This is a genomic window from Clostridium liquoris (genome assembly GCF_002995785.1).
GTDB lineage: Bacteria > Bacillota > Clostridia > Clostridiales > Clostridiaceae > Clostridium_AO > Clostridium_AO liquoris.
In genome coordinates this window covers 1-57,671 of the sequence record NZ_PVXO01000009.1, presented here as the reverse complement: position 1 = coordinate 57,671, position 57,671 = coordinate 1, and the positions used below count along the sequence as shown (strand labels likewise).

Here is a 57,671-nt window from a genome sequence, read left to right as displayed (position 1 = left end):
TCTTGGACAGTTAAACCAGCACATATTAAATATAATACCAGTAAAAGCTAAAGCCCATATTATAATAAATAGTGTAAGACCTAATTTGCCTTTTAGGGCTAATAAACAAATAGGTGTGTATGTACCAGCAATTAATATATATATCATTGAATGATCAATTCTTCTTAAAACATTTATGACTTTTTCTGAAGCCTTAGCTATATGATATGTTGAGCTAGCGGTATAAAGAAGAATTAAACTAATTCCAAAAACCAAAGATGCAAATAGTGCCCAAGAGTTTCCATTGAATATTGATAGCTTTATTAATATAACCATGCCAATTAAAGATAAAAAGGCACCTATGAGATGAGTAAGACCACTTATTGGATCTCTAAACTTTTCAAACAATTTAAAAGCCTCCCCTAAATATAGCATTTTATAATTTGTAAAAATTAATATCTACATATCAATGTACTGATATGTAGTTTTAAAAACTATGTATCATGATATTATAATACTCTTGTTGTATAAAAAAATCAATATACATTTTACACATTTATTGATTAAAGGTTTTTTTTACTATACAATAAACTAGAGGTGAATTAAATGGAATATAATAGAGGAAATATAGATAAATTGTTTCATGAAATAGTTCAGGCTAAAGAAATAGCTATTGAGGAGATTCCATGCATAGATTTGTATATGGATCAGGTTACTACATTTTTTGAAGATAAGCTTTCTAATTCAAAAAGAAATCCAGAGGATAAAATACTTACTAAAACTATGATTAACAACTATACTAAGGGAAAAATACTTATGCCTGCTAAAAAGAAAAAGTATACTACAGAACACATGATACTCTTAATATTGATTTATAACTTAAAACAGGGATTATCTATAAACGATATAAATACACTTTTTAATTCTATTTTTGATGAAAAAACGGAGGAAATAAAAAAGAATGTACATATAGATGAGGTATATAAATCTTTCTTACGTATTAAAACCAAGGGAAATGAAGAATTAGAGAATAATTTTAATACTATGATAGAAACTATAGAAGAGGAACTTATTAATTTACAGGGTGAAGAAAAGGATTTAATACAGGTATTTATTACTGTGCTAGTATTAATTGATAGGGCAAATTCTTATAGAAGAACGGCTGAAAAAGTTATAGATAATTTTGTAAAAGATTGATAATGGTAAAATATAACCATGAAGTTTACTAATCTAAAATAGAAGGGAGAACTAATAATATGACTATGCAAAGTTTTATAATTTCAAATATTTCTCCTGGGGAGGCAAAGAAAAGGCTAGACAGCGAAAAAGGAATAATTCTGCTTGATGTTAGAAGCGAAGGAGAATATAAAGAAAAGCATATAAAGGGTAGCAAAGTGTTCCCACTGGAAACTTTAGAAAACTCTGTAGAAACTAAGATACCTAATAAAAATACTACTATATTTGTATATTGTAATACTGGAAATAAAAGTAGAAAAGCTGCAGAGCTATTGATAGATAAAGAATATACTAATGTGTACGATCTAGGAGGAATAGTAAACTGGCCCTATGAAACTGAATAAAAAAATAAAGATAGGAAGCCAGTAGCTTCCTACATTTTTAATGTCATTATGGACAAGCACTATAAAAAGTATGTTGAAAGATTGTTTGGAATTAGTGCAACATGTAGAAGAATATAGTATAATTTATATATTAATGAAATTAATTATTTATACATAAGGAGTGTCAATATGAATTTAAAGAAGATTAAATTAGGCAACAGACTTATTTTTGGCTTTGGTACAATGGTAGCACTTATTATAGCTATATCTCTTATATCAGTTTTAAGATTAAATGATTTATCAAAAAGGTTTGATGAAGTTGCAAATGTTAATAATAAGAAATCTAGTTTAGCAAATGAAATGAGAGGTGAAGTAAATAAGGAAAGGACTAGCCTTAGAAATATACTTATTAGCAATGATCCTAATTATATGAGAGAACAGCAGCAAATTTATAATGAAAGTAAACAAAATTACGCCCAAAAAGAAAGTGAATTGGAAGATGCCTTAAGCACTGAAAAGGGAAAGAAATTATTTAATACAATAAAAGAAAAAGAGGTAATATCTCAGCCTATATTTGGGGAAACGTTAAATAAAGCAATGAGGGCAGATATCAGTAATAAGGAAATGGAGGAAATATTACTTAAGTTATCTAGACCTGAAGAGGAATGGATAAATAGTATTCAAGCTGTAATAGATCTTCAGGATCAGAATTCCATGAATTCTGCTATTAGTTCTGAAAATTCCGCAAAGAATTCTAAAAATTTAGTATTAACCATAACTGGCATAGTTATAATATTAGGAATTATTTTTGCATTATTGATTAAAAAAAGTATTACAGATCAACTGGAAGAACTATCAAATGCTGCAAATAAAATGGCAGAAGGAGACTTCAATTTTACTTTAAAAGTTCATGCCAAAGATGAAATAGGGAAAACCATAGAAGCTTTAAACCATTCTATAGAAAATATAAAGGATTCAGTAGCTCAGGTTAAAGATGAAAGTAATAATTTAAAAAGTAGTATAAATAAAAGTGATGAAATGGTTAAAATAGTAAATGCACAAGTTCAACAGGTATCTGCTGCTACAGAGGAAATATCTGCAGGCATGGAAGAATGTTCAGCTTCGGTAGAAGAGGTGACTTCTATGTCAGCTACAGCTAAAGAAAATGTAAACAATACAGCAAAAAAAGCTCAAGAAGGATTAAAATTAGCTCTAACCATACAACAAAATGCAGATAAAGTAAACAATGATACTTCTAAATCCAAAGAAAATGTGGAAAATATATATAAAGATTCAAAATGTAAACTAGAAAAAGCCATAAAAGATGTAGTAGTAGTAGAAGATATTTCTCAAATGGCGGATAGTATACTTGGAATAGCTGAACAGACCAACCTATTGGCATTAAATGCAGCAATAGAAGCAGCTCGTGCAGGGGAGCATGGCAAGGGCTTTGCAGTGGTAGCAGAAGAGGTAAGAAAATTAGCAGAACAGTCTTCATCAGCTGTAACAGAGATACAGGAAAATGTAACAAAGGTATTGCAAGCTGTAAAGGAATTATCGGATTCTTCTCAATATGTACTGGAGGTACTTGGAAAAGATGTATTAACAGATTATGAAAAACTTATAGGGGTAAGCTATCAGTATAAAAAAGATGGGGACACAGTAAAAACTATAATACAAGAGTTTGCAGATGTTTCAGAAAATATATCTAATTCCATAGATCAAATATCTATAAGTATGGAAGATGTAGCAACATCAGTGACAGAAGTAGCCAAGTCTTCAGGAGAAATAGCAGAAAGCATTGGAGAAGTAAATGATAAAAACAGTATTATAACAGATGAAAGTAACAATAATTCTGAAAGGGCAGAAAAGCTAAAAACGCTTATGGAAAAATTTAATATTGGCTAATTAAAGCATAGAAAAACGACCTAAATATATCATTAATAAGAATTATTATTTAGATCGTTTTTTATGTTTTTATGTTAAATCTATGTTAATTGAAGTTAAAAATTATTATATTTTTGTTAAAAGTATTGTATTATAAAAATGTATTTATAATAGGCAATGTTGGGAAGGAGTATAAAACATGAATGGTTTGACAATGGTAATAGGCCTTTTTGGAGGATTGGGATTATTCCTATATGGCATGCAGCTTATGGGGGATGGACTTGAAAATGCAGCAGGAGACAGATTAAAGATATTCTTCGAAAAGATTGCTTCAAACCCTGTTAAAGCTATACTTACTGGAACTATAGTTACAGGAATTATTCAAAGTAGCAGCGCCACTACTGTAATGGTAGTAGGATTTGTTAATGCAGGACTTATGAATTTATACCAGGCTGCTGGAGTAATAATGGGAGCTAATATTGGGACAACCATTACTGGACAGTTGGTTGCTCTTAATTTAACTGCTTTAGCCCCTGTATTTGTTGGGGTAGGTTCTCTAATGGTATTATTCTCTAAAGGAGATAAGACAAAAGAAATTGGGAATATTGTATTAGGTTTTGGTATTCTATTTGTTGGAATGAATACCATGTCTTCTTCTATGGAACCATTAGCTCATTCAGATGGTTTTAAAAGTGCTATAGCTACATTATCCTATAATCCATTATTGGGAATACTTGCAGGATTAGGACTTACTGCAGTAGTGCAAAGTTCATCAGCAACTATTGGCATACTTATAGCTCTAGGGAACAATGGACTAATTCCCCTACAGGTAGCTTTACCAGTTTTATTTGGTGATAATATAGGAACTTGTGCCACTGCTCTTTTATCTAGTATAGGTACAAATAAAAATGCTAGAAAAGCAGCACTTATACATTTAACTTTTAATATAATAGGTACAGTTATATTTACAATTATATTAAAACCAGTTACCTATATAATAATGGCCCTAAACCCTGGGAATATCGGAAAACAAATTGCTAATGCCCACACATTATTTAATATTGCCAATGTAATAATACAGGCACCCTTTATTAAATATTTAGTAGCTTTTGTAAATAAAATGATTCCTGGAGATGGAGAAGAAGAACATATGGGAATACAGTACATAGATGATAGATTATTGGAAACTCCAGTAATTGCAGTTGGACAATGTTCTAAGGAAATAATCTCCATGGCGGATAAAGCTAGGGAAAGTTTGAAGTTTGCTGTGGAATCTTTAGAAACTGGTGATGAAACTCTTATAAAGAAAGTTGCAGAAGGAGAAGATTTAATAGACTTACTAGAAGAAGAAATAACCAAATTCCTTGTTAAACTTTCTAATACGGAGATTTCAAAGCAGCAGGTGGATATAGTTACATCTATGTTCCATGTGGTAAAGGATGTAGAGAGAATAGGAGATCATGCTAAAAATATAGCAGACTTATCTACAGAAAAGATTTCTAAAAGATTAGTTTTTTCTGAGGATGCAAAGGGAGAATTGAAGAATATATATAATCATACTTTAGATGCCTTAAATAAATCCATTTGGAGTTTTGAACATAATGATGTTAGTATGGCCAAATCAGTATATGAAGTAGAGGAAAAGATAGATGTTTTAGAAGATGAACTAAGGGATAACGATATTAAAAGATTAAATTCTTCTTCTTGTGAAGCAAGAGTAAGTGCTATATATTTGGATATAATAAGTAATTTTGAAAGGGTAGGGGATCACTCCTTAAATATAGCCGAAGCTGTTCTTGGTATTAATCATTCAGATAAGTCAGAAGAAAATTCAACTGGAATTCAAAAAACTGTAAAAACTAAATAATAAGGTAAATGTAAAAAGGATGCGGTAAAAGCATCCTTTTTACATTGATTTTATTCCTGTTTATCTTCATCAGGTGTAGTATCTTCCTTGTTAAGATTATCTAATTTTATTTCAAAGCTAGAATCTGTTTCATCGGAAGAATCACCACAACAGCATCCAGTGTTTTTTTCACTTTCATCTTTATTTTCTTTATCATTCTCGCAACAGTTATCATCTAAATCTTCAGTTTCAACTACTCCGCTATCTAAATCTCCATCATCTTCGCAATTCTTTTTAATAAATTTCTTATAAATATAGGTACCCAATCCTATTGCAGCAGTTGCAATGGCAATTTTGCCTAATGCATTATTTTTCTTTTTCATATTAATTTATTCCTCCTTTTGTTTTTAATAATTTTTAAATATTAAATTAATCATCATATACATTAATGTATTCCCTTTGCTATATTTTATACTTAAATATAGTGCTTTAAAGTTTATTGAATATATTTTACTATTATATGATGAATTTTACAACACAAATTTATATCTAATTATTCAAAAAACCTTCTTAAAATTTTAATTGGGAATGTATAAGGTGGATATTTAACACTTAAATCAAATTTAAAACTTTTATTCATTACAGATTTTTCATGGGTAAAAGTATCAAAACTCCATTTACCATGATATTTTCCCATTCCGCTGGTCCCTACACCTCCAAAAGGCAGATAGGGTGTTGTAATTTGAGAAAGAGTGTCATTGATGCATACACTTCCTGAGGAAGTATTGCTGGTTATTTTTTTTATATTATTTTTATCATTAGAGAAAAAGTACAAGGATAAAGGCTTAGGCCTACTATTAATAAAGCTGATTACTTCATTTAAATTTTCATATTGAAACATAGGCAAAATTGGGCCAAAAATTTCATCATTCATAATAGGAGAGTTTATAGAAGAGCCAATAATTAGGGTAGGAGAAATATAAAGCTCTTCTTCATTAACGTTTCCTCCAAAAATTATTGTACCATCCTTTAAATAATTATTAAGTCTAGTAAAATGCTTTGTATTTATTATTCTTCCATAATACTCACTATTTATTGGATTTTCACCGTAGAATTCCTTTATAGTATTTTTTAATAATGGAATAAAGTCCTTTACAATATCTTTGTGTATAAAAAGATAATCTGGGGCTATACATGTCTGACCTGTATTGAAGAACTTACCCCAAACAAGTCTTTTAGCTGCCAACTTTAAATTTACAGATTTGTCTATAATACAAGGACTTTTTCCGCCTAATTCTAAAGTAACAGGTGCTAAATTATATGAAGCTGCCTTCATAACCACCTTGCCTACATTTACACTGCCAGTAAAGAAGATATAATCCCATTTAAGTGATAGTAGAGAAGAAGTTTCTTCTATGCCGCCTTCTACAGCGTGGATATATTCAGCATTAAAGTTTTCATTTATTAATTTTGTTATGAATTTAGATACATTAGGAGAGAGCTCTGAAGGTTTTAACAGTGCACAGTTACCTGCAGCAATAGCTCCTACCAAAGGTGCAATAAGTAGTTGAAATGGATAATTCCAAGGCCCAATAATTAGCACTGATCCATAAGGTTCCTTCAATATATAGCTTTTACCTGGAAGATGTACCAGGGGAGTTTTCACCTTCTTTACTCTACACCAGTTTTTAATATTCTTTATAGTAAAATTTATTTCGCCTAAAACAAATCCAACTTCGCTTACATAGCTTTCAAAATCTGATTTATTAAGATCCTTTTTTAATGCTTCATATATAGCTTCTTCATTTTTTATGATTAAAGATTTTAATTTTTTTAATTGGTGAATTCTAAAGTTTACATCTAAGGTTCCATTATTCCTAAAAAATTTTTTTTGATTGCTTAAAATTAAAGAAAAGTCATTTTTGTCCATAGTTTATCACCTCAAAATTATAATATCATAAAAAGTTCTGCTCCTATTAACAAAGTATAACAAAAATGTATTTATAAAAGCAATACCAAAGGTAAAATTGCACATAAAATAACGATAATGTAAACACATTGTAAACCATATTACAAAAGTGTATAATGATTCCAAGCATGTGTTATAATTTAATGTGTGACAAATAAACTAAGGAGGGTTTATATATGGAAAATGTAATTAAGGCTTTTACTAGAAATGAGAAAGCTAAAGTGGCACGAAGAGAAGGATTTATACCAGGAGTAATCTATGGTAAAGATGTAAAAAATGAATCAATAAAATTTGAAAGAACAAAACTTATAAATTTATTAAAAGAAAAAGGTGAAAAAGCAAAAATAAATTTCTATTTAAATGATGAAAAAAAACATGGAATAATAAAAGATATTGAAAAAGACCCAGCAACAGGAGAAATTGTTCACATAGATGTGCAGGAAATTGAAAATCAAGAAACTGTTAAATGGACAGTACCTGTTGTGTTTTCAGGAAAAGATTTATTGATTAACAAGGATTTATACCTTCAGGTATATAGCAATGAGGTAGATGTTGAAGGAGATTCTTCAAAGATTCCTGATAATGTAGAATTAGAAGTTAATAATATGAAATATGGTGAAGAAATTAAGGTAAAAGATTTAAAATTAGATCCTTCTATTAGATTAATTAAAGATCCAGATACAATTTTAGCCGTAATAACAAATGCTTAAAAAATAAAGTGGAGAGAACTCCACTTTATTTTTAGGTAGGAGGTAAAAGGTAAAAATGAATAGTAAAGAATAAAGGGAGGTTTTTCCTATTATTATAGATCCTTATGAGCAATATAACCATACATGGTTGAAGTATTTAAAATAGCATTGACTACAGCTTTTTCCACAACCCTAGCAGCAAGTAGTCCTATCACATTTATATCAGCCTGAACTTTTCCTGTAGCCATAGTAAATATGGTGTCACCGTCAAACATTGAATGAGCAGGCCTTATGGTTCTTCCGTATCCATTATGAGCCATAGAAGCTATTTTATTAGCTTCTGATTTTGTAAGAATAGCATTAGTAGCTACTACACCTATTGTAGTATTACCTGAAAATACATTTTTTTTCTCACTATAACTATTTATCATAGTTTCTTCAGTATTAGCAAAGGTTCCATCTTCTTTCAAGGCCCCTGCAAGTATTCTGCCATTGCCAGGATTTATTACATCCCCTAGGCAATTTACAGCAATTAAAGCACCAATTTTTAAGTCACCTATCTGAACACAATAACTGCCTAGCCCACCTTTCATAGAATGTTCAGGCCCTAAAAATTTGCCAACAGTAGCACCAGTACCAACACCTATATTACCTTGTAAATCTTTATCATTATTTTCTGAATTTATACAAGCTCTATAACCCATTTCTTTATCTGGTCTTACTTTGCTGTTACCTACAGTTAAGTCAAAAAGAACTGCAGAAGGCACAATTGGTACTTTGCCAACTCCTACGTCAAAGCCTACATTTTTTTCTTCTAAATATTGCATTACTCCACTGGCAGCATCAAGACCAAAAGCACTACCACCAGCTAAAGACACTCCATGAATTTTATCAACCAGGTTAACTGGATTTAAAAGATCTGTTTCTCTAGTACCAGGGGCTCCACCTCTCACATCTACTCCAGCAGAAGCACCTTCTTCACATAATACAACTGAACACCCTGTGCCAGCTTCAATATCTTGGGCATGACCTACCTTAATTCCATCTATGTTTATAAATTTTATTTCTTCCATAAATAAATCCCCCTTTAAAAAAATTGGTCACAATTTTTTATATTCTGTTATAAAAATCTCCTGACCAAAAGTCAGGAGATGAAATCTACTTTTTGAATTTTTTTACTGCCATAACTACAGGAATTGTAATTAAGACAGAAATTGCGGCTTCAGGTAATCCATTGGTTATGCCAATGGCAAGTATACCTTTTTTTGCAGCAGAAACACTTATATTAAATACTTGAGCATATCTTTCTACGTATATTAAGTACATTAGCCCTAAAACACCAAAGGTATTTGTAAGAGAACCTACAGCAGCTGCTACACCAATTCTTATAGAAGTAAATTTTCCACCAATAGCATTATAGCAATAGTAGGAAACTATGCCTATGAGAACCCTTGGCAGTACTGAAACTATAGGATTTACAAAAACGAAAAATAATGGTGTAGGATTGGTTATAGCTTGTATGACGCTAAATATACCAAAAATTAAGCCAATCATACCTCCTACTACGGGACCTTCTAAAATCGCCCCGATAATAACTGGTATATGCATAATTGTAGCTTTAACTGGTGGAATTGGTATAAACCCTAATCCTGATATACCAAGTAAGATAGAGACAGAAGATAGCATTCCAATGATAGTTAACTGTCTTGTGTTAAACATTGCTGATTTTTTTAACTTTTTTTCCATAATAACTCCTCCGTTCTTATTCCTTTTTAGGATATAATTCAGATGGTTCTTATTAAACTAGTAAGTGTTCAGTTTCATAAGAATACTGACGAAAACATTTTATCATGTTTTGCACTAAAATTAAATAGCTTTTTGTTAAAATTATATCAAAACATCATCAACCTTAGTTAAATCATAATAATGCGGAACTAGTAATATGTAGAAAACAGTCACTAATATAATTTAGATTCAATATTTTGTATAATTAACAAAATAAATAGAAGCTTTTGTTGATAAATTCATGGGAATAATATATAACCAAAAAGGATAAAAATGGAGGGAAGCCTTGCCATATTATTTTAGTACAATTTTAAGAAAAGAAAAAAATATGGACATTATAACAATTTAATAAAAAATAATGGCTAGAAATTAATAATTCCAGCCATTATTTTGTGTCCTTGCTTTGTGGGATGAATACCAACTATAAATAGTGAATTAAAATCTTCAATGCTATCATTAAATGATCTAAAAAGCATACCAGGGCTGGTATCTCCGTTTACTCCCTTATTAATGATGAAAAAATTGATCACAATTTTTACAGAAATCTCATGGGCATATTTACATATTTAGCTAGTCTATTATTTATTACTGCCCAATTTATATTCTCTATAAATCTATCAATATATTTGCTTCTATCTATGCCAAATTCTATCATGTAAGCATGCTCATATACATCCATTGCTAAAAGAGGATAGGAAAGCCACACTGCACCAGTATCATGGGCATCAGATCCAATGATATGCAGTTTATTGTCTAGTGGATCTATGGTAAGTATAGCCCAGCCTCTCATAGAAAGGCCTACCTTCTTTAAGTATTCTAAAAAGTTCTCATAGCTTTTAAAATCCCTCATAATAAATTTAAGTATAGATCCAAAAGGCTGATTATTTCCACCAGTAATATTTTCAAAATAAAGTTCATGAAGTTTAACTCCATCTAATGCATAGGTTTCTCCTAATTTCAAAGATCTCATAGGACTATAAGTAGCATTACCTGGACCATATTCTTTAGCATCTACAGGCATAGACCATATTTCGTTTAATTTATTAACATAACCTTCATAGAGTTTATAGTGCTGTTGAAGCTGATTTAGGCTTATACCTTTAACTGTAGAAAAATTATAGCTTTGCTTTTTAATTTCTAGCATATTTACTCCTATTTCATATTTATTTCATATTATATTATGCATCTGGAATAAATGTTGTGAAAAATTTTATAAAAGTGTATTGACTTAACTATTGACCTAGTGTACTATTTATATAATACACTAGGTCAATAGTTAAGGAGGAGAATATGGATATTAAATTTAATGAAAAAGCTCCTATATATATTCAAATAATGGATTATATTAAACAAAATATTATTTCAGGGAAGATAAATCCTGGAGATAAACTTCCTTCTGTTAGAGAAATGTCAGCTTTTCTTAAAGTTAATCCCAATACTTTACAAAGGGCTTATCAGGAGTTGGAAAGAGAAAATATTACTTATACGCAAAGGGGTATGGGGACTTTTGTCAAGGAGGACGAAGAGATGATACAAGTGTTAAAAAAAGATGTAGCTAGGGAAGTAATAAATTCATTTGTTGAAAGAATGAAAAATATAGGTTTTACTGAAAAGGAAATAGTTAATATTGTAAAAGAAAGATTAGAGGGGGAGGATAAGTAATGGATATTTTATTGAGTACTGAAAATTTAACTAAAAGCTATCTTGGTAAAAAAGCATTAAATGTAGTGAACATAGAAATTCCTAAAGGCAAAGTAGTAGGAATATTAGGACCAAACGGCAGCGGTAAAACCACTCTATTGAAGATTATTGCTGGATTATTAAAGCCATCCTCAGGAAAGGTTTTAATTGACGGAAAAGAACCAGGAGTATATACAAAATCTATAGTGGCATATTTGCCTGATACACCTTTTTTATATAAATGGATGAAAATAAAAGATTCAATAGATTTCTATAGAGACTTTTATAAAGATTTTGATGAAGAAAAAGCTTGGGAACTATTAAAGTTTATGAATTTGGATCCAGATAGTAAAGTTACAAGCTTATCTAAAGGTATGGCAGAAAAGTTAAATTTAACATTGACACTATCAAGAAAAGCTAAATTGTACATATTAGATGAGCCATTAGGTGGAGTAGACCCAACCACCAGAGAAAAGATATTAGATGCAATAATTCAAAATTATAATGAGGATAGTTCAATGCTGATTACAACTCACTTAGTTAATGATATAGAAAGATTATTTGATGAGGTACTATTTATAGCTAATGGAAGTATTGTTTTATCTGGAAATGCTGAAGAATTGAGATTAAAGGAAGAAAAATCAATAGATGAGCTTTATAGGGAGGTATTTAAATAATGGGGAATTTAATTAAATATGAAATTAAAGGATACTTAAAAGAAACATTAGGATTAATAGCTGTAATTATTATATCCAATATATTGTTGCTTGCAAAGGTGGATGCTTGGACAAGGCAAACTATATTAGCACTGAGCACATTTATAACTATTGCAACTATTGTTGTGGTATTTGTATGGAATATAAAAAATTTTAGTAGAGATTTAAAAGAAAATACGGCTTATTTATTATTTAGTTTACCCATATCTAGTAATTCACTACTAGCTTCAAAATTAATAACATCTTTTATACAATATATTGCAGTACTTTTTACTAATTTTATATTTTTATATTATAATTCTATAAAAATAAAACTAAATATAAATGAAGCTATAAGTAAACTTAATATAGGATTTATACTTTTAGGTATTTTTTATTGCATAATAACCTATGTTGGTCTTTTGTGTGTTATTTATTTTTCAATAGCTTTAAGTAAGGCAGCTGTTAAAAAGAAAAGGAAGATTGCAAAATTAGGATCCTGGGTAATATTTATAATAACTTGTATAGGTATAACTAAAATTTCAGATTTATTGTATAGATTCTTTCCTCAAACATTTTCTGTCAACGCAATGAATCTAAACACTTTGTCAGGAGACATGACGATTATGGTATCGGATCAGTTAGTAAATATTAATATAGCGCAATCCATTTTTGATATTTGTATTGCAGTAGTGTTTTTTATAGCTACTTCATATCTTTTAAGAAAAAAATTAGATATATAATCCTTAATTAATAGAAAGGTAGGGAAATAATATGAAAAGAGGCAATAACAAAAGGTTCTTAAAAGGATTTATTTTTACTCTTAAGGGCAACGAAATACAAAATGTTGGTATAACTCCAGATTTTAATACAAAGGATGTAGACTCATTAGCTGTTGCAGAACTTTTATATTCTGGCACCAATAAAACTGATAAGCGACATATGATAAAAGTAATAATTAATAATAATGAATTTCTTAATTTACTTTAATGATTGTAAAGGATTTCCAACCCTTGTAAAGACGAAGGATACTATTAAATTTACTAAAGATATTGATACCAGCATGTAAATAAAAATACTTTAAAATTAATTAAACAGGATACCTTTGAAGAAACAGAAGTAGAGTATAAGATTGAACAGGGAAATAAAATAATTATAACTCCAAAAAAAGCAGCAAAACTTGGAGAAAAATATTATTTAATGGTGCAGGATGTAAAAGCCAAGGATGGTAAAGGGTTAAATATGAAAACTGTTTTAGATGTAGATATTAGATGATTATATTAAAATTCATATAAATTAAAAAAGGCTCCTGGTGCAAAAAAGGGGCCTTTTATTATTTGTAGAAAAGATACAAAAAATTTGCAAAAGTTTAATAAACATTGGCCATTTTTATGATAATATATACTTAAATTAGTTAATTTAATGCAAGAAAGTTGGTGATATATATGAGAGTAAATTATTCCGAAGATATATATGGATGGGATAAATTCTCCAAATTTATTTTTATTACAGGTGCATTTATAGCTCTTTTTAAGTATGGAAAACTAATAGGAGGACTTCTTATAGTTTATTCTTTCTGGAGAACTAGATCAGGAAATATTCCCAAAAGAGTAGAAGAGGAAATGGCTTTCCTAAGCCTTGGGAAAAGTGTTAAAGACTATTTTTTAAAATTTAATAGAAGTAATACTTCTTTCAGCATAAAAAATACTTTTGGAAACTTAAAAGGAAAGTTGAAGGAGAGAAAGGAATTTCTAGTAACAAAATGTCCTAATTGCAAACAAAAATTAAGACTTCCTAGAGGGAAAGGAAATATTTTAGTAACATGTCCTAGATGTTCATATAAATTTAAATTAAAGACTTGAAAATAAGTGAGCTTATAACTCATTTATTTTTTTGCAATTATGTATCAGTAGTGATAACTATCAATAGTGCTATATGTCACTATTGATAGTTATCACTACTGATGATATAATTTAACATATAATGTGGAATACTAGTTAAAGTAAGTTAATTTTTAATTTATATAAGGGAGGAATTAAGGTGGAAAAAATTGCATTAATAACTGATACTGCAGCAGATTTACATGAGGACATAATTAAAAAATATAATATCCATGTACTACCATTTAGAATAATATATAAAGATAGGGAATACAAAGATGGAGTAGAGATAACACCTAAGGAAGTATACGATAATCTGGATAAGGAGGTTCCTACCTCTTCATTACCTTCAATGCAGGACATGGAAGATACTTTTACTAAACTTGAAGAAGAAGGATATACTAATGCCATAGCTGTAACTTTATCCACAGGATTATCAGGTATATATAACGCTGTGAAATTAGTTAGTGAAAATCATCCCAGCTTAAAAACCTATGTATGTGATTCACAATCTATTTCTGCAGGGGAAGGTGTTATAGTAGAAGTTTGTGCGGAGTTAATTGAAAAAGGAAAAAGTTTTGATGAAATAGTAAATGAAATACCAAATATAAAAAGTAGAATTGACTTATTTTTTGTAGTTGGAACATTGGAATATTTAAAAAAAGGCGGAAGAATAGGTAAGGTCTCCGGAACTATTGCGGAATTACTTAACATTAAACCTATAATATCTGTAGACAAAAAAGATGGTAAATATTATACTTATGATAAGGTAAGAGGAAGAAAGCAATCTATAAATAGAATTTTGGAAATAGTAGAAGAGAAGTTAAAGAAAAATAAATGTAGAGTATGGGTTATGGATGGAAATGCACCAGAAGAGACCAAAAAAGTATTTGAAGGAATAAAGAAGATGGATAATGTTGTTAATGTTAATTTTGGGGGAACCATTAGTCCTGTTTCTGGTGTCCACAGTGGTCCTGGATTAATAGGAGTGGTATTAATAGAGGAGCAATAGTATGAATGAGGATACAGCGGCAGAAGAAAAAAGATTATATGAAGAGTATAAAAATAAACTTGGAGAGCTTAAAAAAGTAGAAACAGAAAAGAAAGCAGTAGGGCAGGTTTTTACAAAGGGACTACTGCCCTTATATGTTTTATTTATATTAAGCTTAGGACCTACCAATGGAAACGATATAGCAACTCAAATAGGGGAAAGGACTAAGGGACTTTGGATACCTAGCACAGGAGGTATTTATCCTTTACTAAAAAAATTAGAAAAACAGAAATTAGTAGTAGGCAAGTGGGATGATTCAAAAAACAAAATACAAAAAATATATACATTAACCAATTCTGGATTTAAGGAATTAGAGAATAAAAAGGGGCTATTGAGAAATAAAATAGAAGAAGCATTAGAAGTTTTCAACATAGTTTATAATGATTTATATAAATAACAGTGGATTTGCCAAATTTTTGGGCTATTCACTGTTTTTATATTTTTTATTATGGATTTATAAGTTAATATGTTATAATATAATAAATGTATTTGTAGCTTCTACTGAGGAGGAAGTTTATGAAATATTTTTGTACAAATCTTAGAAAAATACTAATAGTCATAATCTTTGCCACCCTTTTTATTGGATATTCTGTACATTCTGCAGATCCTTTTTCTATGGAAATTCAAACGAAAAAAAATGTTCCCACAAATAAAATATGGAATATAAAGTTTAACTTACCTTTAAGGGAAAACACTATAAATACGGATAATATTTATGTATATGATAACAATAATAATTGCAAAAAACATATGGAATTAAGGTATAATAAAGATAAAAAATTATTACAAGTTATACCCGTTGGTGATTATCAGGATAATAACTACTACAATCTATACATAAAAAATGGATTACAATCTATTAATGGAACATTTCTCAAAGAAGAAAAAAATATGAAATTTCAAACATCTAATAATGGAGATAAGGATGATTTGGAAGTAATTATACCTGTGGACACAGAAGAGGAACTGCAACAGGTTTTACTTAATACCATAAGAAATAAAGAAAATAATATAATACTAGATATGAGAAGTTTTGGGAAAGATCATATAAAGGAAAGCTTTGAAAAAGTCAAAAACAAAATAATTAAGGAAAATCCTGAACTAGATTATTTCAACAGTATAAAAATATTTTATTCCTATGATGAGTTCATGAATGTTGATTTATCTAAGATACATCTATATATTGATTATTTTTATTTTATAGATAATAACTATTTAGATTATGATGTATTACATAATGTAAGCTGTAGTTTAGATAAAAAGGTAATGTTATCCGGGGATATTGGGAAAATAAAATTACAATGTTTAAAGGAAAATGAATATATAAAAAAAATAAGTTACTCAGTAGATACAAAAGATTTAGTAGATATAGATAGAGATGGAAATATAAAAGCAATAGGGAATGGTAAAGGGATAATTAAAGTACAATATGAAAAAGGCTCAAAAGATACTGAGAATTATGACACCTATGAATCCTTTTTTTATATTCCAATAAAGGTAATTCCTAAGGATAGTAAAATAATAAAAAATAAAAAAGACTTATATGATATAGTTAATCAAGGCTTTTTAGAAGGAAAAGACGAAATCAATATATATATAGATAACAGATTTATAGGTATGGATGAAATAAATAACACCATAGATGATATATTTAAAGAAGATTACACTGGTTATTACTCTATAGGCAATGTAAATTATGATTATACAAAGGTGAAGATTACATATCCATATAATATATCAAAAAAAGAATATTTTAATATTAAAAAGCTTTTGCAAAGTAAAGCTGAAGAGATAATAAATACAGTAATAAAAGATGATATGAGTGATTTAGAAAAGGAATATGCAATACATGATTATATTGTAAAAAATACAGAATATGACTATGATAATTTTATTAAAGGCACAGTGCCCAATGAATGCTATTACCCATATGGTGTTTTAATAAAGGGCAAGGGTGTGTGCAATGGATATGCTCTCACAATGAAAATGTTGTTAAACCAGATTGGAATAGAATGTGAAAAGGTAGAGGGGACAACAGATAAAGGGGAGCACGCATGGAATATTGTTAAAATAAACAATAATTATTTTTGGGTTGATTCTACCTGGGATGATACAATTCCAAATGATAACGGAAAAGTAAGTTATAAATATTTTAATACCACAGATAAGGAAATGGGTACTGATCATTTTTGGAATAAATCCATATATAATCTATGTGATAAGGAGGATTTTCAATTTTTAAGAAAATATTTAAACTCCAATTCTGAGGCTATAAGAAAGGGTGAATATTTATATTATATAGACGGTAATGATAAAAAACTATACATTATTAAAATCAATGGCGAAGATAGGAAGAAGATAAATGATGAAGTTATGGAGAATTCCTATATTATTGGTGATTGGATTTATTATAACCATCCAATAACTCTCAAAAAGTATAAAATAAAATATGATGGCAGCTCAAAAGAAGCATTGTAATTATTTTTTAGGAATGGGTGAGATTTATGAAAAAAAAATTAGTGTTATCAGGCTTTGGAAAGGTTGGCAGAGAGTTTGTAAAATTAATCTATGAAAGAAGACAGTATATAAAAAATGAATATGATGTAGATTTAATTTTATGTGGAGTTATAGGAAGGTTAGGATGCATTTTTGAGGATGAAGGTCTTGATTTGCAAACACTTTTAAAATGTAAATCAGGATCTAGCGGAATATTACAGTATGGAGAAATAAATAAGGATTCCTTTTATGATTATCCAGTTTTTGAAGGAGATATTTTAGTGGAATGTACTAATAGTGACATCAATACTGGAGGTATGGCATTAAATTATATTTTAAATGCTATAGAAAGAGGTATGGATGTAGTAATAGTATCAAAGGGTGCCTTAGTTACTAATTTTCATGATATTATAAATAAAGCAAGGAAGAAAAATGTAAAACTAAAATATAGTGGAGCCACTGCAGCAGCATTGCCTACCATGGATGTAGGTTATTATAGTCTTGCTGGGTCTAAGATAAATTCTATAATAGGAATATTAAATGGTACCACAAATTATATATTAACTAAAATGTTTGAACACAATATTTCATTTAATCAGGCATTAGAGGAAGCTATCGATAAGGGAATAACTGAAAGAGAAAACTCAATGGATATTGATGGAATTGATAGTGGGTGCAAGATTTTATTATTATCCAATAGTTTTATGAAAACAGAATATAAATTAAATCAGGTTTCTATTAAAGGTATAAGAAATATTGAAGTAGAGGATATAAAAAAGGCTAAGGATGAAGGCAAAGTAATAAAGTTACTAAGTAAAGCATACTTTAAGGATGATAAAGTGGTATTGGAAGTAGGTTTGGAAAAAATCCGCAAAGATCACATTCTAGCTTCCATTAAGGGAACTAATAAAGGAGCTATATTTAATACAGATACTATGGGAGAAATATGTATTTTTGGGGGAGCTTCTAATCCAAGGGGTGCGGCAGCGGCTGCAATAAAAGATGTCATAAATATATGTAGGCAGTAGGTTATTATCAAAAGGGAGGTTTTCTATGATTACCTATTTACTTATTTTCGTTGCAAAAATACTTGAAGTATCTCTTATGACATTAAGAACAGTGCTAATAACTAGAGGAGAAAAGGTTTATGGATCAATAATTGGATTTTTTGAAGTATCAATATGGCTATACTTGGTAAGTAAAGTCCTAGTAGGTATTGATGAAGATCCAATAAGAATGGTTGTATATGCACTAGGTTTTGCTTGTGGCAATTATCTGGGCTCAATTCTTGAAGAAAAACTGGCATTAGGGCTTTTAACTATAAGTGTAATAGTTTCAGAAGCTGATGGAGATACCCTTGCAGAAAAATTAAGAGAATATAATCTAGGTGTAACAAAAATTAAAGCTGAAGGAATAAATGAAAATAGGACTATTCTCATGGTTCATGCTAAAAGAAGAAGAAAAAATGAAATTATAAAGCTGGTTGAAGAAACTCATGTAAATGCAGTAATATCTATTACTGATACCAAAACTATCTATGGTGGGTACGGAATAAGAAAGTAGGAAAGTTGAAAGTAGGGAATTTGCATGGAAGAATTCCTTACTTTTTTATTAAATTATTACTAAGCTTTTCCTAAAAAGCCACGATAACATAAGTGTCATTATATTTATAATAAAATATTTTTTAATAATGCAATATATTTCGAATAACAAATATGTTGTTTAAGGGGGAGATTAAAATTAAATCAATAAAGCAAAAATTGATTATAGGTTCGGTTTTACTTGTATCTATACCACTTATAGTATCAGGCTTTATATTTAACTATTACACCACAAAAAATTTAGGAAATCATATCAATGGAGACCATAAACAATTAGCTAAAACTATATCCAATAGTGTAACAGATTATATTGGAAAGGCTTATGGTATAACAGAGGAGTTAATAAACAATAGCTATGTAGAGGAATTTAATGCTGCAAAACAAAATGAGGCAGTAAAGGATACCATAAAGAGAAATCCATATTTTGATTTATTCTGCATACAGGATATGAAGGGAGATCAGACAGCAAGATCAAAAGGAACTTTAGCAAATAGAGCAGATAGATGGTGGTTTAAACAAAGTGTTCAAACAAAAAAGCCATTTGTTAGTAAATCCTATCTTACTGTAAATGATAATAGTGAAGCTATCAACTCTATAATTTTTCCAATAATAGATAACAAAGGACAAATGAAGGGAGTAATGGATGCAGATTTAAAATTGGACGAGCTTCAAAAAATGGTAGAAAGGTATAGTACTGATAAAGTATATGCTTATGTTATTGATGGTGAAGGTGATGTAATAGCTCATCCTCAAAGAGAACAAGTCCAAGAAATATATAACTATAAAACATTGACTAAAACGATTAAATTAAAAGACAGCGCTGGTAAGGTTATAAAGGATAACAAGGGTGTACCTAAAGCAGAAGTTAAAGAAATTCAAGTACCAGAAAAGCTTAAGGAAATAACACTTAAGGCGTTAAATGGAGAATCAGGTGTTACACAATACAAAGATTTAGATGGAAACAGTACAATCAGTGCTTACCAAACTATAAAGTTACCTGGAGATTCTCAAAATTGGGCTGTAATTACTGTGGAAAAACAGAAAGATGCTTTTGCTATGGTAAATAGCATAAAAAACACTAGTATTATATTCGGAGTAATTATATTAATTTTAGCAGTAATTATAATTTATATTATTTCTAATATATTTATAAAACCATTATTAGATTTAGTAAAATTAACTGAAAAAGCATCAGAAGGGGATTTAACGGTAAAAAGTACTTATAAATCAAAGGATGAAATTGGTGTATTAAGTAATAGCTTTAATATAATGATAAATAATATGAAACAACTAATTAAAAATATTGATGAAGCTTCAAAGGTAGTTTCAGATTCTTGTGAATCCTTGCTTGCATCTACTGAACAAACTTCCAGTTCAATAAATGAGGTAGCTACAACCATTAGTGATGTATCCACAAATATAGAAACAGGAGCTAAAAATTCAAAGGATGGATTAGATGCTGCTAATGAACTTTCTAATGAACTTGATTTAGTTGAAAAACATATTGACGAAAGCAGAGAATCTTCCAACAATGTTTATGATATTTCAAATAAAGGATTCCAAACTATTAATAAATTAGAAGCAAAAAATGAAGAAAATAGTAAGGTTTCTAAGGATGTTACAAAGGTAATAAACGATCTTAGTGAAAAAGCCAACAGCATAGGATCAATTGTTGAAACCATAACATCTATATCTGAACAGACTAATCTGCTTGCTTTAAATGCTGCTATAGAAGCTGCTAGAGCTGGAGAAGCAGGAAAAGGATTCTCTGTAGTAGCAGAAGAAGTAAGAAAGTTATCTGAAAATACAGCGGAGTCTACTAACAACGTAAAGACTATTATAACAAATATACAAAAGGATATTGAGCTTGCAAAGAGCACTATAAAGCAGACAGAGTCAGTAGTTTCAGCACAAAACGAAGCTGTCGACAATACAAAGGATATTTTCAAAGAAATAAATCTGTCTATTGAAAATGTAGTAGAGAAAATAAACAATATTACACAAAGCTTAAAGAGTGTAGACAATAGCAGAAATAGAGTTATCTCCGTAACTGAAAATATCTCTACAGTATCCAGTGATATATCAGAAGTTACACAAAATGTTTGTGCTGCTACAGAAGAGCAGAATGCTGAAATGCAGGAAATAAATGCATTAACTGAGGAGTTAAATGGAATGTCTCAGAAACTTGTGTCAGAAATTAAAAATTTCAAAATAGATTAATGATAAAAGGCAAATTATTATTTAATAATTTGCCTTTTATCATAATTGCTATTAAAGGTATAATTATAATGAAATGAACATATTAATTAACTGTGTATTAATAAATAAAAGAGGTATATGTATATATGAAGGAACACATCTATAAGGTTGGAGGAGGTAAAAATATTTACTTGCTGATAACAAGTATAGTTATTACAGAATTAACAGGAGTGTTAGCTGTATTTTTATCAGGAGATATTAGACAGATATTTACCAACTTAAAAAAACCTGCATTTACACCGCCAGCGAGTGTATTTCCAATTGTATGGATTGTTTTATATTTATTTTTGGGAATTGCAGCTTATAGGATAATCCTATTAGGAAAGAGAGGGCTAAATGTAAAACTTCCTCTAAGATTATATGGTACACAATTGATGTTAAATATTTTATGGAGCATAATATTCTTCAGATTCAGAATTATACAATTAGCATTTTTTGAATTAATATTATTAGTATTCTTTATAATACTTACCATATTAGAGTTTAGAAGATATGATAAATCTGCAGCTTATTTATTAATTCCATACTTGGTATGGAGTACTTTTATCCTTGTATTAAACTATTTTTTCTGGTTACAAAATATTTAAAGAGGGGTAATCCGCTGCGAAAGCGGGCTACTCCTCTTTAAATATTTTGACTCTTTTTATATTCGCTTATTCTCTTCTTTCTATCTAAGGATTTTGGTTCTAAGTTTATCCTTTTATTTTCTAGCAGTGAGAACACCCCAGTGGTTTCAGAATCAATTTTTCCACGGCAAACGTTACAGGTACATTTACTTTCTTCAGCATTGGTTGGTTCGGTATAAGTGGTTATAACTCCTTCATAGTTTCTTAGCACTATCTTAGTAGGAGATTGACTTATTAAATATTGAGGCATAACAGGAATTTTTCCTCCGCCGCCAGGTGCATCAACTACGAAAGTAGGAACGCAGTAACCTGAGGTATGACCTCTTAATCCTTCTATGATTTCAATCCCCTTTGAAACCTTTGTTCTAAAATGTTCAATACCTTGAGATAAATCACATTGATATAGATAGTAAGGTCTAACTCTCATTTTAACTAATTTAGTAACTAAGTCCCTTTGAATATATACACAGTCATTTATTCCTTTTAAAAGCACTGATTGATTTCCTAAAGGTATTCCAGCATTAGCTAGTTTTTCACAGGCTTTTATTGAATATTCTGTTATTTCATTTGGGTGATTGAAATGAGTGTTTAACCAAATAGGATGATACTTTTTCAACATATTTACAAGATCATCTGTAATTCTCATGGGGTTAACTACTGGCGTTCTGGAACCAAGTCTTATAATTTCTACATGGGGAATTTCTCTTAAACTTTTAATTATATATTCTAATTTATCGTCATCAACCATAAGGGCATCTCCACCGGAAAGAAGTACATCTCTTACAGAAGGAGTATTTCTTATATAATTTAGAGCCATTTCGATTCTATCTTTAGGTATAGAAGCATCAGTATGTCCAGCAAATCTTCTTCTTGTACAATGTCTACAGTACATAGAACACATATCCGTAATTAAAAATAATACTCTATCAGGATAAGCATGAGTGAGTCCCGGAACTGGTGAAGTAGCATCTTCATGTAGAGGATCACACATATCTGCTGTAGAAATATTCAATTCCTGTATGGTAGGCACAGCTTGTTTTCTTATAGGATCATTAGGATCATTAGGATCGATTAAAGTAGCATAATAAGGAGAAATAGCCATTCTTAAAGTCTTTAAACATCTATCAATAGCTTGTTCTTCTTCAGGCAAAAGAGTGATAACTTTCTTCAATTCATCCACTGTAGTTATCCTGTTTCTTACCTGCCATTTCCAATCATTCCACTGCTCTTCTGTAACGTCTTTCCATAATTCAATTTCCCTATAATCTCTCATAAATAACCTCCGTTCTTATTTTATAATTTTATATTCTCTATGGGTTCAATAGCTTGTTTATAAAGCTTGATAACCTTAATTAATTCCTTTAATCTATAATGAATATCTTTAGCTATATTGTCCCTTTTATAGTGAAGGTCTTCAGGGTCAAGCAAATAGCTGTGAGTAATACCTAAAGCTTTTTTATTGTCCTTTATGGCCTCTGCTAACATCTGTACTAATTTTTCTGTTGAGAAATATTCCAATCTCAATTCTTCATTACTATCAAAGGCATATACAGGAACGGGGGTTAACAAATTTTTAGTAACCTTGTACTGCTTTCTATAAATATTATGAGACTCATAATTTATATCTGTTAATTCTTTAAGAGCCTTTGAAGTATTGTCATCCATGGAGAAATATCCTCCTCTAAAGATTTCTATTGGATTTATTCCCTTACCATATAAATAATCCATAGAGTGTTTTATTATTATTTTTTGTTCCTCATAGGAATAAGCTGCAAGCAACTTTTCCTCATGATTTATAAAGGGACAATGAATCTTAATTTCTTCAGGTAAATTATCAGGATGAATATGTAGACCAAATATAACTTTGTATTGTTTTATTTTTTCTACTAAATTTAATTTACATAGCATGTCTGCAAAATAAGGAGTTATAAAGAGTATAGTATAAATATTGTTTTTAGAATTTAGTCTTAAAAGCCTTTCTAAATTTTTTGCATTATTTTCTAGGTTCTTATCAAAGTTGGTGCCTTCACAATCTATAGAAAGGGCAAATGCAAATCCTTCTTTATTCACTAACTTTTCTATATTACCCAATCAGTGTATCCTCCTTTAACACAAAGTGTGTTGAAAAACTACAACTTATAGTATATAATGAAGTTGTAACTATCAACAACCTTATTATACTACATGAGTTTTTTCTTGTCAAAATCTTTCATGTTAAATTTTTGTAAAAAGGGGGATTGTATCATATGATTACTTTAGGATTTCCAAGAATGCATAAAGAAAAAAATGAAAAAAGAGATTTCTTACCGGATTTTTTCAGAAGATTAAACAGTGAAAATGCTGAGTTCTTTTTAGAAAATGGCTATGGATCAGCCATGGGAATATGTCATGAAGAATATTTAAAAGCAAATAAGAATATAAAATTTATTTCAAATAGAGAATGTTATGAAAAGGATATGGTGGTAGTTCTTCGATGCCCAGAATTTAATGAAATTAATTCTATGAAGGACGGCAGTACTTTATTAAGTATGCTCCACTATCCTACAAGGGCTACAAGAGTACAAAGATTAAAGGAAAAAAATATTTTTGGAGTTTCTATGGATTCTTTAAGAAATGATTTTTTAGAAAGAATAGTGGTAAATTACAATGGAACCTCTGGCAATGGAGTTGAAATGGCGTTTCAGGAACTTTCAAAGACTATGAAGGATTTTTATTCTAAAGATAGAGATACTATAAAGGTAACAATTATTGGTATGGGAATGGTAGGACTTTATGCAGCAAAAGCTGCAGGAAAATATGGAAATTTAGAATTAAACAATAAGATGAAGGAATTGAATACAAAGGGAGTTATTGTTAATATGCTTCCTAGAAGTGTTACCAATGATAGAGAAGAGCTTATTAAAATATTAAAGGAAACGGATATATTAATAGATGCCTCTACTAGAGACAATCCCTCTAACTATATAATAAGCAATGATTTAATATCATATTTAAAACCTCATGGGGTAATACTGGATTTAACTGCAGATCCTTATTTAACAGATATTGAGCCTATGCAAGTTAAAGCCATTGAGGGAATTCCTACAGGAACACTTGATAAACCAGTTATTTATCCTAATGATCCAATCTATAACACAATACCAGAGCAGGTTAATAAGGATAATAGAAGAGTGGTGGTTAGCTGTAATGCGTGGCCAGGTATAAAACCTGAAGAATGTATGTATTTATATGGAATGCAGCTGTTCCCTATATTGCAGCAGCTAATTAGACTTAGTAGAGAAAATTTCACAGAGGTTAGCGATGATTACTTTACTAGGGCAATACATAGGGCTACTATTGAGTACTTTGAAAAATATGAGAAAATAGTAGAAAATAATTAAACTTTGGTGTAATATAGTATAAGATTAAATAAGGAATTGTCAATAATTATATATTATGGCTTAATGGAGGAATTAAAATGAAATCTCATCAGGGAGGGGCAGTATATAAAAATATAGCATTAGACATTGCCAATAAAATTGTTATTGGAGAGTTAAAGATTGATGAAAAGATAAGTGGCAGATCTACCTTAGCTAGTATGTATAATGTGTCACCGGAAACAATAAGGAGGGCAATAGCATTACTTGAGGATATGAGTGTAGTTTCTTCTACAAAGGGCAGCGGAATAGAGATATTATCTGTACCTGCAGCAGAAAAATTTATTGAAAAGAATAAGGACACGGAATATCTAAATACTGTTAAGGAAAATATATTTAAACTTATTGAAAAGAAAAAGGAATTAGACGATGAAATACAGGTAAACTTTGACAAAATATTGGATTTTATAGATAGATTTAAAAACATCACACCTTTTACATTAATAGAATTAGAAATTAATGAGGGATGCAATGTTTTAGGTAAAGCAGTTAATGAGATCAGATTTTGGCAGGCTACTGAGGCTACTATAGTGGCTTATAGAAGGGGAGAAAAGATAGTGATTTCTCCAGGACCAAATTATGTTTTCCGCAATGGAGACATCATAGTGTTTATAGGCAACAGAAATGTATACGATAAGGTTTATAATTACTTATACGATACTTATCCAGATGATGAAAAGAAAAAATAGAATAAAAAATATATATAAATTAATAATAATAACACCAAGAATATTAAACTTGGTGTTTTTTTTATTCCTCGGTGAATATTATTTTTATTCTCTATTGTAAATAAAAATCATTACCATGTGTTTTTCATTATCATTTGATAATGGTTATACATGCGATAAATGTTGAAAAATAAGAAAATATATGATATAATCAAGGGAACTTATTAATCAATTGAGAATATAATATTAATAAACCTTAATTGGAGGAAATAGGAATGGTTAAAGAAAAGGAATTTAAAGGATTAAACTCTGAGGAAGTGGAAGAGCTTAGAAAAAAACATGGCTATAATGAATTGGTAAAAACTGAAAAACCCAGTGCTATAAAAAAATTCTTAGAAGTTTTTAAGGAGCCTATGTTTTTACTTCTGCTTGGTACGGCTGCTCTATATTTTATTTTAGGTGAGCCAAAGGAAGCAGCAATAATGCTTGTTTTTGTTGCTTTTGTAGCATCTATAACTTTTATACAGGAATGGAAAACAGAGAGGACAGTAAATTCTTTAAGAGATTTAACATCTCCTCATGTAAATGTTAAGAGAGATGGTGAAAAAAAGTTAATCAAAAGTAATGAATTGGTTCCAGGAGATATAATTTTTATATCAGAGGGAGAAAGAATACCAGCAGATTGTGAAGTATTAGAAGCTTCTAACTTTTCAGTAGATGAGTCTATCCTTACTGGTGAGCCAGAAGCTGTATTTAAAGTTACCGCAGATGAAGATAAATCAGATAAAAGCGGTGATTATTGGAAAAAGTATATGCTATATGCAGGAACTTTGTCCATATTTGGAAAATGCACAGCAGAAGTGGCTTCCATAGGTTTTGACACGGAGTATGGGAAAATAGGAAAAGCTATAAGTGAAACAGGGGATGAAATAACACCTCTTCAGAAAAAGACTAGAGCATTAGTTAAAAATCTTGCTATAGCAGGGCTTATATTATGCGTTTTAGTAATAATTTTTTCCTATTTGTATAGTGGAAATTTAATAGAAAGTATATTGTCCGGCATAACCTTGGCTATGGCTATGATACCTGAAGAATTTCCTGTAGTTTTAACAGTTTTTCTATCCTTAGGCGCTTTTAGGTTAGCAAAGAAGAACACATTAATAAGAAGAATTGCAGCCGTAGAAACTTTAGGTTCCGCAACAGTACTTTGTGTTGATAAAACAGGCACCATTACTAAAAATATTATGGAAGTAAAGTATGCATATATTGATGGAAGGCTCATAGAAGTAAATAAATTATCAAGTAAAGAATTTAAGAAGTTAATGATATTGTCCTGTGAAAAGGATCCTTACGATCCTATGGAAAAGGCTATTGTAAAAGTAGGAGAAAAGGACATTGATATAAAAAAATTATATGATTTAGATATATTGGAAAAGGTGCCATTTAACTCTCAAACTAAAAGAATGGCTAATATATTTAGAAAAGACGAAAAGATGTATGTGGCATTGAAAGGAGCCCCAGCTACAGTGCTTCCTTTATGCAGCCTTACAGAAGATGATGAAAAATCCATATTAAAAGCTATGGACAATATGGCAGATAAAGGCCTTAGAGTACTTGCCTTTTGTGAAAGCTATAGTGATGAATTAAAGGAAAATATAGAAGACTATAGTTTTACCTTTAAAGGGTTAGTAGGTCTTCAAGATCCACCTAAAGAAGGGGTAAGGGAAGCCATAGAAGTATGCAAAAAAGCTGGTATCAGAGTAGTTATGATAACAGGAGATTATAGCAAAACTGCCGAAGCTATTGGCAAAGAGATTGGATTGAAATTTAATAATACTACTATAACTGGGGAAGATATTGATAGTATGTCAGAAGAGGGATTATGTGAAAAGGTTAATCATTGTGATATTTTCTCTAGGGTAATTCCTGAGCACAAAATGAAAATAGTAAAGGCTCTTAAGAAAAATAACGAAATAGTTGCTATGACTGGAGACGGAGTAAATGACGCTCCTGCTTTAAAAAGCGCAGATATAGGCATTGCCATGGGTAAAAGAGGAACAGAGGTAGCTAAAGAGGCTTCTCATATGATTCTTATGGATGATAATTTCACCACCATAGTTGAGTCTGTTAAGGATGGAAGAAGAATATTTGACAACATAAGGAAAGCTATGGTATATATACTTATAATCCATATACCTATTGCAGCTATAGCATTATGTTCACCAATATTTAATTTACCTCAGATATTGTTACCAGTACACATAGTTTTACTAGAGTTAATTATAGATCCAACCTGTTCTATAATATTTGAAGGTGAAGAAGCAGAACCTTATATAATGGAGCAGCCGCCACGTTCACCAGAAGAACCATTGCTAACCTGGAAAATGACAATAAAAGCAGTATTACAAGGAACAGTTATGTTCTTAGGTGCATTTTTACCTTTCCATTATTTGGTAGATTATGGTTACAATGTGGATTTTGCAAGAAGTTTTTCTTTAATGACTCTTGTGGTTTCAAATGTGATATTGGTTCTTGTTGATAGATCAAATACAAAAAGCCTTTTTAGCATTTTTCGTGAGGGAAAAAGCAAGTCCAGTTTAATAATAAATGGCATTGCATTGGTTATGATTTTTTCAGTGGTATACATTAAACCATTAAATTCTATATTTAAAACAATACCACTAGATGGAAAAATGCTTTCTTTATCTATACTATTAGCAATTATATCTGCTGCTTGGTGGGAAATAGTTAAGCTATTTAACAATAGGATAGGGAGATAATCCTAAATGTTGAGGTGATATTTTGAGTGATTCTCCAATAAAATCCTATAAAAACTTTATAAAAGTATATAAAGAAAATGATGAAAGATGGAAGTACTTTTTTATAGGTATAGTTTTAGCTTTTATGTCCATTGTGGCATTTATAAATATAATACAATATTATTTTAAAGAAAATGGTAATTTAGCTATGGATATATGGGCTGCAAATTATGCTAAAAGTATAGAAAGTACTAATTTCACTAATTTTTTTAAAACTGTTACCAATATAGGTAATCCTTCTATAATAGTAATAGCAACAATAATAATAGCCATAGTTCTTTACCTAAAAAATATGGAAAACGAAAGTATATTTTTTGCTTTAAATATTTTAGGAGTATGGCTATTTAATGAGCTTCTAAAAGCTTCCTTTAGAAGAGATAGACCTTCTATGAAATTAATTAATGCAACTGGATACAGTATGCCTAGCGGACATGCGATGGTGTCTTTATCCTTTTCTATACTTGCATGTTATTTAATATTATTGTATTTTAATAATAAGGAAAAGGCTTATACAATTACCATATGTCTAATATTATTAGCAATAATTATTGGAATAAGCAGGGTATACTTAAGGGTTCACTATCTAAGTGATGTGTTGGCAGGATGGTCGGCAGCTATATTTTGGTGTGGCATAAATATAGCTATTCACAGATTTTCTTATTATCGAAGGAAAACAAAAGGAATATAAAAAAAGTAACTCAAATGCAATTACTCATTTGAGTTACTTTTTAATTTGCAATAGAAAAATATATATAATCATGAATAATAATGATATAATTTTATTAATATAAGAAGCAGAATGATATAATATTCTAAATTAGGGTAAAAATATACTGTAATTTAAACATATTGGAGGGCTATTAATGGATAAATATAATTTTAAAAGATTACCTACACACATTGGGATAATTCCAGATGGGAATAGAAGGTGGGCCCAGAATAAGGGATTTGACAAAAAAGATGGATATAAATTTGGAATCGATCCAGGAGTTGAATTATTTAATTTGTGTTCACAAATAGGAATAAATGAAGTAACTTTTTATGGATTTACCAAGGATAATACAAAAAGACCTGCCGACCAAACAAAAGAATTTAGAAATGCTTGTGTAGAATCCGTTATGAGATTAACCCATACCGATTGTGAAATATTAGTTGTAGGTGATGCAGAATCTAGTTTATTTCCTGAAGAGCTTTTGCCATTTACTAAGAGAAAGAAGTTTGGTAAAGGCGGCATTAAAGCAAACTTCTTAATTAATTATGGATGGGAATGGGATGTATCTAAGTATGATAAAAGTGTAAGGAAAAAAGGATTTATCAACAATATAGCTTCATCAGATATATCAAGAATGGATTTGATAATAAGATGGGGAGGAAGATGTAGGTTAAGTGGATTTTTACCAGTACAATCAGTATACTCAGATTTTTATATAATTAATGATTTTTGGCCTGATTTCAATGCTGAACATTTTTATGAAGCATTAGAATGGTATGAAGGACAGGATGTAACTTTAGGAGGCTAATAATAGTCAGTTTTAATAATTTATACTAGTTAAAGGAGGATATTAAATGTCAGATAAAAATATAGAGATGATGAAAAAGATAATTGAAGAAAAAAAGAAAAAAAGCTCCCAGCAGAGTTGTAATATGAGAGCAGATAAGAATATTGGCGGAAGCAGAAAAGCCATTAAAAAGAATAAACAAGGTGGATTATTTGACAAATAAGGGAGGAGAATATAAAACATGGAAACACATAAGACACTTTATCCAATAAAGTCTAATGGTAAATATGGATACATAAATAACTTAGGAGAAATTTGCATAGAACCTGAGTTTGATTATGCTGAAGAGTTTAATGAGAGCTTAGCTATAATAGGTATAGATGATAGCTTCGGTTTTATAGATATGGAAGGTAATTTAGTAGTAAAAGCTGAATATGAGGATGTATATGAATTCAGTGAAGGGCTTGCCATGGTTGAGCTAGAAGGAAAAAGGGGCTTCGTAGATAATAAAGGGAACTTAGTTATCACTCCCCAATTTAATGAGGCTAGTATTTTCAGCGAAGGGCTGGCAGCGGTACAATTAGGATACAAATGGGGATATATAAATCAAGAGGGTAAAATAGTAATAAAACCAGAATTTTTAGATGCCTTTGATTTTAGTGAAGGGTTAGCTTTGGTTCAATCAGGTGGAAAACTAGGCTTTATAGATAAAAATGGAAATATAGCTGTAGAACCTAAATATAATTATGCCTATGGATTTTCAGAAGGTATGGCAGCGGTACAAGTAAAAAATAAATGTGGATATATAGATAAGGCAGGAGAAATAGTAATTAAACCTAATTATTCTACAGCTAATGATTTTAGTGAAGGGTTAGCTGCTGTTGAACTAAATGATAAGTATGGATTTGTAGATGCAAAAGGAGAAATGACAATACCTGCGAAGTATGATTGGGCAGATAATTTTTATAAGGGATTCGCAGCTGTAGCTATTGGTGATAAATATGGATTTGTGAATAAAGAAGGTAAAGAGCTAATTCCAATAAAGTTTGATAATGTAGATACCATTAGTGAAGGTCTAATATCTGTAGAAGTAAATGGAAAATGGGGATATATAGACAAAGAATGCAATTTTATTATAGAACCAAATTTTGATGAAGTTTCAAAATTTGTAGATGGTGTTGCTAAGGTTACATTTGAAAATAGAATTAGGTATATAAATAAAGATGGACAGTGTATTTGGAAGGTTTGATTGTTGAAGGAAAAGGTTAACAATAAATGAGGACAATAATGTAAGTGTTTAAAATGCACCTGAGGCTGTGACACTAGGAATAAATCCTACAATATATTGTGGTAACTTTAAATTTGCAAAACAGTATATTGTATGTAAATTACTTAATGCCACAGCTCCGGTGCACTTCAATGCAAGCTGCTATTTTAATATCCTAATAGCATATAAAACACTCAATATCTTTTAAGGTTATATAATTGTAATCCCAATTAACTCCATCAAAAATCCAACATCCTATTGAATTCCAATCCATAGTTACAGGCTTAGACCAAAATTGTAGGTTATTATTCATCCATATATAGGTGAACTTTAGCAAACATGGTTTAAAAGTGCTTGAAACAATGGCATTTATACCTGGGGTTTTTGTAAAACCCAGTGCTTTTGCTCTTGCTTTTTCTGGTACAAAACATGGGGCAGGCCTATCTGGAGGCCCATAGTTCTGAAAAGTATTAGTACTCCCTACAGGAGAAATATTACTGCATCCTCATCTATAAAATCCATTATTTCTATATAAATCAAATGAATTATCCATGTGATCTACTTAATACTCCTTCATTAATGCTTCATTATATAATATGTTATATATACAATTATGCTATTTTTTACATGACCTTTTGTATTTATACATCCAATTTTTATATAGATCAGGATATTCTTTATTTAGTATCTCCATAAACTGTGGCAGGCTGCCTAATTTATCAAGGGTTTTTAATATTCTGTGAGGATAAGTAACCTTCTTTTGAAATACCTTTCTAGGATCTATTACTTTTATGCTTTCATTAGGTTGTACAAAAATATGTGCACATCTTATATCCAATCTTTTAAAGCCTTCATTTTTGAAGCTTTCTATAAGTTTTACTATATTTATAGCTAGGCGTCTAGAAAGTCCATGTTTTTTTATATATTTATTTATGCAAACCCCAGGTACGTATTCCCTTATCATACAGGTGTTGTTATAGGAATAGATTCTAGGAAAGTATGGATTATTCCTTACACTTAATAGTATTTTAGCTTCCCCTAGACAACCTTTACGTGAATTATATACTTTAATCACTCTCTTCTGGTCTGGAAGCAGATATACTTTTCCTTGAGCTCCTTTTCCAATAAATTTGCAACGGTTTAGGTCAACTCCTAAATATTTATTCATTTTTTCACCTCGGTTAGTAATTGGTACTATAGTATATTACATAAGTGTAGGAGAGGTGAAATATATAAAGGAATTACTTGAGCTTGATTAGTTGAGAATTTTGTCCTTAAATGTACTTGCAACTATTGCATCAATCAATGCTATACCAACAAGAATGAAGCCCTGCTTTAAGACGATAACTGGGGATAGTGCGAAGATAGAGCTAGATAGTATTACACAATATATAATGCTGCCACTTGATTTATAAAGAGTAGTCAATAATAAACTTACTCCCACTAAATATGCTGCAAATTGTGCATAAAATTGCGGCAGTATAATGAAATGTGGTATGTATATAAGTGGTAAAAACCACAATGACCAAAAAAGTCCTGTTGTAATAGAGGATTTCCAAAAACCATTTTTTTCTTCATTGGCAGGCTGCAATAATCCTCTCCAGCCAATTTCTTGAGAGCCAAGTATCACAAACATCATGGGAAGATAGCGAAAAAAATCTATAATACTACCATACCTATAAACACCTTTCAAAATTACGGCAAAACCATAATGTGCAATTAGAAATATTGGTATTAAAACAATGTTTTTTGGAGATTTAATTATCTTTAACTTACCTATAAATCCTTTCATTCCACCTAGTTTTTCCTTATTTGAAATATATACTATAAATGATGAAATAAAAGGACCTAGACATCCAAGAAGAAAAATAGATAGATAAATAGAATTGCTAAATATATCCTCGAATACAACCTTGGAATAAACTATTGAACCAAAACATATATAACTTATGATAAACGACATTAATAAAAATTGAGTAAAAATCTTTTTCAATGTTTGTCCCCCAATCCATTATATTTGGTCGATGATTGTAGACAATCATTAAGCTTATATTATCATATTTATATGTAAAAATCATTACTTTTAGTATTTAGATTTATTTGTAAAATTAAATATATTATTGCTATTGACATCCATTATTTTCCATAGTACAATTAAGATGGTCGCTGATGTATGATGCATCATATCAAATATTTGTTATATTTAAAGGAGGAGCCTTATTATGGATTATATGGATTTAAGTAAGTACCCTGCGGAGCCTTTTAAAATTAAAAGCGTGGAAACTGTAAAGATGATCTCTAAAGAAGAACGTGAAATTGCTATGAAGGAAGCTGGATATAATACGTTCAACTTAAAATCAGAAGATGTTTATATTGATTTACTTACTGACTCAGGAACTAATGCTATGAGTGATAGTCAATGGTCAGGAATGATGATAGGAGACGAAGCTTATGCTGGTAGTAAAAACTGGGTATATCTAGAGTCTACTATAAAGGAGATATTTGGATTTAAGCATATTGTTCCTACTCATCAAGGACGTGGTGCAGAAAATATTCTTTCAAGTATAGCAATTAAACCAGGACAGTATGTAGCTGGAAATATGTATTTTACAACTACTAGGTATCACCAAGAAAAAAATGGAGGCATCTTTGTAGACATTATCAGGGACGTAGCTCATGATGCTGCAGCAAATATTAAATTCAAAGGTGATATTGATTTAAATAAACTTCAAAAATTAATAGATGAAAAAGGTGCAGAAAATATAGCTTATGTATGCCTTGCTGTTACTGTAAATCTAGCAGGTGGGCAGCCAGTTTCTATGGCTAATATGAGAGCTGTTAGAGAAATCACAGCAAAACATGGAATAAAGGTATTCTATGATGCTACTAGATGTGTTGAAAATGCATATTTCATTAAAGAACAAGAAGAGGGATATTCAGATGTTTCAATTAAAGATATAGTACATGAAATGTTCAGTTACTCTGATGGTGCTACTATGTCAGGTAAAAAAGATTGTATAGTAAATATTGGTGGATTCTTAGCCATTAATGATGAAGAATTATTTGGAAAAGCTAAAGAAATAGTAGTAGTTTACGAAGGTATGCCATCATACGGTGGTATGGCTGGCCGTGATATGCAAGCCATGGCAATTGGACTTAGAGAATCAATGCAATATGAATATATAGAACACAGAGTAAAACAAGTTAGATATCTTGGAGATAGATTATTAGAAGCAGGAGTTCCTATAGTTGAACCAGTTGGCGGACATGCAGTATTCCTAGATGCAAGAAGATTCTGTCCACATTTAGTTCAAGAACAATTTCCAGCTCAATCATTAGCTGCTTCACTTTACATTGACTCAGGTGTTAGATCCATGGAACGTGGTATAGTTTCTGCAGGCAGAGATAATAAGACAGGTGAAAACCATAAACCAAAATTAGAAACTGTTAGACTTACTATTCCAAGAAGAGTTTATACTTACAAACACATGGATATTGTAGCTGAATCAGTTATTAATCTATATAAAAATTATAAAGAGATAAGACCACTTAAATTTACTTATGAACCTGCACAGTTAAGATTCTTTACTGCAAAATTTGATTATGCAGACTAATTATAGTAAGAATTTATTATTCTATATTTTCAGGCATAAAGCCTGGAAATATAGAATATAGATATTATAAAGATATATGGTTTGGTAGAAATAAAAGTTCAATTTTATAATGACTCCTAGTATTGAGGTTAAAATAGGGAGGGGAAATATGGAAAATAAAAGCACCAACAAATTTGCGTCAAAATGGGGGTTTATATTAGCCTGCGTAGGTTCAGCTGTAGGTATGGCTAATGTTTGGGGTTTCCCTTACAAATTAGGCAGCAATGGTGGTGGAGCGTTCCTGATAGCTTATCTTATATTCATAGTTATTTTCAGTTATGTAGGACTTTCGGCAGAATATGCAATAGGACGTAGAGCAAAAACTGGTACATTGGGTGCTTATGAAAATGCTTGGAAATCTGGCGGCAAGGAAAAGGTTGGTAAGTATATAGGGTGGATTCCTCTCGCGGGATCTATGTGTATAGCAATAGGGTATGCAGTAATTATTGCATATGTACTTAAAGGTTGGGGTCAATCTGTTACGGGTAGCCTTATGGCTGTAGATACAGGTGCGTGGTTTGAGTCATTTTCTATGATAGATTACTCAGTTATTCCATATCACTTAATAGTAGTTGTTGGAACATTGCTTACATTGACACTTGGTGCTGATAGTATTGAGAAGTCTAATAAGATTATGATGCCATTGTTTTTTATACTATTTATAATTCTTGCTATTCGTGTGGCTTTTTTACCTGGGGCAATGGAAGGATATAAATTTATGTTCATTCCTAGATGGGAAGCATTACGAGATCCAATGGTTTGGGTTTGGGCCATGGGACAGGCGTTTTTCTCTTTATCTGTAACTGGTAGTGGGATGATTGTATATGGTGCATATCTATCAGATGGTGAAGATATAGTAGATGGAGCAGTAAATACTGCTATATTTGATACAATTGCAGCTATGGTAGCAGCATTGGTTATCATACCTGCTTGCTTTGCATACAATGTAGATGTTGGTGCAGGTCCTGGACTTCTTTTTGTAACTTTACCTAAAATATTACAAAACATACCATTCGGTAGATTATTTGCAATAATACTATTTACAGCAGTAGTATTTGGTGGAGTAACCTCTCTTCAAAACATGTTTGAAGTAGTTGGAGAATCACTAATGCATAAATTTCCTAAACTAAAACGTATTCCTATGCTAATATTACTTTGTGTAATCTGCTTTGGTATAGGCGTTAATATGGAACCTATATTTAAATGGGGACCGTGGATGGATTTTATATCTATATATATTATTCCAATTGGAGCAACCTTAGGTGCCATATCTTGGTTTTGGATTATGAAAAAAGAGGATTTGCTTAATGAGATCAATTTAGGAGCTAAAAAGAAACAAGGAGATTTATGGTATAATATGGGCAAATATGTTTATGTACCATTTGCAGCAATCTTGTGTATAGTTGCTCTATCTATGAAAGTAGCATTCTAAAACTTAATAAATGGTGGCAAACATTTTAAGAAAATTGTGGTGGGGTTGTACTCCACCTCTTTTATTTACATAATAAAGCATTAATGATATAATCATGTTAGTTTATTTTTACTTAATAAAAATACAGGAGTAGTGGTGTGTTAATTAACAAAAAAACTTTAAGTGATCAAATTTATGATATATTAAAAATGGAAATATTAAAAAGAGAGATTCCCTTTGGCTCAAAACTTGTCAATAGAACATTGCAAAAGAGATTTGGGGTTAGTTCATCTCCTATTCGTGATGCCATAAACCGTTTATATCAAGATGGACTTGTTACCTCCATTGATAAATCTGGAGCAACAGTGGTTGATTTTGATTATGATTTTTTTCTTGAGATTAATGAAGTGCTTCTATATGCAATTAACACTGGCATAAAATTGTCTTTTGAGAAATCTGACACCGAGGAAGTATGTAGGGATTTGGAAAAGTATTTATCACTTCAGGAGAATTGTATAGGCACTGATGAATTTTATGATTATGATTATAAGTTTCATAAGACATTTATTGAATACTCTAAAAATACTAGATTAAAAAAGATTTTTAAAGAATATAATGTTCTTCATGAAATGCTTGTTAGGAGTTATTACGGACCTGAAGCCTGTCAAATTAGGGAAAACAGTATAAAGATGCATAGAAAAATATTAGACGCCTTTAGAAACAATGATTATAAATTGGCAATGAAGCTTACTGAGGATCATTATAAAGGTGCTGAAGAAATATTTAAGAAAATACTCCAGCAAAGAGAAAAAAAACTTGAATAACATTCTCATGATAACTAGAGCAGATAGTGTAAAGTGAGATATGGAAAAAATTAGCCTTAACTGTCAATTGTCAATTCTCAACTAAAACAACAATTAATATTTCTTCTAATGATAACTTAGTAATTAAATTAGAACCTTGTCTATATGTTGTGATTGCGATTATATGTGTTTTTTTTAGATAAGCAAAGGAATAAAAAAAGCGCTAATATATGTGAATATTAACGCTTTTTTTTGCTTTTATGGGACTTAAAGCAGTTTTACCGGGTATACTAATTCTATTAATAAATTTATAGGAGCTGGTTTTATGAGCCCAACAAGTACGCTAAATAGATTAATAAATGAGAAATCTCCGTATTTACTTCAACACGCATATAATCCTGTTGATTGGTTTCCTTGGGGCGGTGAAGCTTTTAATAAAGCAAAAGCAGAAGATAAACCAATTTTTTTAAGTATAGGTTACAGCACTTGTCATTGGTGTCACATCATGGAAAAGGAATCTTTTGAGGATGAAGAAGTAGGGGAAAAATTAAAAGAAGGCTTTATTTCTATAAAAGTAGATAGAGAAGAAAGGCCAGATGTGGATAGCATCTATATGACCTTTTGTCAGGCTACCACGGGAAGTGGTGGGTGGCCTTTAACAATAATAATGACTCCTGATAAAAAGCCATTTTTTGCAGGTACTTATTTCCCTAAGAAAAGCCATTTTGGTAGACCAGGATTACTTAATATTTTAGATGCGGTTCAAAAAGAATGGAGAGATAATAGGGAGAAGCTAATCAATTCTTCAGAAAGACTAATGAAAGATATAAATAGTTATATAGTAGTAGACAAAAGTGAAGAGTTGAAAGAAGATGTGATAAAAAGAGCATATGAAAACTTAAAAGAAGTTTATGATCCAGTATATGGAGGATTCTATACACAGCCTAAATTTCCTACCCCTCATAAACTTATGTTCCTTTTAAGATTTTATGAAGTGTATAAAAATAAAAAAGCTTTAGAAATAGTGGAAAACACTTTAAAGCAAATGTATAAAGGTGGAATATTTGATCACATAGGATTTGGATTTTCAAGATATTCCACAGATAAAAAATGGCTTGTACCACACTTCGAAAAGATGCTTTATGATAATGCCCTTTTAGCTTTAGTTTATGCTGAAGCATATCAAGTTACAAAAGATAATTTTTATAAAGAAGTGGGAGAAAAAATATTAAACTACATATTAAGAAATATGACTTCACCACAGGGAGGTTTTTATTCTGCTGAAGATGCAGATTCCGAGGGAGAAGAAGGAAAGTTCTATTTATGGGATTTAGAAGAAATAAATAAAGTATTAGGGGAGGAACAATGTAAAATTTTCTCGTCTGTTTATGGTATAAGTAAAAATGGAAACTTTGAAGGAAGAAACATACCTAATCTAATAGAAAAAAATTTAGAAGACACAGATGAAGATTTAATAAAAAAATTGGATAGCTGTAGAGATAAGTTATTTAATTATAGAGAAAAAAGAATACACCCTTTTAAAGATGATAAAATACTTACTTCATGGAACGCCTTAGCTATTGTAGCTTTTGCATATGCAGGAAGGGTCTTCAATAACGAAAAATATGTTAATGCAGGGGAAAAAGCTTCAGAGTTTATATTAAATAATCTTTTAAGAGAAGATGGAAGATTACTGGCTAGATATAGAGAAGATGAAGGAGCTCATTTAGCTTACTTAGATGATTATGCATTTTTAATATGGGCTCTTATAGGACTCTATGAAGCTACCTTTAATGTTAAATATTTAGATAAAGCTATCTATTTCAATAAAGAAATGATAAGGCTTTTCTGGGACGAAACTTCAGCAGGTTTCTTTTTATATGGAAAAGATGGAGAACAACTTATATATAAACCAAAAGAGAGTTATGATAGTGCCATACCTTCAGGAAATTCTGTAGCGGTTTATAATATGCTTAGACTTTCTAGAATTACTGGGGATACAGAATTAGGGGAAATGGCTTCAAAAACATTCGATAATTTTGGAGGAAATGTAAAAAATAATTTAGAGTCTCACAGCTTTTTTCTTACAGCATTTATATATAGTGTAAAAGAAAATAAACAAATAGTAATAGCCGGTGAGCTTGAGGATAATATTACCAGGGAAATGATAAAGGAAATAAATAATAGATTTTTACCTTTTACTATGGTCCTACTGAATAACCATGGGAGTAATTTAAATAAATTTATACCTTTTATAGAACATGAAAGAAAAATAAAGGATAAAACTACTGCTTATATATGCGAAAATTTTTCTTGCCATAAGCCAGTAGATAATATTATGGATTTTTTGCAGCTATTAGATAAGTGATCTTTTAGTGAATAGTGAATAATGAAGGGTAAAGAGTAAAGGAAGCTTTTCTTAATAAAATGGAGAAAAATTATCCTATACTCTTTACTTTTTACAGTAGTTTAATCAAAATTGGAGCTAAAAAGGAAGTAATCAGGCCAGCAATACCAATAGCGAGTCCACTCATTGCCCCTTCAGTTTCCCCCATTTCTATAGCTTTTGTGGTTCCTATGACATGGGAAGAAGTTCCTATTGAAATTCCTATGGCGATTTCATCTGTTATTTTAAATGTTTTACATACAATGGGGGAAATAACTGCCCCCATAATGCCGGTTATTATGATTGCAGCTACGGTAATTGCAGGAATTCCGCCAATTGTCTTAGAAACTTCTATACCTATAGGCGTAGTTATAGATTTAGGGATTAAGGAAAGTGTTAATTCACTGGTCAGACCAAATAGCTTGGAAATATAGAATATACTAAATATAGCAGTAATAGAACCTACAGTTACACCAAGGAATATTGGCACAGCATATTCCTTTATGGTTTCTAATTTATGATATAAAGGTACTGCAAGTACTACTGTGGCTGGTCCTAAAAAAAATGATATAAGTTTTCCGCCTTTGTTAAATGAGTCTAAACTTATATTGCAGGAAAGTAATATTATAACTATTAGTGTTATACATATTAAAAGTGGATTAAATAGTGGAATTTTAGTTTTCCTATATACATATAAGCCTACTTCAAAACAGATGATAGATAGTAGGATTCCAAACATAGGTGAGTTAATAATATCATTCATTTTTTTCTGCCCTCCTTATATATAATTGTATTGTCCAACCAGTTACGCTGATTATTATAATGGTAGATATAATGCACACAGATAAAAAGGCTATCCATTTCCCTTCCAGCATAGGCATACAGGATATTATTCCAACTCCTGCAGGTATGAAGAAAAAAGCAAGATGATCTAATAAAAATTTACTAACATGATCTATCATTTTTAATTTAATTACACCTGTACATAAACATAAAAATAATATCAACATACCTATTACACTACCTGGTATGTTTAATTTAAGAAAACTGTGTATAGATTCCCCTAATAGGCATACTAATAATATAATACCTAATTGTCGTAATGCTTTCAAAAAAACACCTCTTTCTTTTAGTAGCTTTAAAACGCCATTATTTATTTTATTACTTTTTATAGAAAAATACTATAGCATGATAAAAGTTTAAATTTTAAAAAGATTATTTAAAAACATTCACAAATAGCGTATACTTGATAACTGGAAACATAGATTGCGGAGGGCTATATGAAAAGGATTATACATAAGATGATAAAGCCCTATAAGGGGCTTCCTAAAGAAATATATATAATTTTTATATCTAGAATTGTAAATAGTTTGGGCAGCTTTGTTTATCCACTGTTAACTCTCATACTTACTCAAAAGATAGGTATTTCTGCAAATAAAGCAGGAATATTTATGACTAGTATATCCTTACTATCAGCACCGGGTATGCTAATAGGCGGAAAGCTTGTGGATATACTTGGAAGAAAGAGAATAATATTAACATTTCAAACTTTATCCTTATTTGTATTTATAATATGTGGGTTTTTAAAACCTTCTATGAAGATGGCATACACTTTAATGCTAGCTCCCATATTCTATTCTTTTTGTATGCCAGCCCAAGATGCCATGGTTGCAGATTTAACTACGCCTGACAATAGAAAGGAAGCCTTTTCGCTATTATATATGGGACACAATTTAGGATTTGCCATAGGCCCTGTCATAGGAGGATTTTTATATAAAAACCATTTGCCTTTAGTATTTTGGGGAGATGCATTCACTACTAGTATATCCTTAATTCTTATATTATTTTTTGTAAAGGAAACCTTACAGTATAGAAAGGAAGGAGATGGATATTCTTTAGAAAAGGGTGAAGAAGGTTCCATATTTAAAGTGCTGTTTGGAAGAAAAATATTAATACATTTTGCTTTAATATTATTTGTTTATCAATTTGCTTATTCCCAATGGGGATTTTTACTTCCTTTGCAATTGGGGAATATATTAGGTCAAGGAGGAGCCAGGTACTTTGGTCTCTTAGCAGGATTTAATGGTCTTATAATTATATGCTTTACTCCATTACTTTCTAGGTGGACTAGAAAAATTAATAACTTTAAAGCTATTTCCTTTGGAGGAATGTTGTATTCACTATCCTTTTTAGTTTTTGCAGTTTCCAAAGATATACTATGGTTTTTTATTTCTATAGCTATTATGACTATAGGAGAAATCATAGTATCCATTAATACTCCAGTGATTATATCAAATAATAGCCCTATTTCCCATAGAGGAAGGATAAATGGAGCATTATCAACTATTTATGGAGCAGGATGGGCGCTAGGACCTGTGGCTATGGGAAAATTCTCATCTCAGTATGGAATAGAGAAAGGTTGGATAGTAATATTTATAGTTATTTTAATTGCAGCTATCTTTATGAGCCTGTTAGCCAAGTCTAATAGGGGTAAAATTGCTAATTCGTATTGACAAAAGGGAAAGGGTAATAATATAATTAACTTTGAAATTAAAATTAATTCTATGAAAAGGAAAGTACTTTTTATCCGCTCTTTAAGCGAGCAGGGATTGGTGGAAGCCTGTAAGAGAATAGAAGGAAATAGAGCCTTGGAGAAGCTTATTCAAAATTCTATGTTTAGAAGAGTAGAATAGGACGCTAACCACGTTAAGGTTTTGAGTGGACTTTGTCAATTAGAGTGGTACCGCGGAACATTACCCGTCTCTTTTATTTATAAGAGATGGGTTTTTTATATATAAAAACAAAAAAGCAGATAATAAATAATAGATAAGGAAAGAATTTTCTTGTAAAAATTCTAAATATGGAATCATAAAAAATTCACTAAGTGAATTTTATCTATATTTATTATTTCTTATTTATAATTTATTATTTAAACATTAGGAGGGTTTTTAAATGGACTATAAAAAGTTAGTAGCAGAAAGAATAGCTGAAAAAATAGAATTGCCCTTAGAGAAAATTGAAGAACTAATAGAAATACCACCAAAGGCTGAAATGGGAGACTTTGCATTTCCTTGTTTTCAATTAGCTAAAGTTTTAAGAAAGGCACCTAACATGATAGCTGTTGATCTTAAAGAAAGCATTAATAAAGATGGCTTTGAAAGAGTAGAAAATATAGGATCTTATTTGAATTTCTTTGTAGATAAAGCTGTATTTACAAAAGAAACTATTGAAAAAATAATTACTGAAGGAGAAAAATATGGTTCCTCAGAAATAGGAAAAGGCAAAAATATAGTCATTGAGTATTCCTCACCAAATATAGCTAAGCCTTTCCATGTAGGACATTTATTTAGTACATCTATAGGAAATTCATTATATAAAATAATGTCATTCCAAGGATACAATTGTGTAAGAATAAATCATCTTGGAGATTGGGGAACTCAATTTGGTAAGCTGATATCTGCTTATAAAAGATGGGTAGATGAAGAGGCATTGGAAAAAGAACCTATAAAAGAATTACTTAGAATTTATGTTAAGTTCCATGATGAAGCTGAAAAGGATCCATCCTTGGAAGAAGAGGGAAGAATGCATTTTAAGAAATTAGAAGAAGGTTCAGAAGAGGAAGTAAAGCTTTGGAAAAGATTTAGGGATTTAAGTTTAAAGGAATTCCAAAAGGTATATAAAATGTTAAATGTAAAGTTTGATTACTTTACAGGAGAAAGTTTCTATAGTGATAAGATGGATGCCGTAGTAGAGGAAATAGATAAAAAAGGATTGCTTACTGAAAGTAATGGAGCAAAGGTTGTAATGCTTGATAAATACAATATGCCTCCATGTATAATTAAAAAATCTGATGGGGCAACTATATATGCAACTCGTGATTTAGCTGCAGCAATCTATAGAAAGAATACTTATGATTTCTACAAGAGTATATATGTAGTAGGTCTTGAGCAATCTCTTCATTTTAAACAAGTATTTACTACATTAAAACTTATGGGATATCAGTGGGCTGATGATTGTAAACATGTAGGCTTTGGTCTTGTAAGATTTGCAGATAGAAAGCTATCAACAAGAAAAGGAGAAGTAATTTTCCTTGAGGATTTATTAAATGAATCCATTGAAAAGGCTACGGAAATAATTAATGAAAAAAATTCTGATTTAGAAAATAAAGAAGAAGTGGCTAAGAAAATAGGCATAGGTGCTGTAATATTCACTTATTTGAAGAATAACAGGGAAAAAGACATAGTATTTAGTTGGAATGAAATGCTAAGTTTTGATGGTGAAACAGGTCCATATGTGCAGTACAGCTATGCAAGAGGTAAAAGTGTATTAAGAAAATTAGGAACTGCTACTGGTGACGTGGATTACAGCAAATTAAGTTCAAAAGAAGAATTTGAATTAGTTAAAACTTTAGAAGGCTTTAACAATGCTATATTATATTCTATAGATAAATTAGAACCATCAATAGTCACAAGATATGTAATAGATGTAGCTAAAAACTTTAATAAATTTTACAATCAATACAGCGTAATGAATGCAGAAGATGAAGAAACAAAAAAAGCAAGACTAAAGCTTGTAGAAGCAACCTGTCAGGTATTGAAAAATGGATTAAGTCTACTGGGAATAGAAGTAGTGGAAAAGATGTAAATTTATATTTAATGCAGAGTAGAGATTATGCTTCTGTTCTGCATTTTTATTATGAAATTGTTCAAATAGCTTATATTAAGTATTTTATTAGTGTACATATTGTTGTATAATTATAATCGTTCGTACAGTATAGGGTTTGGAGGATAGAAATGATTATAAGAGAAAATACACAAAAGGTGTCCATGCCGGTAAATATATTCGAAAAATATAAAATGGATTCCATTGCTTACTTTGATATAGAAACTACAGGTTTTAAAAAAGAAGAAGATAATATAATTCTTATATCTTTAGGTTGGTATATTAATCAAGAAAGTTTTAATATAAAACAATATTATGCTGAGAATTTATATGAAGAAAAGGAATTACTCAATGCTTTTGGAAAGGACATAGAGGGATTTGCAACCTGGTGTTCATATAATGGACTAGCTTTTGATGAACCCTTTATTAAGTTCAGATTTCAAAAGAATAATTTACAATATGATGTGCCTAATAAACATATTGATCTGTATAGACTTATAAGACCTTATTATAAACAATTGGGGATAGATAGATGTAATTTGAAGACTGTAGAAAAATTTATAGGTATAGAAAGAGAAGATACTATTGATGGCGGATTAAGTGTAGAACTATACAATAAATATCTTCAAACCTCAAGTGAGGATTTAAAAGAAAAGATTATGCTGCACAACTATGAAGATGTATTAAATCTACCACAAATTTTTCATTTAATTTACAAGGTGGATAATAGTGAAGAAATTACGAGGGTAGATGCCATAACTGAGAAACAGAAAAGATACTTAAGTTTTTTAATGGAAAAAAATAATATAAAGATTGACAAGAAACTAAAGAAAATTTCTAAAAAAGCAGCATCTAAGATTATAGATAGCATTTTAAAAGGCACTGTTGATAATGATAAATTAGAGGATATAATTAAAAATAGTTATTAAAACCAACTTATACATTTTACTTAAATAAAATGTTATAATTTAGCTAGGAGGTGTTTGATTATGATTATCGAAGATATAATGACATCAAAGTTAATAACCGTAAGACCAGAAGATACTGTAAAAAAAGCTTTAGATATTATGAATGAGAATAGAATTAATGGAACACCAGTAATAGATGAATTTGGTCATTTGGTTGGTATGATAGTAAAGGCAGATATCTATAGGTTTTTAATTGAAGAAGGACATTATGATACATGCCCTGTAGATTGGGTTATGACAAAACAGGTTGTAACAGGAAAATTAGGTAATAGTCTAATAGAAGTAGCTGAAAAATTAAGAGATAATAATATTATTGCTATGCCTATAGTAGATGAAGATAATAAGGTGAAGGGTATTATTGCCATTGAGGACGTAGTAGATTATCTCATGAAAAAAGTTGAACAATAGCATAAAAAGGTATTATAATTTAACATGTTAAAGTGAAAAATAGAGTAAATTAGTTATATATTAAAGCTAATTTACTCTTATTTTTTAATTTGCCTTCTAATCACGAATAATTGTGCTTAATTTTATAATAATATATGTTACAATATGAACGTATTAATAAAATAATTATATAATATACGGTAATTGGCTGGGCTTGTATGAAAAGGAGGTAATATAGTGTTTAAGCAGTGGCAAGGATTTAAAAAAGGAAATTGGAATGAGGTTGTAGATGTAAGGAATTTTATTCAAAATAACTATACTCCCTATTACGGAGAAGATAACTTTTTACAAGGTATAAGTGAAAAAACTAAAGAAGTATGGGAAATAAGTAGAGAGCTAATCTTAGAAGAGCTGAAAAAAGGTATATTAGATGTGGATACTAAAACAATATCGGGTATTGATAGTTATGAACCGGGATATATAAAAAAAGATAGTGAAGTTATTGTAGGACTTCAAACAGATGCTCCACTAAAAAGAATAGTGAACCCTTTTGGCGGAGTTAGAATGGCGAAGCAGGCTTTAGATGAGTATGGATATGAATTTGATGCTAAAATGGAAGAAATATTTACTAAGTATAGAAAAACTCATAATGAAGGAGTTTTTGATGCCTATACTGATGAAACTAGAAGAGCTAGAAGTGCTGGTGTATTAACTGGGCTTCCAGATGCATATGGCAGGGGAAGAATAATAGGAGATTATAGAAGAATAGCTCTTTATGGAATAGACTTTTTAATTGAAGAAAAGAAAAAAGATTTAAGTGAAATAAAAGGTGTAATGTTAGAAGAAAACATTAGATTAAGAGAAGAGGTAAGCGAGCAAATAAAGGCTTTGGGAAAGATGAAAAAAATGGCTGAAAGCTATGATATAGATATATCAAAACCAGCTGAAAATGCTAGAGAAGCAGTACAGTTTATTTACTTTGGATATTTAGCAGGAGTAAAAGAAAATAATGGTGCGGCTATGTCATTAGGAAGGACAAGTACCTTTATAGATATATATATTCAAAAAGATTTAATGAATAATGTGATTACTGAAAAAGAAGCACAGGAAATAATAGACCAATTTATAATCAAATTAAGAATGGTAAGACATTTAAGAACACCAGAATACAATGAATTATTTGCAGGAGATCCAACTTGGGTAACAGAATCCATTGGAGGAGTTGGACAGGATGGAAGACCATTAGTTACAAAAACTTCATTTAGATTTTTACACACACTGGTAAATTTAGATCCTGCACCAGAACCAAATATGACTGTATTATGGTCAGAAGCATTACCTGAAAACTTTAAGAAGTTCTGTGCCAAGATGTCCATACTTACAGATTCTATACAGTATGAAAATGATGATATAATGAAACCAATTTATGGAGATGATTACGGTATAGCTTGTTGTGTATCTGCTATGAAAATGGGAAAACAGATGCAGTTTTTTGGAGCTAGATGTAATATAGCAAAGGCATTATTACTAGCTATAAATGGTGGAGTAGATGAGAAAAAAGGAATACTTATAGTACCAGATATAGAAAAAATAGAAGATGAAGTGTTAGATTATGATAAAGTAATGAAAAATTATTATAAAGTGCTTGAATATCTAGCAGAACTTTATGTAAATACAATGAATACTATTCACTTTATGCATGATAAATATGCTTATGAGGCTTCACAAATGGCATTACATGATACTAAAGTAGGAAGACTTATGGCATTTGGTATTGCCGGACTTTCAGTAGCTATAGATTCATTAAGTGCTATAAAATATGCTAAGGTTAAACCTATAAGAAAACATGGAATTGCAGTTGATTTTACAGTAGAAGGGGATTTCCCTAAGTATGGAAATGATGATGATAAAGCAGACTTAATAGGAATTGAATTAGTTAAAAAGTTCTCTGAAGAACTAAAGAAGAATCCAACTTATAGAGATGCAAAACACACACTTTCAGTGCTTACTATTACTTCAAATGTAATGTATGGAAAGAAAACAGGTTCTACTCCTGATGGAAGAAAGCTAGGAGAGGCATTAGCTCCTGGAGCTAACCCTATGCATGGAAGAGATATTTTAGGGGCACTTGCTTCATTAAATTCAGTTGCTAAAATCCCTTATTGCTACTGTGAAGATGGAGTGTCTAATACCTTCTCCATAGTGCCTAATGCATTAGGAATGAAGATGGAGGAAAGAATAGATAATTTAGTAAGCGTAATGGATGGATATTTCTCACAAGGGGCTCATCATTTAAATGTAAATGTGTTGAATAGGGAATTGCTAATGGATGCTATGGAAAATCCAGAAAATTATCCAACCTTAACTATAAGAGTTTCAGGATATGCGGTTAACTTTAACAGACTTTCAAGAGATCAACAAGAAGAGGTAATAAGGAGAACATTCCATGAAAGAATGTAATGGAAGAATTCATTCCATTGAGACTATGGGCTTAGTTGATGGACCAGGAATAAGGGCAGTAATTTTTTTTCAAGGATGTAAATTGAGATGTGTTTACTGTCATAATCCTGATACTTGGAATATGGATGGGGGATATGATATATCCCCAAAAGAATTGATACAGAAGATATTAAAGTATAAACATTACTTTCAAAGATCCAATGGGGGAGCTACTTTTTCTGGAGGAGAATGCCTATTGCAAGATGAGTTTTTATTAGAAACACTAAAACTTTGTAAAGAAAATGGCATTCATACAGCTATTGATACGTCAGGCTGTGGCAATGGAGATTATGAAGAGATATTAAAATACGTTGATTTGGTTATATTAGATATAAAACATGTAGATTTACAAGAATATAAAAATATAACTGGACAAAATATGGATGAGTTTAATAGATTTTTGAAGGCTCTAAAAAATAGCAAAAATAATGTTTGGATAAGACATGTGGTGATACCTGGCATTACTGATAGCGAAGAAGATATACTAAAGTTAAAAGAATTCATAAAAGGAATAGACAATGTAGAAAAGGTTCAACTTCTTCCTTATCATACTTTAGGGGTTTCTAAATATGAAAAGTTAAATATACCGTACAGATTAAAGCATACGGAAGCTATGGATGAAGAAAAATTAAATAATCTACAATTCATTGTAGATTGCAATAAAGAAACAACATAAACAGAGTTTTTGGCTTCAGATGGAGTTTTTTACTTTCTATTGTATTATTTATTAAATTGTACACCATTGTAATCATTTTTATAAGTTTAGGGTTTTATTGATTAAACTCCATTGCATTACAGAGAGAATTATTGTAAAAATTAAATAGCCTTAAAAGCGTTTAAAAGCACTTTTAAGGCTATTTCAGCTATTTTTAATGGGAATCTTTTTTATAATTTGGACAATGTGCAGAACAGCTGCTGCAATCACATTTTCCTTGAGATTTATATTTTATATTCTTATATAAAATATAAACAGCAGATAGAACAATAACTGAAGTCAATATTATTTGTAACATCATATAAAACACCTCCCTAAAAAATCAAACTTCCTATGTTGAAAACTAAAAATGAAATAATCCAAGCTAATGTAAATTGATAAAATACTGAAAATGCAGCCATTTTATGCCCATATTCCTTTTTCATAGTAGCAATTACAGATACACATGGGGTATATAAAAGTACAAATACTAAAAAACTATAGGAAGATAAAGGTGTAAAATAATTTGGTAAAGCTTGTACTAAATTTCCACCATAAATAACTCCCATAGAACCTACAATTACTTCTTTAGCCATAAGTCCTGTTAAAAGTGACACAGAATTTTGCCAAGAGGCAAAGCCTAAAGGCTTAAATATTGGACTTATAGCTTTACCTATATAGGATAGAAAACTATTATTTATATCTGCCATTCCTTTAAAGTTAAAGTTTGATAATATCCATACTATTACGGATATGGAGAATATAATTGTACCAACCTTCCTTAAGAATCCCTTTCCTTTGTCCCAAGTATGCAATAATAGATTCTTTAGCTCAGGCATTTTATATTCAGAAAGTTCTATTATAAATGGTTCTTCGTCTTTTTTAAATAAAGTATTTTTAAATAAAATTCCTATAATAAAGGCTAAAAGTATTCCAAGTAGATATAGAGAATAAACTACTAAGGTTTCTTTACCAGGGAAGAAAACCGAAGCAAATAAAGCATATACTGGAAGTCTAGCATTACAGGACATAAGTGGTACAAGTAAAGCAGTAAGCTTCCTATCTTTTTCGCTTTCTAAAGTTCTTGCAGTCATTATTGCAGGAACTGAACATCCAAATCCTACTACAAGGGGAATAAATGCTTTTCCCGAAAGGCCCATTTTTCGCATTATCTTATCCATTATAAAGGCAGCCCTTGACATATACCCGCTATCTTCCAAAAAAGAAATACCTAAAAATAATGCAAGAATTACAGGGAAAAAAACTATAACCGATCCAACACCACCTATGATTCCATTAATTAATAAGGATTTAAACCAAGGGCTAGCACTAGATAAATAGGTATTTAATATAGGTATTAATTTATTATTTAATAAAGTATCTAACATATCAGCTAAAGGTTGACCAACCCAACTAAAAGTGAACTGAAATATTAAAAATAATATTCCTAAAAATATAGGATAGGCTAGAAATCTATTAAGAACTATATTATCAATTTTTTCTGTTACAGAGGTTTTACTCTTATTGCCATAAGTTACAGATCTTTTAACTATGTCTTCTATAAACTTATAAGCTTCTTCTTCGCTTTGAGAGTGATAATCATTATCAGTATCAGAGCATAAGGAGTCACAATTTAATAGCAATTTGGTTAGTTTCTCTATACCTATGCCTTTAGATGCTGAAATAGGGATTACTGAAACATTTAAATCTTTTCCAAGGAGTTCATAATTTATTTTTATCCCCTTATTTTCTAAGATATCCACCATATTTAATAAAAGTATTATTGGTTTATTAAATTCCTTAAGTTGAAGAGTTAAGTACAGATTTCTTTCTAAATTTGAAGCATCTACAATGTTTAAAATTACATCTACATTTCCATTTGTTAAAAACTCTTTTGACACTTTTTCCTCATTTGAATAGGTATCCATTGCATATATACCAGGAAGATCCACTATTTTTACTTTATCATGGATAAAACCTTCTTTTTTTTCTACTGTAACTCCAGCCCAGTTGCCAACATATTGATTAGAGCCAGTTAAAGCATTAAATAGTGATGTTTTACCAACATTGGGATTACCTAATAGCGCAGCAGTTATCATATATTACCTCCATTTTTTCCGAGGTTTCGATAGATATATTTTTTGCATCATTTTTTCTTATAGCTAAATCAAAACCTCTTAAATTTATTATTATAGGATCTCCTAAAGGAGCAACCTTTTTTACAGAAACTTCCGTGCCTTTTATACATCCTAACGCCAAAAGTCTTTTAGATAATTTTTCATTTCCACATATACCTTTAACAAAAGCTTTTTCACCTGGTTTTAAATCACATATACTCATGATATCACCTCTTATTGAAAACTATTATCATTATCAATTAAAATATATCATTTATGCATTTCCATGTCAATATAAAATAATATAATAATTAAAGATAAATTTATGATATAATAAAACATAAACTAATGACCGAAATTGAACTGATGGCGAGGTGATAATAGTGCTTAAAAATATTTATAAAAAAGGACAGTATATATATATAACCCCAGAAAAAAGGCATGGGGAGAGGGCATCTTTTAATTTGGATATTCACTATCCTAGGATAAATGATGAAAGTTTATATGAAAAATATAAATCTAATAAAGCATTGATGAAAGGAATTAATATCTCATCTACAGGCATATCATTGTTAAGTAAGGTACCAGTTAAACTGGGAGATTTTATTTCCTTTTCTATGAGAATTGGGAATTATCCTTCCTTTTGGTGTTTATGTGAAGCCAAATGGATTAACCATATGAATGAACATTATTTAGTTGGTTGTGAATTCTTTTCTTTGACCATGGAACAAATTAATATAATTAAAGATTATGTAAAGAAAAGTATACAAATACCCATATCAGATGGATAAGATTTTAAAGTAAAGTGAGTAGAACATTATACATATTATCAATATTTTGGAGGATGAATATGAAAAGGACAGCAGCTTTTTTTGACATAGATGGAACCCTTTATAGGGAAGGTCTTATAACAGAGGTATTTAAAAAACTAATAAAATATGAAATAATTCAACCAGAAAGATGGTATAATGATGTAAAACCTGAATATGTAAAATGGGATAGAAGAGAAGGAGATTATGACAATTACCTTTTAAAAATGGCAGATATATATACAGAGGCTATTAAAGGATTGCACAAATATCAAGTGGAGTTCATTGCTAAGAATGTAGTAGCACAAAAGGGAGATAGAGTTTATACTTTCACTAGAGATAGAATAAGGTGGCACAAACAACAAGGTCATATGGTAATAACTATATCAGGCAGTCCTATAGAATTAGTAAAGGAAATGAGCTTAAAGCATGGTTTTGATGATTATAGAGGAACCATATATGTAATGAATAAAAATGAGATATACACTGGCGAAGTAGTACCTATGTGGGATAGTAACAGCAAAAAAAAGGCTATGGAAGAATTAGCTTTAAAGTATAGCATTGATTTAGACAATAGCTATGCCTATGGAGATACAACAGGAGACTTTTCAATGTTTCAGATGATAAAGTATCCTTTATGCATAAATCCAACTAGAGAGTTATTAAATAAAGTTATGAATTCTCCAGAAGTTAGAAATAAAATAAGAATTATTGTAGAAAGAAAGGATGTAATTTATAATTTAAAACCAGAATATCTAGATTTAATTCAAGTAAAAAGTTAGAAAAGAGTGGTAGCATTGATTTTCAGAGAAAGAAGTATAAAACCTGATAATGTTATAGAGGATTTTTCTTTAAAAATTAATAATAATAGCATTTATAAAGATGCAATATTTTTTGATCTAGAGCATTATGTTTACAAAAAACCAGTATGTATAGGGGTTTTTGGTTGCTGCTATTATGATGAGGAAAGTAATTTAATAAAAAGCACTCAATATATGATAGAAAACAAGACCGATGCTTTGGAAATATTAAAACTAGCTAGAGATTATTTTGATAATGCCTATAGAGTTAAAAATAAAAAATATATAGTTACATTTTCAGGTAATAATGATTTTACGGTAATTAATTATTTGTTCGAAAAATATGAAATTAATTTTGATATAAAAGAACATTTTATTCATATAGATATTCAAAGAGAGTATGAGAAGGCCAAGGGCAGCAATATAGGACTTAAGGCTTTAGAAAAAGAATTTAATATAGAAAGAGAAAGTGAGCTTATAAGTGGTCAAAATTTAGCAAAGACCTTTGGAAAAATGATGAAAGATAAAGATTATATAAATAGAATGCCAGAAGAAAAAAAAGATAAAATATTGCTTTATAACGAACAGGACGTAGTAAGCTTGTTTTACATGTGTCTGGATTGGGGAAAAGTAATATAAAAAAGTGCGAAGCACTTTTTTTAGTTAACAGTTGACAGAGGACAATTGACAGTTTTTGTAGATAAGTAAGAGCTAAGAAGTAATAGTTGTGATGAAAATTCAGCCTTACTGAATTTGTTAATGAACTCTTACTTTTTACCTATTAGTTCTTATCTAAACTGTCCACTCTTAAATGCTCTGTACTCTGTGCTCTGTAATCTGTACTCTAAAAAAGGATGGAGGAACAATATTGTTTAATCCAGTGAAAAATACAAAAGTATATGAACAAGTTATTTATCAAATTAAGGATATGATAAATAAGGGAGTTTTAAAAAAAGGCGATAAACTGCCCTCGGAAAGAGATATGGTAGAAAGTTTGCAAGTTAGCAGAACATCAATACGAGAGGCATTAAGATCCTTGGAGATAATAGGACTTATAGAATCTAAACAGGGAGAAGGAAATTTTATAAGAAGTAGCTTTGAAAATAGCTTAATAGAGCCTCTTTCTATTATGTTTATGCTTCAAGATAGTAACCCTGGGGAAATATTGGAATTGAGAAAAATAATAGAAAAAGAAACAGCAGGTCTTGCAGCTGAAAGAATAACTGAAGAAGAGTTGAAAGAGTTAGAATTACTTATGGGAAAGTTTAAAGAATTAGTAGAAGGAGAGCAAATGGTGAGTGTAGATAGAGAATTTCATTATAAAATTGCCCAAGCATCAAAAAACTTTCTTATTTTAAGTATTTTTAATGCCATATCTTCTTTGATGGAATCTTTTATTAAGGATGCAAGAAAAAATATATTAATAAAAGAAGAGAATAAGGAAATACTTTATAAGCAGCATGAAAACATTTATAAAGCTTTATTAAATAAGAATCCACAGCAAGCTATGAAGGCTATGATAGAACATTTGGATTTTACAAATGAGTATATGACAAGGTAGAGGACATTGTTACAACTGTAACAATGTCCTCTATGTTTTTGAAGAAATATAAAATTTAGAGTATTTTTTTATTTATATTTAGTAATATAAGTTTAGCAATTATAAGGTTGAAGTGGTACAATATGAAAACGCTTTCAATTATGAAAGTGTTAATAATTTAACTATAGTAGAAATATTTAAAATATTATGATATTATATATACAATAACTGGTCATACCATAATACCATAGTACCAGCAATAAGGGGGCAAAAAAATGAATGAATATGTTCAATTTATCATTGCATTGACACCCATTGTTTGGCTTATCCTATCACTTGGAATACTAAAAATTCCTGGTCATAAAGCATGTTTAACAACATTGATAATTACTTTAATACTAGCTGTGTTTTTCTGGAAAATGCCAGTAGTAGATGCATTAACTGCAACATTAGAAGGTGCAGCCTTAGGATTATGGCCAATAATGTTAGTAATTATTGCAGCAGTGTTTACTTATAATCTATCCGTATATACAAAAAGCATGGACATAATAAAAAAGATGATGATAAACATAACCACAGATAAAAGAATTTTAGTTTTAATACTTGCTTGGGGATTTGGAGGATTTCTTGAGGCAATTGCAGGTTTTGGTACCGCTGTAGCAATTCCAGCAAGTATAATGGCAGCTCTTGGTTTTGATCCAATATTTGCAGCTATAATATGCTTAATAGCAAATACTACCCCTACAGCTTTTGGAGCTATAGGAATTCCAGTTACTACCCTTGCAAAAGTAACAGGTATAGACGTAGCAACATTAAGTTATGCAGTTGTACTTCAACTTTCAGTTCTTATAGTTATAGTCCCAATAATTCTTGTAATGCTTACAGGTAAAAGTGTAAAAGCAATAAAAGGGGTATTGGGTTTATCCATAATGTCAGGTCTTTCTTTTGCAATACCAGAGGTTTTAGCAGCAAAATATTTAGGGGCAGAACTTCCAGCAATTCTTGGCAGTATATGTTGTATGTTTACTACTATATTAATCACAAAGATTTTTTATAAGGATACAGCTTCAAAAGAGGAAAGCATACCTGTTAAGAAGGGTATAATAGCTTGGTTGCCTTTTATACTAGTATTTTTCTTTATACTAATTTCTAGTCCATTATTTCCAAAAGTAAATGAAATACTTTCTTCAGTAAAAACTTCGGTAAACATATACACAGGTCCTGATGGAAAACCATATATTTTCTCATGGTTAGCTACTCCTGGTACTTTAATCATTATAGCAACCTTTATTGGAGGATTAATACAAGGAGCTAAGTTTGAAGAAATATTTAAAGTGCTAATGAAAACCTTTAAACAAATGGGAACTTCATTTATCACTATATTATCTATAGTAGCCTTGGCAAAAGTTATGGGCTACAGTGGAATGATAAAATCTATAGCTTTAATATTGGTTAAGATTACAGGTAAATACTATCCTTTCTTTTCACCAATGATAGGTGCATTAGGTACTTTTGTTACTGGAAGTGATACTTCATCTAATGTGCTCTTTGGAGGACTTCAAGTAGAGGTGGCTAAAAGTTTAAACATGAGTCCTTATTGGTTAGCAGCAGCAAATACAGGAGGAGCTACTGCAGGAAAAATGATATCTCCTCAAAGTATAGCTGTAGCAACAGCAGCCACAGGACTATTAGGAGCAGAGGGAAAGATTTTAAATGCTACACTTAAATTTTGTCTAGTTTATGTAATCTTATTAGGATTAATAGCATATTTTGGAGCTCCATTCTTCCTAATTTAAAAAATATTAAAGACGAGGTGATAGAATATGGCAAAAATCGAAATACCCTATTGGAAGAAAAATATAGAAATAGAAATACCAGATAAAAATTTGGCAGGGGTTTTGGAATCAAAAGCGAAAGAATATAAGGTAGATAAATGCCAGGAAGAAATAGTAGAAGAGGCTCTTGATAACCCCATAGATAGTCCTAAATTAGAGGAGTTAGTAAAAGGCAAAAATAATATGGTAATCATAACTAGTGACCATACTAGGCCAGTACCAAGCAGAATAACCATGCCTATACTCTTAAGAAGAATTAGAAAGGTTAATCCTAATATTGATATAAAGATTCTTATTGCCACTGGTTTTCATAGACCATCTACAAAGGAAGAACTTATAGACAAGTTTGGAAAAGAAATTGTGGAAAATGAGAATATAGTAATGCATATATCTCTTGATAAAGAAAGCATGGTAAGAGTGGGTACTCTCCCTTCTGGTGGAGAACTATATTTAAATAAATTAGCCATGGAAACAGAACTTTTAATTGCAGAAGGATTTATTGAATCTCATTTTTTTGCAGGTTTTTCAGGAGGAAGAAAGAGTATTTTACCAGGAATTGCAGCTGCAGAAACAATAATGGCAAATCACTGTGCTGAATTTATAGGAAGTTCTCATGCTAGAACAGGTAAACTTAAAGATAATCCGGTGCATAGGGATATGTTATACGCAGCAGAATCGGCCAAGCTTGCTTTTATACTAAATGTGGTATTGGATGAGAATAAAAAAATAATTTGTGCTGTGGCAGGGCATAGTGAAAATGCTCATAAAAAAGGCTGCGAATTTGTTTCAAGCTTATGCGAGGTAAAAAAAGTGGAATGTGATATTGCAATATCAACTAATGGGGGATATCCATTAGACCAAAATATATATCAATCAGTAAAGGGCATGACTGCAGCGGAGGCAACCTGTAAAGAGGATGGAATAATAATAATGGTGGCGGCATGTAATGATGGACATGGAGGAGAATCCTTTTATAGAAATGTATCAGAAGCAAAATCACCAAAAGAACTTTTAGATAGAATAGGTAAAGTACCAAGAAATAAAACAGTGCCAGATCAATGGGAATTCCAAATACTATGCAGGATACTTTCAAAACATAAAGTAATTATGGTTACAGATATGTGTGATCCTGAAATTATAAAGAATATGCATATGGACCATGCCTATACCTTTGAAGAAGCATTAAATAAAGCTTTCAACATAAAAGGAAATGATGCTAAGGTAGCAGTGATACCAGATGGTGTGTCTGTAATAGTTAAATAGAATATAAAATATTTATTAAATATATAGACATTTAAATTATAAATTGGAGACTAACTATATGAAGTCAAGTAAAAGTTAAAAGATTTTTATAGTTGTTTGATTAATGTTTAATTAATAAAAAAGAGCATGACAAAAAGAGCAATCAAAGATTACTTTTAAAAAAATTACATTTA

General features: G+C 30.3%; 55 protein-coding genes and 1 other annotated feature (1 of these 56 running past the window's edge). Of the genes, 40 read left to right on the top strand and 15 right to left on the bottom strand.

Annotated features, from left to right (window positions below; genetic code table 11):
- A protein-coding gene (gene trhA, locus CLLI_RS02540) for a PAQR family membrane homeostasis protein TrhA (RefSeq protein WP_106062686.1) crosses the window boundary here: on the bottom strand, window positions 1-387 show its 5' portion. Its footprint begins 264 nt before the window's first position; the window shows 387 of its 651 coding nt (coding positions 1-387); its start codon is at window positions 385-387; the stop codon falls past the left edge of the window.
- Between the two features lie 198 nt (window positions 388-585).
- Here trhA and CLLI_RS02535 point away from each other — a divergent pair, with 198 nt between their 5' ends.
- From CLLI_RS02535 to CLLI_RS02520, 4 genes are all read left to right on the top strand, one after another.
- Window positions 586-1,176, top strand: coding sequence for a DUF1836 domain-containing protein (locus CLLI_RS02535; protein ID WP_106062685.1), 591 nt, complete (start codon window positions 586-588; stop codon window positions 1,174-1,176).
- A gap of 59 nt (window positions 1,177-1,235) precedes the next feature.
- Entirely contained in the window at window positions 1,236-1,559 is a 324-nt protein-coding gene (locus tag CLLI_RS02530) for a rhodanese-like domain-containing protein (protein WP_242975496.1), read from the top strand.
- 168 nt (window positions 1,560-1,727) lie between these two features.
- Window positions 1,728-3,446, top strand: a complete 1,719-nt coding sequence (locus tag CLLI_RS02525) for a methyl-accepting chemotaxis protein (protein ID WP_106062684.1) — start codon at window positions 1,728-1,730, stop codon at window positions 3,444-3,446.
- Between the two features lie 178 nt (window positions 3,447-3,624).
- On the top strand, window positions 3,625-5,292 hold the full coding sequence (locus CLLI_RS02520; protein ID WP_106062683.1) for a Na/Pi cotransporter family protein: 1,668 nt from the start codon (window positions 3,625-3,627) through the stop codon (window positions 5,290-5,292).
- A 50-nt stretch (window positions 5,293-5,342) separates the two neighbouring features.
- Here CLLI_RS02520 and CLLI_RS02515 read toward each other — a convergent pair whose 3' ends face one another.
- Together CLLI_RS02515 and CLLI_RS02510 are read right to left on the bottom strand one after the other, a co-directional pair.
- On the bottom strand, window positions 5,343-5,654 hold the full coding sequence (locus tag CLLI_RS02515; protein ID WP_106062682.1) for a hypothetical protein: 312 nt from the start codon (window positions 5,652-5,654) through the stop codon (window positions 5,343-5,345).
- Between the two features lie 170 nt (window positions 5,655-5,824).
- A complete protein-coding gene (locus CLLI_RS02510; protein ID WP_106062681.1) occupies window positions 5,825-7,201 on the bottom strand; it encodes an aldehyde dehydrogenase in 1,377 nt (458 codons plus the stop codon).
- Window positions 7,202-7,416: 215 nt separating this feature from the next.
- On the opposite strand from CLLI_RS02510, the gene CLLI_RS02505 reads away from it, so the two are divergent.
- Window positions 7,417-7,950: a 50S ribosomal protein L25 gene (locus tag CLLI_RS02505; protein WP_106062680.1), complete on the top strand. Its 534-nt coding sequence runs from the start codon at window positions 7,417-7,419 to the stop codon at window positions 7,948-7,950.
- Between the two features lie 92 nt (window positions 7,951-8,042).
- Here CLLI_RS02505 and CLLI_RS02500 read toward each other — a convergent pair whose 3' ends face one another.
- The 3 genes from CLLI_RS02500 to CLLI_RS02490 form a co-directional block, all read right to left on the bottom strand.
- The gene (locus CLLI_RS02500) at window positions 8,043-9,002 is read right to left on the bottom strand and encodes a P1 family peptidase (RefSeq protein ID WP_106062679.1); all 960 of its coding nucleotides are present in this window, start codon (window positions 9,000-9,002) and stop codon (window positions 8,043-8,045) included.
- Window positions 9,003-9,087: 85 nt separating this feature from the next.
- Window positions 9,088-9,675: an ECF transporter S component gene (locus CLLI_RS02495; RefSeq protein ID WP_106062678.1), complete on the bottom strand. Its 588-nt coding sequence runs from the start codon at window positions 9,673-9,675 to the stop codon at window positions 9,088-9,090.
- Between the two features lie 574 nt (window positions 9,676-10,249).
- Complete coding sequence (locus CLLI_RS02490; protein WP_106062677.1) at window positions 10,250-10,858, bottom strand: superoxide dismutase; 609 nt, start codon at window positions 10,856-10,858, stop codon at window positions 10,250-10,252.
- A gap of 146 nt (window positions 10,859-11,004) precedes the next feature.
- Here CLLI_RS02490 and CLLI_RS02485 point away from each other — a divergent pair, with 146 nt between their 5' ends.
- The 12 genes from CLLI_RS02485 to CLLI_RS02430 all read left to right on the top strand — a co-directional run bounded on the left by CLLI_RS02485 (window position 11,005) and on the right by CLLI_RS02430 (window position 21,963).
- On the top strand, window positions 11,005-11,376 hold the full coding sequence (locus tag CLLI_RS02485) for a GntR family transcriptional regulator (RefSeq protein ID WP_106062676.1): 372 nt from the start codon (window positions 11,005-11,007) through the stop codon (window positions 11,374-11,376).
- Entirely contained in the window at window positions 11,376-12,071 is a 696-nt protein-coding gene (locus CLLI_RS02480; protein ID WP_106062675.1) for an ABC transporter ATP-binding protein, read from the top strand. Before CLLI_RS02485 ends, CLLI_RS02480 begins: the two co-directional genes overlap by 1 nt.
- Window positions 12,071-12,832, top strand: a complete 762-nt coding sequence (locus tag CLLI_RS02475) for a hypothetical protein (RefSeq protein ID WP_106062674.1) — start codon at window positions 12,071-12,073, stop codon at window positions 12,830-12,832. The genes CLLI_RS02480 and CLLI_RS02475 overlap by 1 nt, the downstream gene beginning before the upstream one ends.
- Window positions 12,833-12,863: 31 nt before the next feature.
- A complete protein-coding gene (locus CLLI_RS02470; protein ID WP_106062673.1) occupies window positions 12,864-13,079 on the top strand; it encodes a hypothetical protein in 216 nt (71 codons plus the stop codon).
- A 455-nt stretch (window positions 13,080-13,534) separates the two neighbouring features.
- The gene (locus CLLI_RS02465) at window positions 13,535-13,951 is read left to right on the top strand and encodes a zinc ribbon domain-containing protein (RefSeq protein WP_106062672.1); all 417 of its coding nucleotides are present in this window, start codon (window positions 13,535-13,537) and stop codon (window positions 13,949-13,951) included.
- Window positions 13,952-14,129: 178 nt separating this feature from the next.
- Window positions 14,130-14,981 (top strand): DegV family protein, encoded by an 852-nt coding sequence (locus CLLI_RS02460; RefSeq protein ID WP_106062671.1) that lies wholly within the window; start codon window positions 14,130-14,132, stop codon window positions 14,979-14,981.
- Window position 14,982: 1 nt separating this feature from the next.
- A complete protein-coding gene (locus CLLI_RS02455) occupies window positions 14,983-15,417 on the top strand; it encodes a PadR family transcriptional regulator (RefSeq protein WP_106062670.1) in 435 nt (144 codons plus the stop codon).
- A 119-nt stretch (window positions 15,418-15,536) separates the two neighbouring features.
- Window positions 15,537-17,498: a transglutaminase domain-containing protein gene (locus tag CLLI_RS02450; protein ID WP_106062669.1), complete on the top strand. Its 1,962-nt coding sequence runs from the start codon at window positions 15,537-15,539 to the stop codon at window positions 17,496-17,498.
- A 26-nt stretch (window positions 17,499-17,524) separates the two neighbouring features.
- Window positions 17,525-18,544, top strand: coding sequence for a homoserine dehydrogenase (locus CLLI_RS02445; protein WP_106062668.1), 1,020 nt, complete (start codon window positions 17,525-17,527; stop codon window positions 18,542-18,544).
- Window positions 18,545-18,569: 25 nt separating this feature from the next.
- Entirely contained in the window at window positions 18,570-19,079 is a 510-nt protein-coding gene (locus CLLI_RS02440) for a DUF2179 domain-containing protein (RefSeq protein WP_106062667.1), read from the top strand.
- A 152-nt stretch (window positions 19,080-19,231) separates the two neighbouring features.
- The gene (locus CLLI_RS02435) at window positions 19,232-21,337 is read left to right on the top strand and encodes a methyl-accepting chemotaxis protein (protein ID WP_106062666.1); all 2,106 of its coding nucleotides are present in this window, start codon (window positions 19,232-19,234) and stop codon (window positions 21,335-21,337) included.
- 125 nt (window positions 21,338-21,462) lie between these two features.
- Window positions 21,463-21,963, top strand: a complete 501-nt coding sequence (locus CLLI_RS02430; protein ID WP_106062665.1) for a TspO/MBR family protein — start codon at window positions 21,463-21,465, stop codon at window positions 21,961-21,963.
- A gap of 37 nt (window positions 21,964-22,000) precedes the next feature.
- Here the strand turns inward: CLLI_RS02430 and kamA are convergent, their stop codons facing one another.
- On the bottom strand, window positions 22,001-23,275 hold the full coding sequence (gene kamA / locus CLLI_RS02425) for a lysine 2,3-aminomutase (protein WP_106062664.1): 1,275 nt from the start codon (window positions 23,273-23,275) through the stop codon (window positions 22,001-22,003).
- Window positions 23,276-23,295: 20 nt separating this feature from the next.
- Entirely contained in the window at window positions 23,296-24,093 is a 798-nt protein-coding gene (locus tag CLLI_RS02420; protein ID WP_106062663.1) for a polysaccharide deacetylase family protein, read from the bottom strand.
- A 155-nt stretch (window positions 24,094-24,248) separates the two neighbouring features.
- Between CLLI_RS02420 and CLLI_RS02415 the strand changes: the two genes are divergently transcribed.
- The 7 genes from CLLI_RS02415 (at window position 24,249) to CLLI_RS02390 (ending at window position 31,653) form a co-directional block, all read left to right on the top strand.
- Window positions 24,249-25,382, top strand: coding sequence for an alanine dehydrogenase (locus CLLI_RS02415; protein WP_106062662.1), 1,134 nt, complete (start codon window positions 24,249-24,251; stop codon window positions 25,380-25,382).
- Between the two features lie 77 nt (window positions 25,383-25,459).
- The gene (locus tag CLLI_RS02410; RefSeq protein ID WP_106062661.1) at window positions 25,460-26,107 is read left to right on the top strand and encodes a GntR family transcriptional regulator; all 648 of its coding nucleotides are present in this window, start codon (window positions 25,460-25,462) and stop codon (window positions 26,105-26,107) included.
- A gap of 254 nt (window positions 26,108-26,361) precedes the next feature.
- On the top strand, window positions 26,362-28,866 hold the full coding sequence (locus tag CLLI_RS02405) for a cation-translocating P-type ATPase (protein WP_106062660.1): 2,505 nt from the start codon (window positions 26,362-26,364) through the stop codon (window positions 28,864-28,866).
- Window positions 28,867-28,888: 22 nt separating this feature from the next.
- Complete coding sequence (locus CLLI_RS02400; protein ID WP_106062659.1) at window positions 28,889-29,593, top strand: phosphatase PAP2 family protein; 705 nt, start codon at window positions 28,889-28,891, stop codon at window positions 29,591-29,593.
- Between the two features lie 175 nt (window positions 29,594-29,768).
- Entirely contained in the window at window positions 29,769-30,425 is a 657-nt protein-coding gene (locus CLLI_RS02395) for an undecaprenyl diphosphate synthase family protein (protein ID WP_106062658.1), read from the top strand.
- Window positions 30,426-30,471: 46 nt separating this feature from the next.
- Entirely contained in the window at window positions 30,472-30,627 is a 156-nt protein-coding gene (locus CLLI_RS14400) for a hypothetical protein (protein ID WP_170063626.1), read from the top strand.
- 18 nt (window positions 30,628-30,645) lie between these two features.
- Window positions 30,646-31,653, top strand: a complete 1,008-nt coding sequence (locus CLLI_RS02390; RefSeq protein ID WP_106062657.1) for a WG repeat-containing protein — start codon at window positions 30,646-30,648, stop codon at window positions 31,651-31,653.
- 634 nt (window positions 31,654-32,287) lie between these two features.
- Here the strand turns inward: CLLI_RS02390 and CLLI_RS02385 are convergent.
- Entirely contained in the window at window positions 32,288-32,839 is a 552-nt protein-coding gene (locus CLLI_RS02385; RefSeq protein WP_242975495.1) for a protein kinase family protein, read from the bottom strand.
- A gap of 87 nt (window positions 32,840-32,926) precedes the next feature.
- A complete protein-coding gene (locus CLLI_RS02380; RefSeq protein WP_106062655.1) occupies window positions 32,927-33,664 on the bottom strand; it encodes a CPBP family glutamic-type intramembrane protease in 738 nt (245 codons plus the stop codon).
- Window positions 33,665-33,893: 229 nt separating this feature from the next.
- Between CLLI_RS02380 and CLLI_RS02375 the strand changes: the two genes are divergently transcribed.
- The 4 genes from CLLI_RS02375 to CLLI_RS02360 all read left to right on the top strand — a co-directional run bounded on the left by CLLI_RS02375 (window position 33,894) and on the right by CLLI_RS02360 (window position 39,906).
- Window positions 33,894-35,285, top strand: coding sequence for a tyrosine phenol-lyase (locus CLLI_RS02375; RefSeq protein WP_341456992.1), 1,392 nt, complete (start codon window positions 33,894-33,896; stop codon window positions 35,283-35,285).
- Between the two features lie 148 nt (window positions 35,286-35,433).
- Window positions 35,434-36,756, top strand: coding sequence for a sodium-dependent transporter (locus tag CLLI_RS02370; protein ID WP_106062654.1), 1,323 nt, complete (start codon window positions 35,434-35,436; stop codon window positions 36,754-36,756).
- 137 nt (window positions 36,757-36,893) lie between these two features.
- The gene (locus tag CLLI_RS02365) at window positions 36,894-37,559 is read left to right on the top strand and encodes a GntR family transcriptional regulator (protein ID WP_106062653.1); all 666 of its coding nucleotides are present in this window, start codon (window positions 36,894-36,896) and stop codon (window positions 37,557-37,559) included.
- 304 nt (window positions 37,560-37,863) lie between these two features.
- The gene (locus CLLI_RS02360; RefSeq protein ID WP_106062652.1) at window positions 37,864-39,906 is read left to right on the top strand and encodes a thioredoxin domain-containing protein; all 2,043 of its coding nucleotides are present in this window, start codon (window positions 37,864-37,866) and stop codon (window positions 39,904-39,906) included.
- Window positions 39,907-39,997: 91 nt separating this feature from the next.
- Here the strand turns inward: CLLI_RS02360 and CLLI_RS02355 are convergent, their stop codons facing one another.
- Complete coding sequence (locus CLLI_RS02355; RefSeq protein ID WP_106062651.1) at window positions 39,998-40,687, bottom strand: LrgB family protein; 690 nt, start codon at window positions 40,685-40,687, stop codon at window positions 39,998-40,000.
- Complete coding sequence (locus tag CLLI_RS02350) at window positions 40,680-41,036, bottom strand: CidA/LrgA family protein (RefSeq protein WP_106062650.1); 357 nt, start codon at window positions 41,034-41,036, stop codon at window positions 40,680-40,682. Before CLLI_RS02350 ends, CLLI_RS02355 begins: the two co-directional genes overlap by 8 nt.
- 168 nt (window positions 41,037-41,204) lie before the next feature.
- Here CLLI_RS02350 and CLLI_RS02345 point away from each other — a divergent pair, with 168 nt between their 5' ends.
- The 6 genes from CLLI_RS02345 (at window position 41,205) to pflA (ending at window position 49,116) form a co-directional block, all read left to right on the top strand.
- Window positions 41,205-42,437 carry an MDR family MFS transporter gene (locus CLLI_RS02345; RefSeq protein ID WP_106062649.1) on the top strand — a complete coding sequence of 411 codons (1,233 nt, stop codon included), beginning with the start codon at window positions 41,205-41,207 and terminating at the stop codon, window positions 42,435-42,437.
- A 42-nt stretch (window positions 42,438-42,479) separates the two neighbouring features.
- Window positions 42,480-42,692 (top strand) — a binding site (T-box leader).
- A 184-nt stretch (window positions 42,693-42,876) separates the two neighbouring features.
- Entirely contained in the window at window positions 42,877-44,568 is a 1,692-nt protein-coding gene (gene argS / locus CLLI_RS02340; RefSeq protein WP_106062648.1) for an arginine--tRNA ligase, read from the top strand.
- Window positions 44,569-44,717: 149 nt separating this feature from the next.
- Entirely contained in the window at window positions 44,718-45,515 is a 798-nt protein-coding gene (locus CLLI_RS02335; protein ID WP_106062647.1) for a ribonuclease H-like domain-containing protein, read from the top strand.
- A 63-nt stretch (window positions 45,516-45,578) separates the two neighbouring features.
- Window positions 45,579-45,962 (top strand): CBS domain-containing protein, encoded by a 384-nt coding sequence (locus CLLI_RS02330; RefSeq protein WP_106062745.1) that lies wholly within the window; start codon window positions 45,579-45,581, stop codon window positions 45,960-45,962.
- Between the two features lie 216 nt (window positions 45,963-46,178).
- Window positions 46,179-48,401, top strand: a complete 2,223-nt coding sequence (gene pflB, locus CLLI_RS02325; RefSeq protein ID WP_106062646.1) for a formate C-acetyltransferase — start codon at window positions 46,179-46,181, stop codon at window positions 48,399-48,401.
- The gene (gene pflA, locus CLLI_RS02320) at window positions 48,388-49,116 is read left to right on the top strand and encodes a pyruvate formate-lyase-activating protein (protein ID WP_106062645.1); all 729 of its coding nucleotides are present in this window, start codon (window positions 48,388-48,390) and stop codon (window positions 49,114-49,116) included. Before pflB ends, pflA begins: the two co-directional genes overlap by 14 nt.
- Before the next feature lie 193 nt (window positions 49,117-49,309).
- Here the strand turns inward: pflA and CLLI_RS02315 are convergent, their stop codons facing one another.
- The 3 genes from CLLI_RS02315 to CLLI_RS02305 are packed head-to-tail and all read right to left on the bottom strand — an operon-like array spanning window position 49,310 to window position 51,474.
- Window positions 49,310-49,456, bottom strand: coding sequence for a FeoB-associated Cys-rich membrane protein (locus CLLI_RS02315; protein ID WP_106062644.1), 147 nt, complete (start codon window positions 49,454-49,456; stop codon window positions 49,310-49,312).
- Window positions 49,457-49,469: 13 nt separating this feature from the next.
- Complete coding sequence (gene feoB / locus CLLI_RS02310; RefSeq protein ID WP_106062643.1) at window positions 49,470-51,233, bottom strand: ferrous iron transport protein B; 1,764 nt, start codon at window positions 51,231-51,233, stop codon at window positions 49,470-49,472.
- Entirely contained in the window at window positions 51,208-51,474 is a 267-nt protein-coding gene (locus CLLI_RS02305; protein WP_106062642.1) for a FeoA family protein, read from the bottom strand. The genes feoB and CLLI_RS02305 overlap by 26 nt, the downstream gene beginning before the upstream one ends.
- A 160-nt stretch (window positions 51,475-51,634) precedes the next feature.
- Between CLLI_RS02305 and CLLI_RS02300 the strand changes: the two genes are divergently transcribed.
- From CLLI_RS02300 to larA, 6 genes are all read left to right on the top strand, one after another.
- The gene (locus tag CLLI_RS02300; RefSeq protein ID WP_170063625.1) at window positions 51,635-52,042 is read left to right on the top strand and encodes a PilZ domain-containing protein; all 408 of its coding nucleotides are present in this window, start codon (window positions 51,635-51,637) and stop codon (window positions 52,040-52,042) included.
- Window positions 52,043-52,101: 59 nt separating this feature from the next.
- A complete protein-coding gene (locus CLLI_RS02295) occupies window positions 52,102-52,842 on the top strand; it encodes an HAD-IB family hydrolase (RefSeq protein WP_170063624.1) in 741 nt (246 codons plus the stop codon).
- 36 nt (window positions 52,843-52,878) lie between these two features.
- On the top strand, window positions 52,879-53,499 hold the full coding sequence (locus CLLI_RS02290) for a ribonuclease H-like domain-containing protein (RefSeq protein WP_242975501.1): 621 nt from the start codon (window positions 52,879-52,881) through the stop codon (window positions 53,497-53,499).
- Between the two features lie 229 nt (window positions 53,500-53,728).
- Window positions 53,729-54,421 carry a FadR/GntR family transcriptional regulator gene (locus tag CLLI_RS02285; protein ID WP_106062638.1) on the top strand — a complete coding sequence of 231 codons (693 nt, stop codon included), beginning with the start codon at window positions 53,729-53,731 and terminating at the stop codon, window positions 54,419-54,421.
- Between the two features lie 254 nt (window positions 54,422-54,675).
- A complete protein-coding gene (locus CLLI_RS02280; RefSeq protein ID WP_106062637.1) occupies window positions 54,676-56,196 on the top strand; it encodes an L-lactate permease in 1,521 nt (506 codons plus the stop codon).
- A gap of 27 nt (window positions 56,197-56,223) precedes the next feature.
- Window positions 56,224-57,498, top strand: coding sequence for a nickel-dependent lactate racemase (gene larA, locus CLLI_RS02275; RefSeq protein ID WP_106062636.1), 1,275 nt, complete (start codon window positions 56,224-56,226; stop codon window positions 57,496-57,498).
- The last annotated feature ends 173 nt before the right edge of the window (window positions 57,499-57,671 follow it).

What these genes read in the sequence shown, in the direction of transcription:
- CLLI_RS02415 (WP_106062662.1), top strand. Translation starts at nt 24,249, where the DNA reads ATGATTACTTTAGGATTTCCAAGAATGCATAAAGAAAAAAATGAAAAA.
- CLLI_RS02515 (WP_106062682.1), bottom strand. Translation starts at nt 5,654, where the DNA reads ATGAAAAAGAAAAATAATGCATTAGGCAAAATTGCCATTGCAACTGCT.
- CLLI_RS02535 (WP_106062685.1), top strand. Translation starts at nt 586, where the DNA reads ATGGAATATAATAGAGGAAATATAGATAAATTGTTTCATGAAATAGTT.
- CLLI_RS02495 (WP_106062678.1), bottom strand. Translation starts at nt 9,675, where the DNA reads ATGGAAAAAAAGTTAAAAAAATCAGCAATGTTTAACACAAGACAGTTA.
- larA (WP_106062636.1), top strand. Translation starts at nt 56,224, where the DNA reads ATGGCAAAAATCGAAATACCCTATTGGAAGAAAAATATAGAAATAGAA.
- CLLI_RS02405 (WP_106062660.1), top strand. Translation starts at nt 26,362, where the DNA reads ATGGTTAAAGAAAAGGAATTTAAAGGATTAAACTCTGAGGAAGTGGAA.
- CLLI_RS02440 (WP_106062667.1), top strand. Translation starts at nt 18,570, where the DNA reads ATGATTACCTATTTACTTATTTTCGTTGCAAAAATACTTGAAGTATCT.
- pflA (WP_106062645.1), top strand. Translation starts at nt 48,388, where the DNA reads ATGAAAGAATGTAATGGAAGAATTCATTCCATTGAGACTATGGGCTTA.
- CLLI_RS02385 (WP_242975495.1), bottom strand. Translation starts at nt 32,839, where the DNA reads ATGAATAAATATTTAGGAGTTGACCTAAACCGTTGCAAATTTATTGGA.
- CLLI_RS02445 (WP_106062668.1), top strand. Translation starts at nt 17,525, where the DNA reads ATGAAAAAAAAATTAGTGTTATCAGGCTTTGGAAAGGTTGGCAGAGAG.
- CLLI_RS02395 (WP_106062658.1), top strand. Translation starts at nt 29,769, where the DNA reads ATGGATAAATATAATTTTAAAAGATTACCTACACACATTGGGATAATT.
- CLLI_RS02450 (WP_106062669.1), top strand. Translation starts at nt 15,537, where the DNA reads ATGAAATATTTTTGTACAAATCTTAGAAAAATACTAATAGTCATAATC.
- CLLI_RS02370 (WP_106062654.1), top strand. Translation starts at nt 35,434, where the DNA reads ATGGAAAATAAAAGCACCAACAAATTTGCGTCAAAATGGGGGTTTATA.
- CLLI_RS02455 (WP_106062670.1), top strand. Translation starts at nt 14,983, where the DNA reads ATGAATGAGGATACAGCGGCAGAAGAAAAAAGATTATATGAAGAGTAT.
- CLLI_RS02505 (WP_106062680.1), top strand. Translation starts at nt 7,417, where the DNA reads ATGGAAAATGTAATTAAGGCTTTTACTAGAAATGAGAAAGCTAAAGTG.
- CLLI_RS02490 (WP_106062677.1), bottom strand. Translation starts at nt 10,858, where the DNA reads ATGCTAGAAATTAAAAAGCAAAGCTATAATTTTTCTACAGTTAAAGGT.
- CLLI_RS02520 (WP_106062683.1), top strand. Translation starts at nt 3,625, where the DNA reads ATGAATGGTTTGACAATGGTAATAGGCCTTTTTGGAGGATTGGGATTA.
- CLLI_RS02530 (WP_242975496.1), top strand. Translation starts at nt 1,236, where the DNA reads ATGACTATGCAAAGTTTTATAATTTCAAATATTTCTCCTGGGGAGGCA.
- CLLI_RS02465 (WP_106062672.1), top strand. Translation starts at nt 13,535, where the DNA reads ATGAGAGTAAATTATTCCGAAGATATATATGGATGGGATAAATTCTCC.
- CLLI_RS02305 (WP_106062642.1), bottom strand. Translation starts at nt 51,474, where the DNA reads ATGAGTATATGTGATTTAAAACCAGGTGAAAAAGCTTTTGTTAAAGGT.
- CLLI_RS02335 (WP_106062647.1), top strand. Translation starts at nt 44,718, where the DNA reads ATGATTATAAGAGAAAATACACAAAAGGTGTCCATGCCGGTAAATATA.
- CLLI_RS02510 (WP_106062681.1), bottom strand. Translation starts at nt 7,201, where the DNA reads ATGGACAAAAATGACTTTTCTTTAATTTTAAGCAATCAAAAAAAATTT.
- kamA (WP_106062664.1), bottom strand. Translation starts at nt 23,275, where the DNA reads ATGAGAGATTATAGGGAAATTGAATTATGGAAAGACGTTACAGAAGAG.
- CLLI_RS02360 (WP_106062652.1), top strand. Translation starts at nt 37,864, where the DNA reads ATGAGCCCAACAAGTACGCTAAATAGATTAATAAATGAGAAATCTCCG.
- CLLI_RS02390 (WP_106062657.1), top strand. Translation starts at nt 30,646, where the DNA reads ATGGAAACACATAAGACACTTTATCCAATAAAGTCTAATGGTAAATAT.
- argS (WP_106062648.1), top strand. Translation starts at nt 42,877, where the DNA reads ATGGACTATAAAAAGTTAGTAGCAGAAAGAATAGCTGAAAAAATAGAA.
- CLLI_RS02410 (WP_106062661.1), top strand. Translation starts at nt 25,460, where the DNA reads ATGAAATCTCATCAGGGAGGGGCAGTATATAAAAATATAGCATTAGAC.
- CLLI_RS02430 (WP_106062665.1), top strand. Translation starts at nt 21,463, where the DNA reads ATGAAGGAACACATCTATAAGGTTGGAGGAGGTAAAAATATTTACTTG.
- CLLI_RS02315 (WP_106062644.1), bottom strand. Translation starts at nt 49,456, where the DNA reads ATGATGTTACAAATAATATTGACTTCAGTTATTGTTCTATCTGCTGTT.
- CLLI_RS02355 (WP_106062651.1), bottom strand. Translation starts at nt 40,687, where the DNA reads ATGAATGATATTATTAACTCACCTATGTTTGGAATCCTACTATCTATC.
- CLLI_RS02435 (WP_106062666.1), top strand. Translation starts at nt 19,232, where the DNA reads ATGTTGTTTAAGGGGGAGATTAAAATTAAATCAATAAAGCAAAAATTG.
- CLLI_RS02525 (WP_106062684.1), top strand. Translation starts at nt 1,728, where the DNA reads ATGAATTTAAAGAAGATTAAATTAGGCAACAGACTTATTTTTGGCTTT.
- CLLI_RS02500 (WP_106062679.1), bottom strand. Translation starts at nt 9,002, where the DNA reads ATGGAAGAAATAAAATTTATAAACATAGATGGAATTAAGGTAGGTCAT.
- CLLI_RS02345 (WP_106062649.1), top strand. Translation starts at nt 41,205, where the DNA reads ATGAAAAGGATTATACATAAGATGATAAAGCCCTATAAGGGGCTTCCT.
- CLLI_RS02470 (WP_106062673.1), top strand. Translation starts at nt 12,864, where the DNA reads ATGAAAAGAGGCAATAACAAAAGGTTCTTAAAAGGATTTATTTTTACT.
- CLLI_RS02280 (WP_106062637.1), top strand. Translation starts at nt 54,676, where the DNA reads ATGAATGAATATGTTCAATTTATCATTGCATTGACACCCATTGTTTGG.
- feoB (WP_106062643.1), bottom strand. Translation starts at nt 51,233, where the DNA reads ATGATAACTGCTGCGCTATTAGGTAATCCCAATGTTGGTAAAACATCA.
- CLLI_RS02485 (WP_106062676.1), top strand. Translation starts at nt 11,005, where the DNA reads ATGGATATTAAATTTAATGAAAAAGCTCCTATATATATTCAAATAATG.
- CLLI_RS02375 (WP_341456992.1), top strand. Translation starts at nt 33,894, where the DNA reads ATGGATTATATGGATTTAAGTAAGTACCCTGCGGAGCCTTTTAAAATT.
- CLLI_RS02480 (WP_106062675.1), top strand. Translation starts at nt 11,376, where the DNA reads ATGGATATTTTATTGAGTACTGAAAATTTAACTAAAAGCTATCTTGGT.
- CLLI_RS14400 (WP_170063626.1), top strand. Translation starts at nt 30,472, where the DNA reads ATGTCAGATAAAAATATAGAGATGATGAAAAAGATAATTGAAGAAAAA.
- CLLI_RS02475 (WP_106062674.1), top strand. Translation starts at nt 12,071, where the DNA reads ATGGGGAATTTAATTAAATATGAAATTAAAGGATACTTAAAAGAAACA.
- CLLI_RS02295 (WP_170063624.1), top strand. Translation starts at nt 52,102, where the DNA reads ATGAAAAGGACAGCAGCTTTTTTTGACATAGATGGAACCCTTTATAGG.